Consider the following 55,072-nt stretch of genomic DNA (forward strand, 5'->3'; position numbering starts at 1 on the left):
GGTGCACTCGACAGGATTCGAACCTGTGACCGCTCGGTTCGTAGCCGAGTACTCTATCCAGCTGAGCTACGAGTGCAGATTGTGTTTTTAGACCAGATCACAACTGGTTGGAGCCAAGCTACCTGCATTGCTGCAACTAACTCTTAAATGGTGCACTCGACAGGATTCGAACCTGTGACCGCTCGGTTCGTAGCCGAGTACTCTATCCAGCTGAGCTACGAGTGCATTTGTTGCCGCGCATTATAGCCCGTTCAATCTCTATGTAAAGCGATTTTTTCTAGTGATTTCAACAACTTACCGAAAAAATCCAGATTGCAACGTACTAAGCAAATAATGGCGGAGAACGGGGGATTCGAACCCCCGACACCCTTTTGAGGTGTACTCCCTTAGCAGGGGAGCGCCTTCGGCCACTCGGCCAGCTCTCCGCAACACGGGGCGTATATTAACCAGCTTCATCCCCGTTTGCAAACATAAAAAACGATAAAAATTAATGGCTTGGTTCTTCGTCCTTCTCTTTCTTGATCCGCAGGTAGATTTCCTCACGGTGGACAGCCACCTCTTTCGGGGCATCAACCCCAATCCGTACTTGATTGCCTTTGACGCCGAGCACGGTCACGGTGATTTCGCCATCACCAATAATCAGGCTTTCTGCGCATCGACGAGTCAGAATCAACATACCTTTCTCCTCACGCATTTCAGTTCAGGGATAACAGTCTGCAAAAAAAGGCATTCGACCTACAACCCAACGGCCATAGCTCTACCCGCCTAAGTATTGTCGAGCACACGCAAAAGAACAGCTCTCCACAGGCACCGGACAGAAAAATGAAAGGCGCGGATCAACCGCGCCCTCCAGTCACACATCACTCGCCCTGTCGGGCCGGAGCGTCCAGCTCAAATGCGGTATGCAGTGCGCGTACAGCCAGTTCCAGGTACTTCTCTTCGATGACCACCGAGACTTTGATTTCCGAGGTGGAGATCATCTGGATGTTGATGGTCTCCTTGGCCAGGGCCTCAAACATGCGACTGGCAACTCCGGCATGGGAACGCATGCCCACACCAACGATCGACACCTTGGCAATCTTGGTATCGCCGACCACTTCACGGGCGCCAATCTCGCTCGCCGTTTTCAGCAGGACTTTCTCTGCTGCGTCGTAGTCATTGCGGTGCACGGTGAAGGTGAAGTCGGTGGTGTTATCGTGCGCAACGTTCTGCACGATCATGTCGACTTCAATGTTTGCGCCACTGATCGGCCCGAGAATCTTGAAGGCCACGCCCGGGGTGTCTGGCACGCCACGGATGGTCAGCTTGGCTTCATCGCGGTTAAAAGCGATGCCGGAAATGATCGGCTGTTCCATGGATTCCTCTTCATCAATAGTAATGAGGGTGCCCGGACCCTCCTTGAAGCTGTGCAGTACGCGCAGCGGAACGTTGTACTTGCCGGCGAACTCCACCGCACGGATCTGCAACACCTTGGACCCGAGGCTGGCCATCTCCAGCATCTCTTCGAAGGTGATCTTGTCCAGGCGCTGAGCCACGGGCACAACGCGCGGATCGGTGGTGTAGACGCCGTCCACATCGGTGTAGATCTGGCATTCGTCAGCCTTCAGGGCTGCCGCCAGGGCCACACCGGTGGTGTCGGAACCGCCACGACCGAGGGTGGTGATGTTGCCGTGTTCGTCGACGCCCTGGAAACCAGCGACGACTACCACGCGACCCGCCTTCAGATCACCGCGAATTTTCTGATCATCGATCTGCAATATGCGCGCTTTATTGTGCGCGCTATCCGTGAGGATTCGTACCTGGTTGCCGGTGTACGACACTGCCGGCACGCCACGCTTGATCAGCGCCATGGCCAACAGCGCAATAGTCACTTGCTCACCGGTGGAAACGATCACATCCAGCTCACGGGGAACCGGCTGTTGTTCACCACTGACTTGCTTGGCCAACTCGATCAGACGATTGGTCTCGCCGCTCATGGCCGACAGCACCACCACCAGGTCATCGCCGGCATCGCGGAACTTCTTAACCTTGTCGGCGACCTGCTCGATTCGTTCAACCGAACCTACCGAGGTGCCTCCAAATTTCTGTACGATCAAAGCCATTTCTAAGCCGCCTCAGCCCGTAAAGGGGCGCCTATTAATCAATCAAACTGCGCTGCCCGGGCAGGTGACTAGACCACACACCCAGGCAGCGTCTTAGATACCCGCTTCGACAAACGGTACGGTCAGGGCAAGGGCCGCGTCCAAAGCACCAGCGTCGATACCGCCGCCTTGCGCCATGTCAGGACGACCACCGCCCTTCCCGCCCACTGCCGCAGCGGCTTGTTTCATCAAATCACCGGCCTTGAGTTGGCCAGTCAGGTCTTTGGTTACACCGGCAACCAGAACGACCTTTTCCTCATGGACACTGCCGAGCAGGATCACTGCGCGACCGAGCTTGTTCTTCAACTGATCCACCAGCGCCAACAGCGCCTTGCCGTCCTGACCGTCCAGGCGCACGGCCAGGACTTTCACGCCTTTGACGTCCAGGGCAGAAGCCGACAGGTCGTCGCCCGCCGCACTGGCGGCCTTGGCCTGCAACTGCTCCAGCTGTTTCTCCAGCAGACGGTTGCGCTCCAGCACTGCCGAGAGCTTGTCGATCAGGTTGTCGCGACTGCCCTTGACCAGGCTGGCCGCTTCCTTGAGTTGTTCTTCGCCAGCATTGAGGTAAGCCAGAGCCGCAGCACCGGTGACCGCCTCAATACGACGCACGCCGGACGCCACACCGCCTTCGCTGATGATCTTCAGCAGGCCAATGTCGCCGGTGCGCTTGGCGTGGATACCGCCGCACAGCTCCACCGAGAAGCTGCCACCCATGCTCAGCACGCGCACGTTGTCGCCGTACTTCTCGCCGAACAGCGCCATGGCGCCTTTGGCCTTGGCGGTCTCAATGTCGGTTTCTTCGGTTTCAACCGGGGTGTTCTTGCGCACTTCGGCGTTGACGATATCTTCCAGCGTCCTGAGCTGCTCAGGCTTGATCGCTTCAAAGTGGCTAAAGTCAAAACGCAGGCGCTGGCTGTCGACCAACGAGCCTTTCTGCTGTACATGCTCGCCCAGCACTTGGCGCAAGGCCGCGTGCAGCAAGTGTGTGGCCGAGTGGTTCAGCGAGGTGGCGTGACGCACGTCAGCATCGACCTGAGTCTCCACCGGCGCGCCGACGGTCAGGTTGCCCGAGGCCAACACGCCGTGGTGCAGGAACGCGCCGCCGGTCTTGGTGGTGTCGCGCACGTCAAAACGACCGGACGACGCCTTGAGGAAACCGCAGTCGCCAATCTGGCCACCGGACTCGGCGTAGAACGGCGTCTGGTCCAGGACCACCACACCTTCGTCGCCTTCGTTCAGGATGTCGACCGACTGCCCTTCTTTATAGAGAGCAATCACTTTGGCCGAGCCGCGGGTGGCGGTGTAACCGGTGAATTCGGTGGCCACGTCAACCTTGACCAAGGTGTTGTAGTCCAGGCCAAAGGAACTGGCGGAACGGGCGCGCACGCGCTGGGCTTCCATCTCCCGCTCAAAACCGGCTTCATCGACGGTCAGCTCGCGCTCGCGGGCAATGTCGGCGGTCAGGTCCATCGGGAAACCGTAGGTATCGTAGAGCTTGAACACCACGTCGCCCGGCACCACGGTGCCTTTGAGCTCAGCCAGATCCTGCTCCAGAATCTTCAGGCCGTGCTCCAGGGTCTTGGAGAACTGCTCTTCTTCAGCCATGAGCACACGCTCGATGTTGGCTTGCTGCTGCTTGAGTTCCGGGAAGGCTTCGCCCATCTCGGCCACCAGCGCGGCAACGATCTTGTAGAAGAAGCTACCGCTGGCGCCCAGCTTGTTACCGTGACGGCAGGCGCGACGGATGATCCGGCGCAGCACATAGCCGCGACCTTCGTTCGACGGCAGCACACCGTCGGCGATCAGGAAGCCGCAAGAACGGATGTGGTCAGACACAACCTTGAGCGAAGACTGGCTGTCGTTGGCGCAGCCAATGGCCGCGGCCGAAGCGCTCAGCAGGTTGGTAAACAGGTCGATTTCGTAGTTGGAGTGAACGTGCTGCATCACCGCACTGATCCGCTCCAGGCCCATGCCGGTGTCGACCGACGGAGCTGGCAGCGGATGCAACACGCCATCGGCGGTGCGGTTGAACTGCATGAACACGTTGTTCCAGATTTCGATGTAACGGTCGCCATCTTCTTGCGGCGAGCCGGGTGGGCCGCCCCAGATGTCGGCGCCGTGATCGTAGAAAATCTCGGTGCAAGGACCGCATGGGCCGGTATCACCCATGGTCCAGAAGTTGTCGGAGGCGTAAGGCGCGCCCTTGTTGTCGCCGATGCGAATCATGCGCTCGGCCGGCACACCGATTTGCTGGGTCCAGATCTCGTAGGCTTCGTCATCGGAGGCGTAGACAGTGACCCAGAGCTTTTCCTTGGGCAGCTTCAGCACGCCGGTCAGGAAGGTCCAGGCAAAGGTAATGGCATCACGCTTGAAATAGTCGCCGAAGCTGAAGTTACCCAGCATCTCGAAAAAAGTGTGATGGCGAGCGGTGTAACCAACGTTCTCCAGGTCACTGTTCTTGCCGCCGGCGCGTACGCACTTCTGGCTGCTGGTGGCGCGGGTGTAGGCGCGCTTTTCCTGGCCTAGGAAGCAGTCCTTGAACTGGTTCATCCCCGCGTTAGTGAACAGCAGGGTGGGGTCATTGCCTGGGATCAAAGAGCTGGAGGCAACACGGGTGTGACCTTGCTCTTCGAAGAAGCGAAGGAAGGCTTCACGGATTTCTGCGCTTTTCATTAGGTTCTTCCACGGAGGCTGCGGCCAAAGGCCAGTGCTAAACGTCATCAGACGGAGCGACGGCAAAGGGCCGCATTATATCGGCCCTTGGCCCGTGGTACAGCGTGTTTATGTGATAGAAACAGTCAATTAGACGGTCTGCACTGTCATTTCCGGGAAAACTCGGCAAATGTCGCGACCACCTGCTCGATCTGCGCCCGACTGACGTCCAGGTGCGTAACCATACGCAGGCGCGGGGCGGCGCTCAACTTGATACCGCGCGTCGCGGCAAAGGCCTTCAACTCCTCGGCCAGGCTACCCACCTGCACGTAGACCATATTGGTCTGTACTGGCTCTACCTCGTACCCGGCCTGGCGCAACCCATCCGCCAGCCATTGGGCGTTGGCATGGTCTTCGGCCAGGCGCTGGACTTGATGCTCGAGGGCATATAACCCCGCCGCCGCCAACGAACCTGCCTGACGCATGCCGCCACCGACCATTTTTCGCAAACGGCGGGCCTTGGCGATCAGCGCAGTCGAACCACACAACACAGAGCCAATCGGCGCGCCGAGGCCCTTGGACAGGCACACCGATACTGAATCGAAATACTGGGCGATCTCTCGCGCATCGACACCCAGCTTGACCGCCGCGTTGTAGATCCTCGCGCCGTCCAGGTGCAAGGCCAGGTCATGCTCGCGAGTAAACGCCCGCGCAGCAGCCAGGTATTCCATCGGCAATACCTTGCCCTGCATCGTATTTTCCAACGCCAACAGCCGGGTACGCGCGAAGTGGAAGTCATCTGGCTTGATCGCCGCCAACACCTGATCCAGGTCCAGCGAGCCATCGGCCTGGACTTCCAGCGGCTGGGGCTGGATCGAACCCAACACCGCCGCACCGCCACCTTCGTATTTGTAGGTGTGGGCCTGCTGGCCGACGATATATTCCTCGCCCCGCTCACAATGGGCCATCAACGCCAGCAGGTTGCTCATGGTGCCGGTGGGTACGAACAACGCGGCGGCAAACCCCAGGCGCTTGGCCAGTTCGGCTTCCAGGCGATTGACGGTGGGATCTTCACCGTAGACATCATCACCGCTGACAGCGGTAGCCATCGCGTCGAGCATGCCTGGGGTCGGTTGGGTCACGGTGTCGCTGCGCAGGTCAATCACGGTCATGAAACAAGCCTCGGCGAAGGGACAAAAGTCCCGGCTAACGGGTTGGAATTTGTTTTTTGATTACAGGTTACTGCGGGCATGGAGAGTGAATATCAAGCTAACGGGTCATGAAAAATGCCAGACAGCCCCAGCTTTCCATTCAATACCAAGCAAAAAAGCCAATAGTGAATATCGAAAATGGAGCCATGCAGTTTTCAGAAATATATGGTAAAAACTCACCGCCACCAGCGTTCTGGTGGCAACGTTCTCAGGGCGGGGTGTAACTCCCCACCGGCGGTAATTACGCGTAATGCGTATAGCCCGCGAGCGCTTGGCGCCTCGAACTGCCTAGGCAGGACGGCGACAAGGTCAGCAGACCCGGTGTGATCCCGGGGCCGACGGTCATAGTCCGGATGAAGAGAGAACGGGATTGGCGCCTAAGGGCCGTGCGCAGAACGTCCATGCCTTGCATGCTCATTCTGTCCGTACCCTTAAATCCCATTCGATTCATAACGCCCTGTTTTTTTCATAAACAGGAGTCAGAACATGCAACCTACTGCAATTGACAGCAAAAGCAAAAACCACCACGGCGAGCGTGTCGCGTTTATCCAGGCCTGCTGGCACAAGGATATTGTCGATCAGAGCCGTAAAGGTTTCCTCGCCGAAATGATCGCCCAGGGCTACCAGGAATCAGACATCGACTTCTACGAAGTTGGCGGCGCCTTTGAAATGCCCCTGCACGCCAAGCTACTGGCCAAGTCCGGCCGTTATGCCGGCATTGTCGCGGCTGCCCTGGTGGTGGACGGCGGGATCTATCGTCACGAGTTCGTCGCACAATCAGTGGTCAGCGGCCTGATGCAGGTTCAGCTGGAAACCGAAGTGCCGGTATTCTCGGTGTCCCTGACCCCGCACCACTTCCACTCGGGTGTTGAACACCACACCTTCTTCTTGGAGCACTTTGTGCACAAGGGCCAGGAAGCGGCGAAGACCTGCGCGGATACGCTGCACAAGATTCATTTGTTGCGTCGCAATGAACCACGGGCTGTGGCGGTTTAAGCGGATCCGATTGCGATGACTTCCGTAGCAGCTATCGAGCTTTAGCTAGGCTGTGTCGAGAGCGGCTCGGTTTTGGAGCCTGACTTGGTGGCTGTGGCGGGGCCAACGTAGCCTCGCTAAAGCTCGACAACTGCTACGCCAAGGTGCAACAAAAAACCCGGTGTAAAAACCGAGTTTTTTATGCCAGACCGGCATCCGTCGTCGGCACAATCAATATCCCTGCCCGCAAGCCATTCTTCACCTTCGGGTTGGGGAAGATGATCCGTGCGCCCTCCTCCTCGATCACCCAGCGCGTCTTGGCGATGTCCTCGGCCAGCAGGTAGCCCTTTTCCAGTTCCGAGAAGTTTTCTACATCCGCCGGCAGGTGCAGGATGAAGGCATCGCTGTGCTTGATGATTTCCCGGGCGACACTGAACAATTGCAGGCCGTCCAGGCTCTCGGTGGTCGGTTCATTGCCTTCGATGATCTGCTTGAGGCGGACTTCCAGGCGAGACACGTCCACGCCCTGGTTCTGTCCGAACGGCCGAGCCTTGCCCAGTTCCAGAGTGAAAGACTCGGCGCCCAACTGCTCGTAGGTAAAGGCTGTAAAGGTGATCGACGCCTTGTTCTGCAATAGCACCGCCTGCATGCCGGCGGCACGCAGCCGCGCCAGTTCGCGGCGCGAATGCTGACGGCCGTCTTTCCACGGGTACAGGGCGAACTGTTCAATCTTCGACCCACGAATGGCGGTGTGCAGGTCGTAATGCAGCCGGCTGCGTCCGGGCTGGCTGAAGAAGTTTCTAGCCAGTTGCTCCAGCTCGCCTGCGCGCAGGGCTTCGGGCCCGCTGCTGTGTTCGTGACGACCGTTGAACAGCCGGTTGACGTCTTGTTCGAGGTAACGCTCACCCCGACGCATGGCTTCGGGGTTGCCGAACAGGAACAAAATTCGCGCCCGTGGCTTCAAGTCACCCCGGGCAATGTCGTTCAGCAACCGGTCGAGCAATTCGATCGGTGCAGTTTCGTTGCCGTGGATGCCGGATGACAGCAACACATCGCTGCCATTGTCCCGGCCTTCGGGCGGCCGAACTTCCAGCGCGCCCTCACTGAGCCAGCGCAATCGCACGCCGTCGACAGTCGTTTGAGTAATCGAAGCCGGTTCACGTCCGGCGAGGGTCAGTTCAAGCAGTTTGCCGAGGGCGAGCATAGAGCGGCTTCCTTAGTGGTTGCAGCCAGGACCGTGGACGTGGTCTTCGTCGTCGCCGGCGTCGGCTGGTTCCATTTCCAGTTGCAGGCTCATCAGGTTGGTGGCCAGTGGGCGCATCAGCAGGTTGGCGTATTCAGTATCGCCTTCTTCCACGTCAACGCCGATCAGCAGTTGGCCACGGCCGTCGTGCTGAATCCAGACTTCCTTGCCCTGCCAGATTACGGCGACGCGGGTGCAGGAAGTTTCCAGTTGAGTGCCGTCGGTGTCTTCAAGGATCAGCTTGAGGGTGTCGTTCAGGTTGTCGCTTTTGTCGCTCATGGCTTCGTTCTCATCTGGAGTCTTAATTGATCTGGAAAGGATAAACCGAGCCCAGTTTAAGGATTTGCGTCAGTTCGTCCAATGCCGTGCGGCACTCAAGCAGCAATTGCGGATCAGCCAGGTCGGTTTCCCGCAAGGCATCGCGATAGTGCTTGTCGACCCACTGGGTCAGGGTGTCGTACAACGGCGCCGTCATGATAACCCCTGGGTTGACCGCCGCCAGTTCGGTTTCATTCAAGGCCACCCGCAAACGCAGACACGCCGGGCCACCGCCGTTCTGCATGCTCTGCTTGAGGTCGAAGACTTTCACTTCGCGGACCAGGCCACCGGAGCTGATCAGGCCTTGCAGATACTGCCAGACACGTTCGTTGCTGCGGCATTCTTCCGGAACGATCAGCAGCATCGAGCCGTCAGCTCGAGTCAGCAACTGGCTATTGAACAGGTAGGAACGCACCGCGTCTTCGACGCTGACCTGGGCGCGGGGCACGCAAATGGACTGGAAGTTGCCGCCACATTTGCCGAGCTTGCCGTGCAACTCCGCGAGCATCTGTTCAGTATTGAGGAACGCATCCTCGTGATAGAACAGCACCTCGCCGTTACCCACCGCGATCACGTCATTGTGGAACACCCCTGCATCAATCACCGCCGGGTTCTGCTGGGCGAAGACCACGCCGTCATCCCGCAGGCCGTGCAAGCGGGCGACCGCCTGGGAGGCTTCCAGGGTCTGGCGCGCCGGGTACTTTTGCGGCGCCAGGTAGCGGGTGTCGAAGGCACTGCGGCCGAACACAAAAAACTCCACGCCGGCCTGGCCATAGTCACGACAGAAACGAGTGTGGTTGGCCGCGCCTTCGTCTGCGAACTGCGCCACGGCCGGCAACGCGGCGTGGTGGGCAAAGTGCTTCTGGTCAGCAAACATTGCCCCCAGCACTCGGCTGGTGGTCGGGTGTTCGATGCTGCGGTGGTATTTGCAGTTAAGGTTGGCAGCGGTGAAATGCACGCGGTCGTCGGCGGTGTCGGCACTTGGGCTGACGGTTGCGGCGTTGGCCACCCACATGCTCGATGCCGAACAGCTTGCCACCAACAATGGCATGGCTTGCTTGGCCGCTTGCTGGATCACTTGCGCGTCGGTGCCAGCAAAACCGAGGTTGCGCAAGGCGGCCACATCAGGGCGCTCCTGAGGGGCCAGTACGCCTTGGACAAAACCCATCTCCATCAGCGCTTTCATTTTCGCCAGGCCTTGCAGCGCCGCTTCCTTGGGGTTGGAAGACTGCTGGCTATTGCTCTGGGACGCGACGTTGCCGTAGGACAAACCGCCGTAGTTATGGGTCGGCCCCACTAGACCGTCAAAATTGACTTCATAGGATTTCATCGGCGAGGCTCCACGAACATCTGTTTTTATAGGCATCAATAGCAATTACGACAACCTCACACCGGGCGTCAGCGTGGCCGGTAACACCAGGCTCGGGGTCTCAAGCGAGGCCACCGGGTACGCGCAGTAATCCGCCGCGTAATACGCACTGGCGCGATGGTTGCCCGACGCCCCTACCCCACCAAACGGCGCGCTACTCGCAGCGCCGGTCAGTTGTTTATTCCAGTTGACGATCCCGGCACGGCTTTCCAGCCAGAACTGCTGGTAGCGCGCTTCGGAATCCGACAGCAAACCTGCCGCCAACCCATATTGGGTGTTGTTGGCCTCGACAATCGCTGCTTCGAAATCAGCGTAGCGGATCACCTGCAACAGCGGGCCGAACAGTTCTTCGTCAGCACGCTCGGCCACTTGCGTGACATCAATAATGCCCGGCGTCAGTAATGCGGCCTGACTCTCTGGCTGAGTCATTTCCAACAGTGCCACTGCGCCATTAGCCAGCAACAGTTCCTGAGCGTCCATCAAGGCCTTGGCCGCGCCCAGGGAAATCACCGAACCCATGAAAGGCGCCGGCTGCTGGTCGAACGCACCGACTTCGATGGTCGCGCTTACCGACACCAGGCGCGCCAGCAACGCATCGCCCCAGGCACCTTGCGGCACCAACAGGCGACGGGCACAGGTGCAACGCTGGCCGGCAGAGATAAACGCCGACTGGATGATGGTATAGACCGCAGCATCCACGTCAGCCACTTCATCCACCACCAGCGGGTTGTTGCCGCCCATCTCCAGGGCGAGGATCTTGTCCGGGCGCCCGGAGAATTGCTGGTGCAGGTGATTACCGGTACGGCTGGAACCGGTGAAGAACAAACCGTCGATGCCCGGATTGGCCGCCAGGGCGATCCCGGTTTCCCGCGCGCCTTGCAGCAGGTTCAAGACGCCAGCCGGTAGGCCAGCCTCAATCCAGCACTGCACCGTCAGTTCGGCGACTTTCGGCGTCAGTTCGCTGGGTTTGAACAGCACGGTATTGCCCGCCAGCAAGGCTGGCACGATATGACCGTTAGGCAGGTGACCGGGGAAGTTGTAAGGGCCAAACACCGCCACCACACCGTGGGGCTTATGGCGCAACACAGCAGTGGCATCGCCCAATGGGCCGCTCTTCTCGCCGGTACGCTCACGGTAACTCTGCACCGAGATCGCGATTTTGTTGACCATACTGGTGACTTCCGTCGCCGATTCCCACAGCGGCTTGCCGGTTTCCTCACCGATGCAGCGGGCGAGCTCGTCGGCACGATTTTTCAGGCTTGCGGCGAAGGCTTCGAGTACGCCGAGGCGCTCTTCCAGGGATCGCTTGGCCCATGCAGGGAACGCCTGGCGCGCGGCCTGCACGGCGGACTCGACCTGCTCGGCGGTGGCGCCATTGCCAGCCCATAGCACTTGCTGGGTCACCGGGTTCAGCGACTCAAAGCGCTCACCCTGACCGGCCAGCCAAACACCAGCGATGTATAGCGAATTCATTATTTCGGCTCCCGGGCAGCAGACAACGGTACGGCACGCACTTGATCACCGGCCGTCAGTTGCAGACGCTTGGCGGTCTTTGGATCGACCACCAGGGTGCCCGCCGCCAGCCGTGCCGGTGCAGCGGTGATGCGGCACTCTTCACGTTTACGGTTATGGATCAGAAACGGCGTGGCGTCGTCACCCGGCGTACCGATGGCCAGCACCAGTGCCTCGCTGTCTCGCACCGCACGGATCTTGCTGGTTTCACATTCCACGGCAGGACCTGCATCGAAGATATCGACGTAGCCCTGATAGCTGAAACCTTCGCTCTTGAGCATGCTCAGCGCAGGCTCGGTGTCGGTGTGAACCTTGCCGATCACGTTGCGCGCGTCCTCGGAGAGGAAGCAGGTATACACCGGGAACTTGGGCATCAACTCAGCGATAAACGCCTTATTGCCCACGCCCGTCAGGTAATCGGCCTGGCTGAATTCCATCTTGAAGAAGTGCCGACCCAGGCTTTCCCAGAACGGCGAACGCCCAGCTTCGTCGGACATGCCGCGCATCTCGGCGATGATCTTGTTGCCAAACAGTTGCGGGAATTCGGCGATAAACAGCATCCGCGCCTTGGCCAACATGCGACCGTTAAGGCCGGTGCGGTAATCGGCCTGGAGGAACAGCGAGCACAACTCGGAGTTGCCGGTCAGGTCGTTGGCCAGGAACAGCGTCGGAATCTCGCGGTAGATGTTCAATTCCTGGGAAGCGCTGACGGTCAGGCCTACACGGAAGTTGTACCAAGGCTCACGCAGGCCAACGGCACCAGCGATGGCGGAAATCCCCACCACCTGGCCTTCGTCGTTTTCGAGAACGAACAGGTAGTCGGCATCACCGCGCCCGGCTTCGCCGCGAAAGGTCTTTTCAGCCCAGCCGACCCGATGGGCCAGGCGCTCTTCGTTGGCCGGCAAAGTGGTGAGGCCGGTGCCGGTGCTGCGCGCCAGATCAATCAGGGCCGGTAAATCGCTGCTGCGTACGGGACGAACGATCATGCTATCTCCTCAAACGGGCCGCTGATTCCAGCCACCCGCGAAACTCGCTGCTGTAAGACTTTAAACCGCAACCAGGCGCACGCTGGCACCTTCGCCGACACCCAGGGCCTCGGCCGTTTCCAGGTCCAGGGTCACTGGCTTACCTGGCGCGTAGTCCAGTTCCAGCAACACTGCGCGGTAATCCTGCAACTGCGCATTGCTGACTAGGTACTGGCGGCCAACACCCTTGACCATCTCACCGATCTTCACCGGCACCACGCGGCTCTGGGCAATCGAGCGAATGCCCGAGACGCGCGCATGCAGGGTCGGCCCGCCGTCGAAGATGTCGATGTAGTGATCGGTTTCAAAACCTTCGCGCATCAAGATGTCGAAGGTGACCTGCGCCCGTGGGTGCACCTGGCCCATGGCTTCCTGGGCTTCGTCCGGCAGCAGCGGTACGTAGATCGGATAGTGCGGCATCAGTTCGGCGAGGAAGGTGCGGCTTTTCAGCCCGCACAGGCGCTCGGCGGTGGCGTAGTTGAGGCCGAAGAAATTGCGACCGATGGCATCCCAGAACGGCGATTCACCGTTCTCATCGCTATAGCCGACAATTTCGGTCACCACCGAATCGGCGAACCGCTCGGGATGGCTGGCGACGAACAATAGGCGACCACGGGAATTGAGTTCCGACCAGGCCGAACCCACCAATTCTGGCACCACGTAGAAACTGGTCAACAGGCTGTTGCCAGTCAGGTCGTGACACTGCGATAGCACATGGATCTTGTTGTGAATCTTCAGCTCGCGGGAGGCGTGAACGAAGGTTTCATTGCGAAAACTGTAGAACGGTTCCGAGTAGCCGGCCGAGGCGACGATGGCGGAGCAGCCCACCAGCTTGCCGGCGACGGTGTCTTCGAGGACGAAGAAGTAGCTTTCCTCGCCGTTGAAACTGACTTCGGCAGCGAAGGACGCTTCGCTTGCGGCGATCTTGTCGCTCAGGCGTTCGACATCATCCGGCAAGGAGGTGACACCAATCGGGCTGTCCGCAGCCAGACGCTGTACCTCGCCCAGATCAGCCATTTGCGCGGGGCGCATCACCAGCATGGTGTCACTCCTTAATTCCAGAAAATACAAAATAGGGGGCTCAAAACCTCTGTAGGAGCGAGCTTGCTCGCGACGGTCTCAAAAACACCACAGGGCATCAGGTACCCCGCGTTATCGTTAACGACCATCGCGAGCAAGCTCGCTCCTACAGGGGATGAATCAGGCTTGCGTCAGGTTTTTCACAGCACGTTCGAAACGGTCCAGGCCTTCCTGGATATCGGCATCTTCCACCACCAGGCTCGGGGCGAAGCGCACCACGTCGGGACCGGCTTGCAGAATCATCAGGCCTTCACGCTCGGCGGCATTGAAGATGTCCTTGGCACGGCCTTTCCAGGCATCGCTCAGCACACAACCGAGCAACAGGCCCAGGCCGCGCACTTGGGTGAAGATGCCGTATTGCTGGCCGATCTTCTCCAGGCGGGAAACGAACAAGTCGTGCTTGGCGTTAACACCGGCCAGCACTTCAGGAGTATTGATCACGTCGATCACTGCTTCCGCCACTGCGCACGCCAGTGGGTTACCGCCGTAAGTGGTGCCGTGGGTGCCAACCACCAGGTGCTTGGCCAAGTCTTCGCGAGTCAGCATGGCTGCGATCGGGAACCCGCCGCCCAGGCTCTTGGCGCTGGTAAGGATGTCCGGGGTCACGCCGTAATGCTGGTAGGCGAACAGCTCGCCGCTGCGGCCCATGCCAGTCTGCACTTCGTCGAACACCAGCAACGCGTTGTTGGCGTCACACAGGTCGCGGGCGCCTTGCAGGTAAGTCAGTTCAGCCGGCAATACGCCGCCTTCGCCCTGGATCGGCTCCAGCACCACGGCGCAGGTCTTGTCCGAAATGGCGGCTTTCAGGGCCTCCAGATCGTTGAATGGAACGTGGGTGATACCGATGATTTTCGGACCGAAGCCGTCGGAATACTTCGACTGGCCGCCAACGTTAACGGTGAACAGGGTACGACCGTGAAAGCTGTTCAGGGCAGCGATGATTTCGTATTTTTCGGTACCGAAACGGTCGAACGCTACGCGACGGGCTAGCTTGAAGGCGGCCTCGTTGGCTTCGGCGCCGGAGTTGCAGAAGAACACACGCTCGGCAAAGGTGGCGTCGATCAGCTTGCGGGCCAGGCGCAGGGCCGGCTCATTAGTGAAGACGTTGGACACGTGCCACAGCTTGTTGGCCTGTTCGGTCAATGCACCGACCAGCGCCGGGTGGGCATGGCCCAATACGTTGACCGCGATGCCGCCGGCAAAGTCGATCAGCTCTCGGCCCGCCTGGTCCCACACACGGGAACCTGCGCCACGCACGGGGATAAAAGCGGCAGGTGCGTAGTTGGGAACCATGACCTGGTCGAAATCGGCACGTTGCACCGGGGCTTGCTCAACGGACATCGGAGTCTCCTGAAGAGGAACGCCTGCCTGAAACTGGCGGGCGATGCAGGGATTGTAAGGACAGTTTTCAGCGCGGCCTTGCCGCCAAGCGACAACTTCTTATAGCGCCAACCCGCGATTTACACGGGTTTACGCCAATGCGACAAATAGCGTCGCAATGGCGCAGTTTAAACCGTGTGTGGGCCTTGTGGGCAGCAACAACGATATTGAGCCCCTGCCCCGCGAGTTGCTGGAAATAACCACTCAATGACGACTCCAACGTGAGCGGCAATCCGCTGCCAGCACAAAGCCTTGAGCTGTTGCGCGCCCACTACCAGCAAACAGGAGCCAATGGAAGAGTGATCAACCGCGTTCGGACGGTACCGACGACAACTCGAACGGGCTGCTACTGCGCCGATGGTTTCGGTCTTCGCGAGGGGTGGCGCCAAAGAAGTTGCGGTAGGCGCTGGAGAAGTGCGGCCCCGAGGAGAAGCCGCAGGACAAGCCGATCTGGATGATCGACTTGCTGGTTTGCATCAACATTTGCCGGGCCTTGTTCAGGCGCAGCTCCAGGTAATACTGGCTGGGGACGCGGTTGAGATATTGCTTGAAGATCCGTTCCAACTGTCGTCGCGACACGCATACGTGCTGGGCGATTTCGTCGGTGGTCAGCGGCTCTTCGATGTTAGCCTCCATCAACAACACTGCCTGGGTCAGCTTTGGATGGCTGGAACCCAGGCGGTTTTGCAGAGGGATACGTTGGCGCTCGCCGCCTTCGCGGATGCGCTCCACCACCAGTTCTTCCGAGACGGCACCGGCCAGTTCGGCGCCGTGGTCACGGGCCAATACCGCCAACAACAGATCGAGTACCGACATGCCACCACAGGCGGTCAGGCGATCACGGTCCCAGTCAAACAGATGGCTGGTGGCGATAACCTTGGGGAAACGTTCGGCAAAATCGTCCTGCCAGCGCCAATGCACGGCGGCGCGATAACCATCAAGAAGACCAAGCTGGGCCAACGGATAGACGCCCGCTGACAAGCCACCAATCACACACCCGGCGCGAACCAGTTGCTTGAGGGCGCTACTCAGCGGTGAAGCGATAACGATCGGCGGCTCATCGGCCAGCAGGAACAGCTTTTGAAAGCCTTCCAGCTTGCCGGCCCAAGGCTCACCCGGCAATTGCCAAGCGCCGTCGACCGGCGGTTCGGCCTGCAAGAACGACAGCTCGTAAACCACGTCCGGATGCACCCGCTGAGCAACGCGCAAGGCCTCCTCAGCCAGCGCAAGCGTCAGGGCTTTTGTGCTGGGCCAAATCAGGAAACCAATGCGATGGGCGGTCATGGAGTGCTATCCGAAACGAAAAACAGTGTTAAAGGCCGAAAGCGGCAACCACCAACATAGTGCATGTGGCGCGAAGCGCGAAGCATGCCCTAAATGGGTGCACAACGGCAGTCTTGATTACTTCAAGCTGCCGGAAAGAAACTGTTGCAGACGCTCCGATTGCGGATTGACCAGCACTTCGCGCGGGTCGCCACGTTCTTCGACGATACCTTTGTGCAAGAACACCAACTGGTTGGAGACTTCGCGGGCAAAGCCCATTTCGTGGGTCACCACCACCATGGTCCGACCTTCCTGGGCCAGGTCCTTCATCACCTTGAGCACTTCGCCTACCAATTCAGGGTCGAGGGCCGAGGTGGGTTCGTCGAATAGCATCACTTCGGGTTCCATCGCCAGGGCACGGGCAATCGCCACGCGTTGCTGCTCGCCGCCGGACATATGGCCGGGGAAAGCATCCTTGCGATGGCTCACGCCAACCTTGGCCAGGTAATGCTCAGCCTTTTCCCTAGCTTCTTTTTTCGACATGCCGAGAACGTGGACCGGCGCCTCCATGACGTTTTCCATCGCCGTCATGTGGGACCACAGGTTGAAGTGCTGGAACACCATCGACAGTCGCGAACGCATGCGTTGCAGCTGCTTGGGGTCCGCGGCCTTCATCGCGCCGTCCTTATTGGCCACCAGCTTGAGCTCTTCGTTGTTAAGCAGAATCCGGCCAGCGTGGGGTTGCTCCAGCAGGTTGATGCAGCGCAAAAAGGTACTTTTACCCGAGCCACTGGAACCGATGATGCTGATCACATCACCTGCCGAGGCGGCCAGGGACACACCTTTGAGCACTTCATGACTGCCATAGCGTTTATGCAGGTCTTGGACTTCAAGTTTGTACATGCGATCGGTTCTCACAAAAACAGTGGGTCAGTCGTTCAGCAAGGGCCCATGACGCAGCGCTTCGCGCCCCGCCACCTTGGCCAGCCAAAAACCTGCTTGGGCATAACGTAGCCGTTCAACGGCAAACAGCACTCCGGACGTGCCAGCGCAAACAATGCTGACCTGATCGGACAAGGGGTCAATCACTTCAAACAGCGGCTCGCCCGCCTCCACCCAAGTACCCGGCGCAAGCAGGAAGCTGATAACGCCAGCGTGGGGCGCGAAGAGCATTTCGGTGCCTTCAAACGGCATGCCTTCACACGGTTCGTGCTGCGGCGCTGGCCAGTCACCTTTGATCAAGCCTTGCTCGGCGAGAAACGCGAGGATGCCTTCAGCATGGAAGATCGCCTCGTCTCGACCGGTGTCGGACTGGCCGCCCAGCTCCAGGGTCGTGGACATGCACGCCAGGGGAATCTGCGCCTCGGGGAACTGCCGGGATAAACGCAACCACGGCACCGAGCAGGCTTCGTCAAAGGAGTTGCCACCGGAGTCTTCCGCCAGCAATCCGACCTTCACATTCAAATGCGCCGACAACGAACGCCACTGCGGCCAATGCTGCGGCAGCGCGTACATGTGCAACGCAGCTTCGCAATCGCAATGCAGGTCGAGGACCACATCGGCGGTGCAGGCATGACTGAGCAGCAGCCGCTGCATGCCCTGTAACTGGCTGGCAGCCGGCGGCAAAGCGTTGAGCACATCGGTCATGGCCTGGCGGATCAGCCGGACATTCGCGTGAGGGTCATCACCCAGACGACCTTCCAGCAACCGCCCGACCGACTCACTCAACTCGACGAAATCACGGTTGAAATTCTTGCCGGTGCCCGCCTCGAAACGCCCCTGATGACCGCCCTGCAGCAACTGGCCCAACCCCATCGGGTTAGCCACTGGAACCAACTCAATCACCCCGTTAAGGGCGCCTTGTTGTTCCAGTTCGGTCAGGCGCTTTTTCAGCTCCCAGGCGGTACGCATGCCGGGCAATTCATCGGCGTGCAGGCTGGCCTGGATGTAGGCCTTGCGCTCGCCGCTGCCGAAACGGAACACCGTCAGTTGGCGTTCACAACCCAGGTGACCCCAGGGCAACAGATGATCGATACGTTCCATATCAATGCTTCCGTGGAGCCAGGTAGCTGAGCCAGCGGCGCTCGGCCAACTTGAACAGGCGCACCAGGATGAAGGTCAGGCACAGATAGAACACACCAGCGGTAATGTAGGCTTCAAACGGCAAGTAATACTGGGCGTTCACCGTGCGCGCGGCACCGGTGATATCGATCAACGTGACGATGGAGGCCAGGCTGGTGGTCTGCAGCATCATGATTACTTCGTTGCTGTACTGCGGCAGCGCCCGGCGCAAGGCCGACGGCAACAAGATGCGGCGATACAGTTTGTAACGCGACATGCCCATGGCCTTGGCCGCTTCGATCTCGCCATTGGGCGTGGACTTGAGGCTGCCGGCGATGATCTCGGCGGTGTAGGCGCTGGTGTTGATGGCAAAGGCCAGGCAGGCGCAGAAGGTCGCACTGGACAGCAACGGCCAGAGGAAACTTTCGCGCACAGCTTCAAACTGGGCCAGACCGTAGTAGATCAAGAACAGCTGCACCAGCATCGGCGTGCCGCGGATCACATAGGTATAGAGCCAGGCGACGCCATTGATAATCGGCTGCTTGGACACGCGCATCAGGCCCAGGGGCAAGGCAGCGAGCAAACCGAAGAACAGCGAGATGGCCAGCAATTTCAGGGTGGTCAGCAAACCGCCGAGGTACAGCGGCATAGCCTCCCAGATGACGTTGTAGTCGAAGATCATAGATCAGCCGCCCTTACGCCTACCGAGTAGCGCTTCTCAAGATAACGCAGGGCCAGCAACGAGACGCTGGTGATCACCAGGTACATCGCCGCCACTGCGAGGAAGAAGGTAAAAGGTTCGCGGGTGGCATCGGCCGCCTGCTTGGCCTTGAACATCATGTCTTGCAGGCCCACCACGGAAATCAGCGCGGTGGCCTTGGTCAGTACCAGCCAGTTGTTGGTGAAACCGGGGATCGCCAGACGAATCATCTGCGGCACCATCACCTGGAAAAACACCTGAAAACTGCTCATGCCGTAGGCGAGACCGGCTTCGGCCTGGCCCTTGGGGATTGCCATAAAGGCGCCACGGAAAGTCTCCGAGAGGTAGGCGCCAAAGATGAAACCCAGGGTGCCAATACCGGCGACCAAGGGGTTCAAGTCAATATAGTCGTCGTAGCCCAGCAGCGGCGCGACGCGGTTCAACAGGTCCTGACCGCCGTAGAAAATCAGCAGGATCAGCACCAGGTCGGGAATCCCACGGATCACCGTCGAATACAAATCGCCCAGCCAGGCCAACCAACGCACCGGCGACAGGCGTAACGCGACCCCGATCAAACCCAGAACAATGGCCAGGGCCATGGACGACAAGGCGAGCTGAAGCGTCAACCATGCGCCATCGAGGATGACAGCCCCGTAGCCTTTCAACATGATTCAGGTCCTCGAAAAGGGGGGGATGAAAAAATGGCGCAAACTTCAGAGACCCTGTTGTTTGCGCCATTTCAGACAGACCGCTGCGATAAGTTAGTTGGCCGCTTTTGTGTCAGCGCCGTAAATATCGAAGTTGAAGTACTTGTCCTGGATAAGCTTGTATTTGCCGTTGGCGCGGATCGCGTCAATGGCAGCATTGATCCGGTCCAGATTGGCCTTGTCGCCTTTGCGTACTGCAATGCCTACGCCGTCGCCGAAGTATTTGACGTCGGTGAAGGATGGGCCGACAAACGCATAACCTTTACCGGCTGGCGTATCAAGGAAACCTTCCTGCAACAGGGTGGCGTCTGCCACGGTACCGTCAAGGCGACCAGCTTCCACGTCCAGGTAGATTTCGTTCTGCGAGCTGTAAGGAACCACGGTGGCGCCTTTAGGTGCCAAGACTTCCTTGGCGAAACGGTCGTGGATCGAACCGCGCTGCACGCCGATTTTCTTGCCTTTCAACTCATCCAGGCTGTCGCTGACAACGGTACCTTCCTTCAACGCCAGACGCGCTGGGGTCAGGTAGTAGCGGTTAGTGAAGTCCACAGACTTCTTGCGGTCATCAGTGATGGACATGGACGATAGGATCGCGTCGATCTTGCGCACTTTAAGCGCTGGGATCAGGCCGTCGAACTCTTGCTCGACCCACGTGCACTTGACCTTCATCTCTTCGCACAGGGCGTTGCCGATGTCGTAGTCAAAACCAACGATGCTGCCGTCCGGTGCTTTCGAGGCAAACGGAGGGTAAGCCGCTTCGATACCAATCTTCAGGGGTTTTTCATCGGCGGCGAAGGCCTGCATCGACAGGACGGACAGCGCCAGGGCGCCCAACAGCACGAGTTTCTTCATCTTGGGACTCCATCGGTATAGGGCAAAAACAGCAGTATGAGCCATGGCCCACGATGCAACTGAGTGAAACCGAATAGCGGCGCTTCGTCCTACGCAAATTCAACAGCAGCGACGGCGAGCGAGTGATCGGCATTCTAACGACAGGGCGGAAGCCGATATTTCCTCAATGCGACAACAACTTACAGAAGCACCGAGAAAGCGGTTCCAGCGCATTGACAGCCCCTTGATTTTATGCAGAGGCTAAAGATATTAAACCTGTTATCACTGCAAGTTACAGGCCCATTATTCGCAAACCCTTCTAGTCCGGCAAGTCTGGCGTTTAATCTTATTTTCGGGCGTATCTAAAATGGGCGTTTAAGGGGTGCTGGCGTAGCACTTTGCCTCATGTTTGGGCAGCGGGTTACACATTTAGGTGGCTGGGTAACATTCAGAAACCTCCCACCATGAAAACCGATATTTATTTACCTCGCGGCTGGAGTGGTCTGTCAGACAGTCATTGCAGAACTGGCTTTAGCGGTGTTGCTGATGGTCGGCCCCTCACCCTAGCCCTCTCCTCCACCCAATAAAAAGCCCCGCTCTCTTGCATCGAGAGCAGGGCTTTTTACTGGGCTGGTTTACTCAGCCAGTTTGAAGGTAATGAAACTGGCACGACCCTGACGCAGGACGCGCATCGACACCGAACGATTCTTCGGCAATGCCTTGGCGATGTCGGTGAACTCCTTGGTGGAGTTGATCGCCTGATTGTTCAGGTGAGTAATGACATCCCCCGGCTGCAGGCCGATCAACGCCGCAGGGCCGTCCTGAACCTCCTTGATGACCACACCGCTTTTCAAGTCGAAGCTTTTTTTCTGCTCTTCGGTCAGCTCGACCACGGCAATGCCCAGGCGATTGCTACTCCGTTCGGCGCCGGACTTGCTGCCTAGGGCATCAAGCGCCTGGCCTTCTTCCGGGATGGCACCTACGGTCAGCTCGACGTTCTGGCGCTTGCCTTCGCGAATCACTTCCAGCTTGGCCTTGCTACCGGCCTTGAGCGCACCTACCAGGTGCGGCAAGTCAGCAGACATTACGATCGGCTGACCGTTCATGCTCAGAATCACGTCACCCACTTGCAGGCCACCTTTGGCAGCCGGTCCGTCATCCTGGATCTGCGCGACCAAGGCACCGGCCGGCTTGTCCAGGCCGAAGGACTCAGCCAGGTCCTTGTTCACTTCCTGAATCACCACGCCCAACCAGCCACGACTGACCTTGCCACCGTCTTTCAACTGGTTGGAAACGTCCATGGCCACGTCGATTGGAATCGCGAACGACACGCCCATGAAACCACCGGAACGGGTGTAGATCTGCGAGTTGATACCCACCACTTCGCCCGCCAGGTTGAACAATGGACCGCCGGAGTTGCCCGGGTTGATCGGCACGTCGGTCTGGATGAACGGCACGTAGTTTTCGTTCGGCAGGCTGCGACCGATGGCGCTGATGATGCCCTGGGTCACGGTGTGGTCGAAGCCAAACGGCGAACCGATGGCGACCACCCATTGCCCTGCTTTCAAGTCCTGGGATTTGCCCAGCTTCAGGACCGGCAGGTCCTTGCCTTCAATCTTCAGCAAAGCCACGTCGGAACGTGGATCAGTGCCGACAAGCTTGGCCTTGAGCTCACTGCGATCAGCCAGGCGCACGAGAATTTCGTCGGCATCAGCGATCACATGATTGTTAGTGAGAATGTAGCCATCGGGCGAAATGATGAAGCCCGAACCCAGCGATTGAGCTTCGCGCTGACCGCCACCGCCGCCACGGGGTGACCGTGGCTGGGGCATGCCACGCTCGAAAAACTCCCGCAACATCGGTGGCAGACCTTCAAGGTCTGGCATCTGCTGGTTGGATACTTTGCGGTCCGGTAGCTTCTGGGTGGTGCTGATATTCACAACGGCAGGCGACGCCTGCTCCACCAGTTGGGTGAAGTCAGGCAGCTCGGCCGCTTGCGCGGTAACGGCCTGACCCAGCACCAGCACCGTGGCGACTATGGATAGGTAAGACTTCAAACGTGGTATCGACATACAGCTCCCGTTACGACGAGCAGGGTTGAGCGACAGGGTTCAATAAACGCCGGAGACTGCCACCGGTATTTTTGTTCCGCGAACAAAACAAGGCCAGAGCCGAGAAACTCTGACCTATAAAAAACATAGTAGGATTTTGCAAGTGAAAATACTGTCCAGACATTTCATTTTCTCAACCGCAAGGCAGGCATCGACCGGCTCCTGCACAACAGTGAAACGTCAGGATGAACATAGTATTAACAGCTCATTGCTTGGAGGGTGTCGCGCCACTGCGAACCGACAACGCAATCCTTTCAGCGGTACCAATCGGAATTTCGCCAACAACCGTCGCCATCATCTGGCCTTCGGGCGTATCCAAACGTCGCGACACCGCCACCGTCGGCCCTAACTGCACACGGGTCTCGTTCACAGTTGCGTCATCAAGCGGCTCAAGAAACACCGAAAAGCGTGCGAGCCCGTCCTCGTACATCAGACTGTTGACCACAACGTGGGTCTGCGCGTCTTTGCGGACGCTGCTGCGACTTAACTGGAAGCCCGGCGGCAGCCAATCCAGATGCCAAGCCTGAGCGCCCCCGTCTTGCGGTGTATTATTACTCGCTAGCACTACGGGCTTGCAGTCATTACTGGGCTGCAATTGGCGCTCACCGGGCACATCTGAGGTGTTCAACTGAGTGAATTGGAATCGCTCCAGCAACTGCCCCTTGTCATTAAGCAACAATGACTTCAATGGCAACGCGGTTTCACGATCCAGATGCAACTCGAAGCCATACCGGTACGGGTCACGAGGCGTCAGCGTCACGATCACCGCATTACGGCCAGCCACGCGCGACTTGCCAATAACGGCAAGGTCGTAGAAAGCTTTGAGTTTTGGGGGGTCAAGAGCGCGGGCAGGAGAGCCCGAAGAATCACCGAGACCGGCAACCAGAGTGCCGCTGACGCACTGGGTACGCCCATCGACACGAACAACTTCCTGGGCGGAGCCGTCAAGCTGCAACAGCCGCTCGCGAACCTGACCATTCTGGACACGATGCCAGATGTCATGGGTAGAAAAACTACCGTTACGCTCGTAGATGAAGGTGCCTTGGAAGCTTTGCTGCTGCTCGGCACGCCCAAGACGAGTCAGCCAATCTTGGGCTTCCTCGGCATGGGCGGGTACTGCAGACCAGCCACTGAGCAAAAGCGCAAGGAGCGGTATGGCGCGCATAAGGCTCCTTAACGGTTTAGCGGTTTTCCAGGCTTGCAGCGCGAGCGTATGGCAGTGCACTTTCAGTGCCTTTCAAGGCCGATTCCTGTGCATGTTGGCGCAGGTAGCCTGGAAGACGCTGATCCTGCCAGCCGGACTGCCCCTGAAGCACGCCGCTGGCCATTGGGCCAGTAGCGTCGGAGCTTTCCTTGTAGCCGGCCAGTACGGCTGGACCCTTGACCTGCGGACCGGCCATGATCGGTTGCTGGGTTTGTTGGGCCAACTCGGCACCAGCAATCTCGTCCTGGTTGTACAGGCGCACACCGGCCAATACGGCCACAGTCACCGAAGCAGCAACTGCCAGACGACCCAGGCTACGCCAAGGACCGCGAACAGCTTTTGCCGGAACGGCTTCATCAGCCAGCGCAGCAGAAACGGCCGCAGCAATATCCAGACGAGGGATTAGTAGATCCTTGTGCATCACCGCCCGAGCGACTTGGTAACGAGACCAGGTATCACGGGTTTCGGCGTCATCAAATGCGTTAAGCACTCGACGAAGTTCCAGTTCATCCGCTTCGTTATCCATCACTGCGGACAGCGATTCCTGCAGGGCATCACGACTCATGGCGGTTCCTCTCTTGGCTGTCGCCGCTGTCTCAGTTTTCCTGCAACAACGGCTGCAGGGCTTTATCGATGGCTTCCCGAGCCCGGAAGATCCGGGAGCGTACGGTCCCCACCGGACACTGCATGACGCTCGCAATGTCTTCGTAACTCAGACCATCGAATTCACGTAAAGTTAATGCCGTACGTAAATCTTCTGGCAGTTGCTGAATCGTGCGATGGACGGTTCCTTCGATCTCGTCGCGCAGCAATGCACGCTCCGGCGACTCGAGATCCTTGAGGCCGTGATCACCATCGTAAAATTCTGCATCTTCCGAACTCACATCACTATCTGGCGGGCGGCGACCGCGAGAAACCAGATGGTTCTTCGCCGTGTTAATGGCGATGCGGTAAAGCCACGTGTAAAACGCACTATCACCGCGAAAATTACCGAGTGCACGATATGCCTTGATAAAGGCTTCCTGCGCTACGTCCTGCGCTTCATGGGTGTCGTGCACAAACCGCACGATCAACCCGAGAATTTTATGCTGGTATTTCAGCACTAGCAGATCAAATGCTCGCTTGTCGCCGCGTTGAACGCGCTCGACCAGCTGCTGATCCTCTTCCTGGGTTAGCATGAACACTCCTCGTTGTACTTGGAGGAGACTTGCATAACTGAACGTTCAGGCTTGCAAACATAGACTCGGACTTTTCGCAAAAGTTCTCCCCCTCCAAGCAAGTTTCCGGCGCGCACTGATTTGGCACACACGAAAAACGCAGCGCGGGCAACGCCGGCTGCGCGAATAATCTTGTCGCCGGATTTCTGACGCGCCTCATGTTAGAGGCCGATCAATAATTCCAACGCTTCCCAGCTTTCGGGCAACCTGCTATTGAGTCGGGGCTTATGCAAAAAGTTCCCACACCAATACCCGCAGGCTTGTGAAAGCCGTGCACTTCGTTGACCGTAATCTCACAATGCCACGAATGCCCGGCTATTGTGCCGATCCCCCCCTCTATATACTAGTGGGCCGTGTGACCCTTTGATTCGCCGATCCAGGCGTCCTGTTTGCGCCAACCCTTCGGATCGCTTTTTGCGGAATCCTTCAAATGAGCCAACAGTTTCAACACGATGTCCTGGTGATTGGCAGCGGCGCCGCAGGCTTGAGCCTTGCACTGACCCTGCCGCGCCATCTGCGCATAGCCGTACTGAGCAAGGGCGACCTGGCCAACGGCTCGACGTTCTGGGCCCAGGGAGGTGTCGCCGCGGTGCTGGATGACACCGATACGGTGCAATCCCATGTCGAAGACACTCTTAACGCCGGCGGCGGTCTGTGCAACGAAGACGCAGTGCGCTTCACCGTCGAGCACAGTCGCGAAGCCATCCAGTGGCTGATCGACCAGGGAGTGCCGTTCACCCGCGATGAACAATCCGGCACTGAAGACGGCGGCTTCGAGTTTCACCTGACCCGCGAAGGCGGCCACAGCCATCGGCGCATCATCCACGCTGCCGATGCCACCGGCGCCGCTATTTTCAAGACCTTGCTCGCCCAGGCCCGGCAACGACCGAATATCGAACTGCTGGAGCAACGGGTCGCCGTCGACCTGATCACTGAGAAACGCCTGGGCCTGCCCGGCGAACGCTGTCTCGGCGCCTACGTGCTCAACCGTGGCAGCGGCGAAGTCGATACCTACGGCGCTCGCTTCACCATCCTGGCCTCGGGCGGTGCGGCCAAGGTCTACCTCTATACCAGTAACCCTGATGGCGCCTGCGGTGATGGCATTGCCATGGCCTGGCGTTCGGGCTGCCGGGTAGCGAACCTGGAGTTCAACCAGTTCCACCCCACCTGCCTGTATCACCCACAAGCCAAGAGTTTCCTGATCACCGAAGCCCTGCGGGGCGAGGGCGCGCACCTGAAACTGCCCAACGGCGAACGTTTCATGCAGCGCTTCGACCCTCGAGCCGAACTGGCGCCCCGGGATATCGTGGCCCGCGCCATCGACCACGAAATGAAGCGCCTGGGCATCGACTGCGTCTACCTGGACATCAGCCACAAGCCCGAAGACTTCATCAAGACCCACTTCCCGACGGTCTACGAGCGCTGCCTGCAATTCAACATCGACATCACCAAAGGCCCGATCCCGGTGGTCCCAGCCGCGCACTACACCTGTGGCGGCGTCATGGTCGACCAACAGGGCCGCACCGACGTACCCGGCCTGTACGCCATCGGCGAAACCAGCTTCACCGGCCTGCACGGCGCCAACCGCATGGCCAGCAACTCGCTGCTGGAATGTTTTGTCTACGCACGCTCCGCCGCCGCCGACATCCTCGAACAGTTGCCGCGCATCCCGGTGCCGGCCGCCCTGCCCCGCTGGGACGCCAGCCAGGTCACCGATTCCGACGAAGACGTGATCATCGCTCACAACTGGGACGAGTTGCGGCGCTTCATGTGGGACTACGTGGGTATCGTGCGCACCAACAAGCGCCTGCAGCGGGCGCAGCATCGGGTGCGATTGTTGCTGGATGAGATCGACGAGTTCTACAGCAACTACAAAGTGAGCAGAGACCTGATTGAATTGAGGAACCTTGCTCAGGTAGCTGAACTGATGATCCGCTCGGCCATGGAACGCAAGGAAAGCCGAGGCCTGCATTACACCCTCGACTACCCGAACATGCTGCCGGTGGCCCTCGACACTATTCTGGTGCCAACCACCTACGGCGGCTGAACTTCAAGCGTACCCGCAGGCGCCGATGCACATCGCCAGCCTGCGAATCCTGCGGCACGCAGATCGAATGCACCCACCAGTCGCCCGGCAAACGAAAGCGCAGTACCACAATAAGCGGTAATGCCAGGCTGTCGGGGCGCAGTTGCACGCTGTGCCAGCCGCGCACTTCGCTCCACAACTGCCAACCGTCGGCGTCACGACGCAAGCCACGGATCGACGAACGGTGAGTCAACAGGATATGGCGTGGCAGGACCCAGCCGGCATGGGCCAGGCACAAGACTGCACCGAGACCGGTAACCCACAAGGGAACAGCAAGAAACAACAGCGCACCCAGCGCGAACGCCTGGGCGAGGAGATATGTCGCCAGCAATTGCCCGGAGGCCTGCCAGCGGCATTCAAAGGCATTATTTGGGCTGGACACGATCCAGAATCATCCGAACCATGCGCTGCAGCTCCGGATCTTCAGACTCGGCACGTTCCATGAACCAGCCAAACATGTCTTGGTCTTCGCATTCCAGCAGCTTGCGGTAGCAGTCGCGGTCGACATCGTTGAGGTGCGGGTAGACCTCCCTGACGAACGGCACCAGCAATACATCCAGCTCAAGCATGCCGCGACGGCTGTGCCAGTAGAGGCGATTGAGTTCTACATCTTCGACCATGGAGCGCTCCTCAAATAGAGCGCGAGTATACAGACCGACGTCGCCTGGAACAGCCGGCTTTGGTCGAGCACATGGAAACTACCCATTTACCGGGCGCCCCTCTATGATGCACCCATGACTTTCAACCTGCGATGACCCATGGCTGACTCTGCTTTCTTCTGCCCCCTATCCCACGAAGGCGTCCTGGCTGTACGCGGCGCTGACGCTGCCAAGTTCCTCCAGGGACAACTGACCTGCAACCTCAATTACCTCAGTGACACCCAGGCCAGCCTGGGTGCCCGCTGCACCCAAAAAGGGCGCATGCAGTCGAGCTTTCGCATTCTGTTGCAAGGTGATGGCGTGTTGTTGGCGATGGCCAGCGAACTGCTGGAAGCGCAACTGGCAGACCTGAAGAAATACGCTGTTTTCTCCAAATCCAAACTCACCGACGAAAGCGCCGCCTGGGTGCGTTTCGGCCTGGCGGATGCCGACCAGGCACTTGTCAGCCTCGGCCTTGAACTGCCGCCCGAGACCGATAGTGTCGCGCGCACCGAAGAATTGATCGCCATTCGCGTCTCCCCTGGCCGCGCCGAACTCTGGGCGCCAGCGGCAAACGCTGAAACCCTGCACAACCAACTGGCCGCCCTACTGGCCGAAGGCGACCTGAACCAGTGGTTGCTGGGGCAGATCCGCGCCGGTATCGGCCAGGTCATGCCACAGACCCGCGAACTATTCATCCCGCAGATGCTCAACCTGCAGGCCGTCGGCGGCGTCAGTTTCAAGAAAGGCTGCTACACCGGCCAGGAAATCGTCGCCCGCATGCAATACCTGGGCAAACTCAAGCGCCGCCTGTACCGCCTGAGCCTGGACGCCAGCGAATTGCCCGAGCCCGGTACACCGCTGTTTGCCCCAACGCACAACAGCGCCATTGGCGAAGTGGTGATCGCTGCCCGAGTTGACCAAGTGATTGAACTTCTAGCGGTGCTGCAAGCCGAAGCAGCAGATAGTGGCGATGTGCATTTAGGTACGCTGGAAGGACCGGGGCTGCACCTGCTCGACCTTCCTTACCAACTGGACCGAGATCGCGAGATCCAGCGTTAATCGCCGTACCCTTTTGCAACGCCCTAGAGAGTAGAAATGAACCAGCTGGCGGAAAAAGTCCAACAGGCTTTGGTTAAGGCCATCGATAACGATGACCTGGTTCTGCCAACGTTACCGGAAGTGGCCCTGGAAATTCGTCAGGCCGCCGAAGACCCGGACATCAGCATCAGCCGTTTGAGCAAAGTGATCGGCCGCGATACCGCCCTGTCGGCGCGGCTGATCAAAGTGGTCAATAGCCCCTTGCTGCGGGCGACCCAGGAAGTCACCGACCTGCACACCGCCATCACGCGCCTGGGCACCAACTACAGCAGCAACCTGGCCATTGGCCTGGTGATGGAGCAAATTTTTCACGCCCGCTCCGAAGTGATCGAGCAAAAAATGCGCGACGTCTGGCGCCGTAGCCTGGAAGTGGCGGGTGTCAGCTATGCACTGTGTCGTAACCACAACCAACTCAAACCTGATCAGGCGGCGCTGGGTGGCCTGGTGCATCAGATTGGCGTGCTGCCGATCCTCACCTATGCCGAAGATCACTATCAACTACTGTCTGACCCGGTCAGCCTTAATCATGTGATCGAAAGCATTCACCCGCTGCTGGGGGACAAACTGCTACGGGTCTGGGAGTTTCCGGAAATGCTGGTCAAGCTGCCGGGGCAGTACCTGGACCTGTGGCGTGACTCTGAACGCCTGGACTATGTCGACGTGGTGCAAGTGGCGGCGCTGTACTGCCACAAAGGCACTGATCACCCGTTGGCCGCGGTACCGTTGTCGATCTTGCCGGCCTTCAAGAAACTTAAGATCAATCCGGACAATCGCACCTTGAATGCCGATCTGGATGAAGCACGGTCGATGTTTTACTGAAAGCGAGCTTGCTCGCGAAGTACTCAAGGGCACTGAGAGCAAGAACTAGGCGCCCCCCCTCGCGCCTACAAGGAATTGAAGCTCACCCTAACCTTCAGCCCCGCCAGCTCACCATCATGCAGGCTGATCTTCGCCAGATGGGCCCGGCAGATTTCCCCGACAATCGCCAACCCCAGCCCTGAACCTGCGCCCTGCTGATTGCGCCGGTAAAACCGCTCAAACACCCGATCCCGCTCATCCAGTGGGATACCCGGTCCGTCGTCTTCCACTTCCAACACCGCCGGCGCCGTGACCCGCAGGATTACATTGCCGCCCGGTGGAGTGTGAGCCAGGGCGTTGTCCACCAGATTGCTCAGCAACTCATTTAACAAGGTTGGCTCGCCCCGCAACCACACCGGTTCGTCCGCCTCCAATGCCAGGGCAACACCACGGGCATGGGCCAGCGGCGCCATGGCCATGCCCAGTTCACGGGCCAATTGGCTCAAGTCCAGCAACTGCGCACCACCTTCGGCAATGGCCCGGGCGCCGTTTTCGATACGGGCCAAGGACAACAATTGATTAGCCAGGAGGGTCAGGCGATCAGTGCCTTGAGCGACGGTTTCCAGGGTAGTACGCCAAGTGGCCGGGTCTTCGGCGCGCAAACCCAGTTCAAGGCGGGCCTTAAGCGCCGCCAACGGGGTGCGCAATTCATGGGCGGCATCGGCAATAAACTGCGCCTGGCGCTCGAACTGCCCGCGCAGGCGTTCGGTGAAATGGTTCAAGGCCCGCACCAGCGGACCCAATTCGTGCTGTACTTCCACCAGCGGCAGGGGCCGCAAATCATCTGGCTGGCGTTCCTCCACTGCCGTGCGCAACCGCTCCAGTGGACGCAGCGCCGCACTCACCGCAAACCACACCAGCAGCAAGGCACCGATGGCCAGCATCCCCAGGCGCAGCAAGGTGTCGGCCATCAGGCTGCGGGCCATGCTGACCCGTGCTTCGTCGGTTTCGGCCACGCGAATTTCCGCCATGCCATTCATGTTCGGCTCCGACACCGCCTTGAGCAGGCTCACCACCCGCACGTTCTGCCCCTGATAGCGGGCGTTGTAGAAGCGCGCCAGGGCCGGGTAATCATCCGTGCGCAATGTGCCCGGTGGCGGGCCTGGCAGATTTTCGTAACCGGAAATCAGCTTCTGATGAATGTCATTGACCTGGTAGTAAATCCGCCCGGCGCTGTCGTAGGCGAACGTGTCCAGCGCCACATAGGGCACGTCGGCGCTGAGGGTGCCGTCACGTTGGGACAGCCCAGCAGAAATGGTTCGCGCCGACGCCAGCAGGGTGCGGTCATACGCCGTGTCGGCCGCTTCGCGACCATTCCAGTAAGCGCTCAAGCCGCTGGCCAGCATCAACACCACCAGCAACAAGGCCAGGTTCCACAGCAAGCGCCAGCGCAGGCTGCTGGGCTTATGCATCGCGCGCTTCCAGCAAGTACCCCAGGCCACGGAAGGTGACGATCGCCACCGGTTGGCCATCGAGTTTCTTGCGCAGGCGGTGGACGTAGATTTCGATGGCGTCCGGGCTGGCCTCTTCATCCAGGCCAAACACCTGGGACGCCAACTGCTCCTTGCTCATGACCCGGCCTGGGCGGGCGATCAACGCTTCCAGCACCGCCTGTTCGCGGGAAGTCAGGGTCAGCAGTTCGCCGCCCAAGGTAAAGCGCCGGGTGTCGAGGTCGTAGACCAGCACGCCGCAGGCCTGCTGGCGCTCACCGCCCAACACGCTGCGGCGCAGCAATGCCTTGACCCGCGCTTCCAGTTCCGTCAGTTCGAACGGTTTGGCCAGATAATCATCCGCGCCAAGGTTCAACCCATGCACCCGGTCCTTCACGTCACTGCGGGCGGTCAACATCAATACCGGAAGATTCTTTCCACGGGCCCGCAAGCGCGCCAGCACCTCGAAACCGTCCATGCGCGGCAAGCCCACATCAAGGATCGCCACCGCGTACTCCTCGCTGCTCAAGGCCAGGTCCGCCGCCACGCCATCGTGCAGCACATCCACCGTCAAACCCGTGCTCTTAAGCGCCTGGGCGACACTTTCAGCTAGCTGCAAATGGTCTTCGACCAGAAGGACACGCATGGATTTTTACCTCATTCAGGGATGGCCGGCGCCACACTTTGCGGGGGAGTTTACAGGCGTCCCCCACGCTGTGAAGCCCGAAAACATTGAAAGGTTGCTGAAAGGTTAGTGAAAGCTTCGCCCATTAGCATCCAATTGCGGTGGGTTACGACTTGCCAAGCTATTTCACCGATAGCGCCCGAAAAACGCCTCGACGCGTTTTCGCCAAAATAAGAACAATAACGGAGTGCACCAACGATGCTGTCGACACAGCCCCAGGCCTGCCCACCTGCTCGTTCTTCTCGCCTGCCCCAGACTGTCCTTGCCGGCTTTTCGCCGCTTGCCCAGGCTGCCTTCTTCGAAAACAACAACAGCCGTTTCCTGAGTGGTGCCACCGGCAAGCACTTCGACTTCGATGGCGTGGGCTACGAGCTCACCGCCAGCTACCACTTCCCCCAACTCGACGACGTGTATCGCAAACATTGCCTCAGCCTGGTGGCCTCGCGCGCTGGGTAGTGCCTGGTAATAGACACACCCCATAACAACAATGAAGGAAATCCACATGACCTTATCACTGCACAAATTTGTTTTGGCGGCCGGCTGCATGCTGTTCGCCGGCCAGTTGCTGGCCGCATCCACCGCCGAGCCCAGGCGTCCGGAATGTATCGCTCCGGCGTCCCCAGGCGGGGGCTTTGACCTGACCTGCAAACTGGTACAAAGCGCGCTGGTCAACGAAAAGCTGCTGAGCAAGCCGATGCGCGTGACCTACATGCCCGGCGGCGTCGGCGCGGTGGCCTACAACGCGGTGGTGGCCCAGCGTCCAGCCGATGCCGGCACCCTGGTGGCCTGGTCCAGCGGTTCGCTGTTGAACCTGGCCCAGGGCAAGTTCGGTCGCTTCGATGAAACCAACGTTCGTTGGCTGGCGGCGGTCGGCACCAGCTACGGCGCCATTGCAGTGAAAAACGATTCACCCTACAAAAACCTCGATGATCTGGTCCAGGCGCTGAAGAAAGACCCGAGCAAAGTCGTCATCGGTTCCGGCGGCACCGTCGGCAGCCAGGACTGGATGCAAACCGCGCTGATCGCCAAGGCCGCCGGAATCAACCCACGCGACCTGCGTTACGTGGCACTGGAAGGCGGCGGTGAAATCGCCACTGCCCTGCTCGGCGGCCACATTCAGGTGGGCAGCACCGACATCTCCGACTCCATGCCCCACATCTTGAGCGGTGACATGCGCCTGCTGGCGGTGTTCTCCGAGGAGCGTCTGGACGAGCCGGAAATGAAGAACATCCCGACAGCCAAGGAGCAAGGCTACGACATCGTCTGGCCAGTGGTCCGTGGTTTCTACCTCGGGCCAAAAGTCAGCGACGAAGACTACGCCTGGTGGAAAGACGCCTTCGACAAACTGCTGGCTTCCGAAGACTTCGCCAAGCTGCGTGATCAGCGCGAGCTGTTCCCGTTTGCCATGACCGGCCCGGAGCTGGACACCTACGTGAAGAAACAGGTGGCTGACTACAAAGTGCTGGCCAAAGAATTTGGCCTGATTCAGTAATCGCCCCTTGTTTGCGCGGCCACGCCCTTGTGCATAAAAGGCGTGGCCCAGGAGTTTTCCATGCTCTTACAACGCATTTTTGCTGCAGTGCTATTGCTGGCCTGTGCCGGCCTGGCACTGATGGCCTGGCCGTATCAGGCGTCTTTTTCCTACGAACCCGTAGGGCCGCGTGCCTATCCGCTGCTGATGCTCGGGCTGATGAGCCTGGCCCTGATCTACATGCTGATTCGCCCGCAGCCAACCAAACACAGCGACGAAGAACCACCGTTGGATCAAGAAACGCTGATCAAGATCGGAATCTGCGTGGTGTTGTTGCTGGTGTTCGCTGGCACCTTCGAATCCCTGGGTTTCATTCTCAGCAGCATATTGATCGGCATTCCGATGGCACGGCTGTATGGCGGTCGCTGGCTGCCCAGCGTGGTGATCATCACCTTGATAAGCGTCGGCCTTTATCTGCTGTTCGATAAAGCCATGGATGTACCGCTGCCCCTCGGTCTGCTCGACGTTTTGGAGAACTGATATGGATACGCTAGGCTATTTGGGCCAGGGCTTCGGCGTCGCGCTGACCCCCTACAACCTGATAACCGCACTGTGCGGCACCTTGATCGGTACCGTGGTCGGCCTGCTGCCGGGCCTGGGCCCGATCAACGGCGTGGCACTGTTGATCCCCATCGCTTTCGCTTTGGGCCTGCCGCCAGAGTCGGCTTTGATCCTGTTGGCAGCCGTGTACTTGGGCTGCGAATACGGCGGCCGGATCAGCTCGATCCTGCTGAATATCCCGGGCGAGGCGTCCACCGTGATGACCACCCTCGACGGCTACCCGATGGCCCGCAAAGGCCTGGCCGGCGTGGCGTTGTCGCTGTCGGCGTGGAGTTCGTTCATCGGTGCGTTTATTGCCACCTGCGGCATGGTGCTGTTCGCCCCATTGCTGGCCAAATGGGCGATCGCCTTCGGCCCGGCGGAATACTTCGTACTGATGGTATTCGCCATTGTCTGCCTGGGCGGCATGGCCGGTGACAAACCGCTGAAAACCTTTGTCGCGGCGCTGATCGGCCTGTTTCTGTCAGCCGTCGGTATCGACGCCAACAGCGGCGTGTACCGTTTTACCGGTGACAACATTCACCTGACTGACGGCATCCAATTCGTGGTGCTGGTGCTGGGCCTGTTCTCCATCAGTGAGATCCTGTTGCTGTTGGAAAAAACCCATCGCGGCCAGGAAGCAGTGAAAGCCACCGGCCGGATGATGTTCAACTTCAAGGAAGCGTCGGCGGTGTTCGTGGTGAACATTCGTTGCGGCCTGCTGGGCTTCATCATGGGCGTATTACCGGGTGCCGGTGCGACATTGGCGTCCGCTGTTGCCTACATGACCGAGAAACGTATCGCTGGTGACAGCGGTACATTCGGCCAGGGTGACAAGCGCGGCCTCGCCGCCCCGGAAACCGCCATTGGTGCGGCGGCGTGCGGCGCTCTGGTACCGATGCTGACCCTCGGCGTCCCCGGTTCCGGTACCACCGCTGTAATGATCGGCGCTCTGTCGCTGTACAACATCACCCCTGGCCCGCTGCTGTTCCAACAGCAACCGGACATCGTCTGGGGTCTGATCGCGTCGTTGTTTATCGCCAACCTCATGCTGGTTATCCTCAACATTCCGATGATCCGCATCTTCACCCGCATACTTGCGGTACCGAACTGGGCGCTGGTGCCGGTAATCGCCATCATCACCGCGATTGGCGTCTACGCCGTTCACGCCACTACCTTCGATCTGTTCCTGATGATCGGTATCGGAATCTTCGGTTACATCCTGCGCAAGCTGGACTTCCCGCTGTCGCCGGTGTTGCTGGGCTTTATTCTCGGCGGTCTGATGGAGCAGAACCTGCGCCGTGCGCTGTCGATCTCCAACGGTGAACTGCAAATCCTCTGGTCGAGCCCGATCACCTTTGGCGTCTGGGTGCTGACTGCGCTGATGCTGTTGTTCCCGCTGATCCGCATCTGGCGCAAGCGTTCCCTGCAGCGTCGTGCCGTGGCCGATGTCTGAGGTCACCTTTAGACACTGGTGGGGAACACCACTGGTCGGCCTGGCAGGCGGTTACCTCGCCAGCCAGATCGGCTGGCCGCTGCCATGGATGGTCGGCTCGTTGCTGGCGATCATCCTGGTGCGCTGCCTGACGCCGTGGCAATTGGCAGAAATCCCCGGCGGGCGCAAATGCGGCCAATGGGTGGTAGGCATCGGCATCGGCCTGCACTTCACCCCCGTGGTGATCGAGCAGGTGATGAGCCACTTCGGCCTGATCTTCTTTGGCGCGCTGGTCACCAGCCTGTCGAGCATTGTCGGTGTGTGGTTGATGCGCCGCAGTGGTGAAGACCGCGCCACCGCGTTTTTCTCCAGCATGCCCGGGGGCTCCGGCGAGATGGTCAACCTCGGAGCACGCAATGGTGCGGTACTCAGCCGGGTGGCGGCGGGGCAAAGCTTGCGGGTGTTGGTGGTGGTGCTATGCGTGCCGGCGGCCTTCAAGTATCTGCTGGGCGAAGGCACCCCACAACTTCATCCGGCAGCCGTCAACTGGGTCTGGCTGACGCTGCTGTTTCCCTTGGGTGCATGGGTGGCCTGGGGGTGGCAGCGTTTGCGTCAGCCCAATCCGTGGTTGTTCGGGCCGTTGCTGGTCAGTGCCATCGTCAGTATTACCTGGGACCTGCACATCGGCCTGCCCGATGGAGGTAGCCAGATCGGCCAGTGGCTGATCGGCAGTGGCCTGGGCTGCCACTTCAACCGGCAGTTCTTTCGACGTGCACCGGCGTTCATGGGCCGTACCTTGATCGGCACGGCGTTGACCATGGCGATCGCGACCCTGGCAGCGGTGGGTTTGAGTGCCCTGACACAGTTGGATCTACGCTCGCTGACCCTGGGCATGATGCCCGGCGGTATTGCCGAGATGAGCCTGACGGCAGAAACCCTGCAACTGTCGGTACCGTTGGTGACGGCAATGCAGGTAATGCGGTTGTTGTTTGTGTTGTTTCTGGCAGAGCCGTTGTTCCGGCATTGGAACCGGCAGCCGGAGAAAACCTAGAATTTTCCCTTTTTGGCGAGTGGCGCTTGTGCCCTCGCCACTTTTTTTTACCCACTCACACTGGCGGCAACCGCCACTCAATCGGCGTCTCGCCGTTCTGCTCAAGAAACTTGTTGGCGCGGCTGAAATGCCCGCAGCCAATAAACCCCCGATACGCCGACAACGGCGACGGATGTACCGAGGTCAGCACCAGATGTTTGGTGGCGTCGATCAGCTTCTGCTTGCCTTGGGCATGGGCGCCCCACAACAAAAACACCAGGTGCGGCTGATGCTCGCTGACAATCTCGATCACCCGGTCAGTAAAGAACTGCCAGCCCTTGCCCGCGTGGGCGTTGGCATTGGCCCGTTCAACGGTCATGGTCGTGTTGATCATCAGCACGCCCTGGTCGGCCCAGCTTTGCAAATGGCCGTGGCTGGGGATGTCGATGTTCAGGTCGCGCTTAAGCTCTTTATAGATGTTGACCAGGGACGGTGGCGCCGGCACACCAGGCTGCACCGAGAAGCACAGGCCATGAGCCTGGCCCGGGCCGTGATACGGGTCCTGGCCGAGGATCACCACCTTGACCTTGTCCAGCGGCGTGGAATTGAGCGCGTTGAAAATCATCGGTCCCGGCGGGTAGATTTCCTTGCCAGCGGCGTGTTCCTGGCGCAGAAATTCGCGCAGCTGCGTCATGTACGGCTGGTCGAACTCATCGCGCAGGGCCTGTTTCCAGCTCGGTTCGAGTTTGATACGGTCGTCGGAGGTCATGGTTACATCCAGAGAAAACACAATGTGGCGAACCCTAGGAAAGCCCACTCCGCTTGTCAATTGATCTGATGCAGAAGCGGCACTTTCCCACGAAGGGATCATACTCAACGTTCAATTTATGGATTGAGGTCACGATGAACCTGCACTTCGAAGAGCTGACCGGCACCGACGGCGCCCGCATCGCCATCGCCAGCCTGGATGCTGAAAAGTCCCTCAACGCCCTCTCCTTGCCCATGATCCTGGCCCTCGGTGAACGCTTGGACACCTGGGCCAAGGACCCGCAAATTGTCTGTGTGCTGCTGCGCGGTAACGGACCCAAGGCGTTTTGCGCAGGTGGCGAAGTGCGAAGCCTGGTGCAGGCATGCCGTGAACATCCCGGCGAAGTACCGTCTCTGGCCGCGCAGTTCTTTGCGGCCGAATACCGCCTCGACTATCGCCTGCATACCTACCCAAAACCACTGATCTGCTGGGGCCATGGCTATGTGCTCGGCGGTGGCATGGGCCTGCTGCAAAGCGCGTCCGTGCGCATCGTCACCCCGAGCAGCCGCCTGGCGATGCCGGAAATCAGCATCGGTCTGTACCCGGATGTCGGCGCCAGTTGGTTCCTCTCACGTCTGCCCGGCAAGCTGGGGCTGTTCCTGGGCCTGACCGGCGCCCATATGAACGGCCGCGATGCCCTGGACTTGGGTCTCGCCGACCGCTTCCTGCTCGATGAACAACAGGACGAATTGCTCGACGGCCTACTGCAACTGAACTGGCAGGAACAGACGGCGATGCAACTCAACAGCCTGCTCAAGGCCATGGCCCAGGAAGCTGCAAGCCAACTACCCGAGGCGCAATGGCTGCCGCGTCGGTCGCAGATCGACAAATGGCTGGATGTGGGTGACGTGCGCTGCGCGTGGCGAGCCCTGAGTCAACTGCGCGAGCACGCAGACCCACTGTTCAGCCGTGCTGGCAAGACCCTGAGCGACGGCTGCCCGCTGACTGCGCACCTGGTATGGGAGCAGATCCTGCGCGCCCGGCATCTTTCCCTGGCCCAGGTGTTCCAGATGGAATACACCATGAGCCTCAATTGCTGCCGGCATCCGGAGTTCAGCGAAGGGGTGCGGGCCCGGTTGATCGACAAGGATCAGCAGCCGCGCTGGCATTGGCCAGATATCAACGCTATTCCCGAGGCGGTGGTGGAGGCGCACTTTCACAAGGTGTGGGAAGGACGGCATCCGCTGGCGGATTTATCTGACTACTGACAGGTTTACATCGATACGGCGAATCGAGGATTTGCCATGGGTTGTCAGTGTTTGAAGTTATCGATGATGAACGAACAATTGTCCGGCTGGCTGTCATCGCACAGATAGACCTCTTGATCAAAAGGGCCGATGGCAAGGCGCCAGTGACTGGTATCGGTCAGCGACATGCTCAAAGGGCCATCAGGTGCCCAGTATCTCAAGGCAACTGAGCGACCACTTCCCGCCGTGTAGATGCATTTCTCCAGATAGCCCTGTTTGCGCTCAAGCCCCTCGCCGGGGATAAAGACAGCGCCGGAAAACGTGTCCAGGAAATCCCCAGCCTTCACGCTTGAACCTCTCCAGGGGCTGTCGGTGCCCGTTCCTTGAAAGTAGCCATCACGGTATTTGACCGAAGACGGATAGGGGCAACCTCGCTCCGCAGCCGCGTGGGTAATGGAGGAAAATCCTAGAAAGAGCAAAAAGAGTACGCGGATAGTCATATGCCGTTCCGTTAACCCACGTTGAGTGCGGCAAGACGCAGTGCCTTGGTCCTCAGTGGAGTACAAGCGAGGCATATAAGGTAGCTGTGAAATATGACAGTAGCGACAGGCGGTCACCCACAAAAAAACGGCGCATTACGCGCCGTTTTAAGGAAAGTCTTATTAACGGTGCCCGCCGCGCCCCCCGCCATGATTCGAACCACGGCCGTCTCCCCGGCCACGGCCGCCGTTGCCCCAGTGATCACCACCGCCCCGATTGGGGTAAGGCCGGTAGCCAGCCCTCGGCCCTGCCGGGTAGTAATGGGGCGCAGGCTGGTAATAACGCGGCGCCGGGTAGTAACGCGGCGCCGGTGCATAGTAGTCACGCCGGTACTGATAGGACGGGCCACCGCCGTAGTAATAAACGGGCGCCGGCGAGGTATAAACTTCCGAGCGGTAGTAGCTGCGACCTCCTCCATCGTAATAGGGCGCGCAAGCAGAAAGGGTTAAACCGAGCAAAGCGATAAGGAGCAGTCGACGATACATGGCGGCCTCCTGGACCGCGGAAGAGCACACACCAGCGACGCTGGGGAGCGACAATCAGCTTTCACCGAATGACGAAATATCTGACATCAAAAAGCGAATCTGGTGCGATCCTGACATAGATTGATACATCTAACGATCACTTCATTGCAGTGCAACCTCACGCCCTGCCTCTTGCGTGCAGGAGTCATCACAGGTTCGCGGCACCGCTAGGCGAAGACACACCCTAGCGGGCTAACCAACACAGCATCGACAGCCATATCGCCGGCAATCTCTGGTAGGTGCAATTGGCGGCGGGCAACGGGTGGTGGTGGTGGTGGAGCGCGATTGACCAGCCTGGGTAGCTTGCAAAGGTTCGGCGCTGTATCGTGCAAGGTACACCGGGTTCCGCCGGGACTTATCCGCTACAACCTGAACCGACCGATGACCATTCCAATACTTTGCCCGGCCTGCGGCGCCCGCAACGATTGCGCCCTGGCCGACCCGCGTACCGCCGACCAAGCGTGCTGGTGCTACAGCGTCAGTATCGACCCAGCGGTGCTTGAAGCGCTGCCCGATGAGCTGCGCAACAAGGCCTGCCTCTGCCCGCGTTGTGCCCAGGTCGACGAACAGTTGCGTGAGGCCGAGCAGCCGTAATGCGTGTCGACCGTTTCCTCAGCAGCCTGCCACGCTTCAATCGCCAACAGGTGCGCCTGCTGCTGGTAGAACGGCGGATTAAAGTCGATGGACAAGTAGTCAGCGATCCCCATCACGACGTGCGCGAATTCAGCCGCGTGGAGTGCGACGATGACATCCTCCAGGCGGGTAAACCGGCGCGCTACTTCATGTTGCACAAACCGCCGGGCTGCGTCAGCGCCACGTCGGACCCGCAACACTCCACCGTGCTCGACTTGCTGGATGAACCGGACATAGGCGAGTTGCACATCGCCGGTCGCCTGGACTTCAACACCACAGGCCTCCTGCTGATCACCAACGATGGCCAGTGGTCGCGGCGCCTCACCCAGCCGCAAACCAAACTGCCCAAGGTCTACTACGTCGAGACCGAACAGGAGATTGGCCCGCAATATGCGACAACCTTTATGGCCGGCCTGTACTTCGCCTTCGAAGACCTCACCACCCAACCGGCGGACTTGGTGATATTGAGCCCCAGAAGTGCGCGCCTGAGCATCATTGAGGGGCGTTATCACCAGGTCAAGCGCATGTTCGGGCACTTCGACAACAAGGTGACGCGCCTGCACCGCGAATGCATGGGGCCGCTGGTATTGGATGAAAACCTCGCCCCAGGCCAGTATCGGCCGCTGACGGACGACGAAATAAAGCAGGTCTGATGACCGTTCAGCCGCTGATGGCAAAAACCCATGCCCTCAACTTGCGACATGGCCCCTATCCTGCTTGAATCAAAACGCCAGCCGCAATCTGACTGGCTAGTCACCCAAACCTCCAAGAAACACTTTGCCCGCCCGCACGGCTTGATCTGCGGGCATCTTCGGCAAATTGCCCGCCATAACAATACCCGTCGGCCAGCATCAGCGGATCGACATGGGCCCTCACTTTTTTCAGGCGTATGCCTACCTGTCACAAAGCTCGTGCAGAGTTATCTGTGCGCACTACCCGCTTGCCAGGAGTCTTACGACATGAGGCCAGAAATCGCTGTGCTGGATATACAGGGTCAGTATCGGGTTTACACGGAGTTCTATCGCGCGGATGCTGCTGAAAAGACCATCATCCTGGTCAACGGCTCCATGGCCACCACCGCATCTTTCGCCCAAACCGTGAAAAGCCTACACCCGCAATTCAACGTGGTTCTGTACGACCAGCCCTACGCCGGTCGCTCCAAAGCCCACAACCGCCACGAGCAAATGCTGACGAAAGAAGTCGAAGGCCAGATCCTCCTGGAACTCATCGACCATTTCGCCGCAGAGCATGTGTTGTCCTTCTCCTGGGGCGGCGCCGCCACACTCGTCGCCCTCGCCCAGCGCCCCCGCCGGGTAGAAAAGGCCGTGATCAGCTCGTTCTCCCCAGTGATCAACACCCCCATGCACGACTACCTGGAACGCGGCGTCGGCTACCTCGGCAACCTCGACCGCCACAGCGTCGGCCACCTCGTCAACAGCACCATCGGCAAACACCTGCCCAGCCTGTTCAAACGCTTCAACTACCGCCACGTCAGCACCCTGGCCGAACACGAATACGGGCAAATGCACTACCACATGAGCCACGTCCTCAACAGCGACCGCCTGTGCTACCTCAAGTCCGCCAAACAGATCAACATTCCGGTGTTGTTCCTCAATGGGGAATGGGACGAGTACACCAGCGCGCAGGATGCGAAGTTGTTCTCGCAGCACATTGCCAACAGCAGCTTCGGCACCATCCAGGCCACCGGGCATTTTCTGGATATGGAGCACAAGGCGGCGTGCAATGACAGTCGCCTGGCGTTGATGAGCTTCCTCAAACCGGAGCAGCAACCGAGTCGACTTCGGTATCACCAGGGCCAGACACACCATGCGTTTGCCATTTGAACGTGGAGCGAACTGGCTCGCGATGATCACCAACGATACCGCGCGCTTGCTGAATAAGCGCAGCGATATTGGGTGCATCGCGAGCAAGCTCGCCCCTACAAACGGCCTGCCCGACGGCCCTGCGACAAATCGTAAACTGCACATTCTCCAAAGAAAAACTTCAAATCCACGCGCACATCTGGTACAAAGTCAGCCGCTCTGAGCGGGTGTCGTATAATGGTATTACTCCAGCTTCCCAAGCTGATCACGCGGGTTCGATTCCCGCCACCCGCTCCACTTAGATTTTTGGTCTCGCGTCAGGATGATTTTGACGAGAGATGTAGATACATAAAAAAACCGGCTCTTGGTGGCCGGTTTTTTTATGGGTGGAATTTGGAGGTTTGAGTTTTTGACGTTGTCAGTGACGGGTAAATAAATCCGTCCCCTTTTCCAACTATATCGGGGGCACGTAAGGTCATTTCACTTTGATCGCTTGGAGTCTGACGGGCTTCCAGCCGACCCGGGCGATCGACAATGACAGCAGTTGGAAACCGATGATCAGCGCCACGCAGCCGGTCCAGCCCCAATGCCCCCAGATGATCGCCGGAGCAATGGCGCCGAAGCTGCCGCCCAGGTAATAGCAGGTCAGGTAAACCCCCACAGCGCCAGCCTTGTTCTGTCGTGCGGTAGCAGTGGTGAATGCGCTGGCGGCGGCCTGGGCGAGGAACACCCCGGTGGAACTCAGGGCCAGGCCCAATACGATGCTCCACAGAGAAGGCAACAAGGTGAGGACCGAGCCGCTGATACCGAGCACTGCAGCAACCGTCAGCAATTCGGATTGCGGGCGGGATTTGTTCAGGCGGCCGGCGATGGGGATCACCACCAGTGCCAGCAGGAACACCATGTAAATGGTACCCAGCGCCGCAGGACCCAGGTTGAACGGCGGTTGGCTGAGGTACAGGCCGGCGTAGGTAAACGTCGCCACTTGAGAGAACAGCACACAAAAGCCTACGGCGTAGGCGGCCAATAGCGGCTTGGTGAAGACGCCTGCATGGGTGGCCGCAACTCCCACGGCTCGGGTCGGATTGGCCGGTAACAGGAACTGGATAAAACCGCCCACCACCAGGCTCAGCACCGCCAACAGCTCGAAGGCTTCGCGCCAGCCTACGTACTCGGTCATCACCCCGGTCACAAAACGCCCGGCAAAACCACCCAGCACGGTCCCGGCCACGTAGAGGCTGGTGACTTCGGTAACGGTGCTGCCGCTCCAGTGGTCGCCGATGTAGGCGACGCTGGTGGCGAATACCACCGGGATCAACATCCCCTCAATAAATCGCCACACCAACAATTCGGCAAAGCTATCGACATAGGCCGTCATCAGCGCCGGCTCCGCCAACAGCAACGCTGCGACGACGATCACTGTGCGTTGCTCGAACTGACCGGTGAAGCGGCTGACAAACGGTGCGGTAATTGCCACGGCCAAGGTGGTAACAGTAATGCTCCAGCCAGCCTCTTTGACGCTCACCTGAAAATCCAATGCAAAATTCTGGAGAATGCTCTGGGTTGCATAGAGGTTGAGAAAAGCCGCGCAGCCACACAGGAACAAGGCAAGACGGGCACAATGCAGGCGCGGTTTCATGAAACCTCTCGTTTTATTTTGAGAGGGCTTTATAAAATGCGCGACGCGATGAAGACCAATACCGATTTCCGACCGATCAATACCCTGAGGCCAGGATGCTCGACCTACGCAAGCTGCGTTACTTTCTGACCGTCGCCGAAGAATTGCACTTCGGTCGCGCCGCCCTGCGCCTGCACCTGGCCCAGCCGCCGTTGACCCGACAGATTTCGGCGCTGGAGACTGAACTGGGTTTTCGTCTATTTGATCGCACCAGCCGCACGGTTTCCCTTACCGCTCAGGGTCGCTCCTTCTTGCCTTATGCCCGCGCTGTCCTGGAGCAGGTCGACCTGGCCGAAGTCATCGCCGGCAAGCTGGCCGCAGGTTCCGCCGGGCAATTGGCGCTGGGTTACGTCAGTTCGATCGCCCTCTCGGACTTGTTCAGCCAGACCATCCAGGCCTTTGCCCTACGCTTTCCCGATGTACAGTTGACGCTGGTGGAATGCGCGTCCGGTAGCATGGGCTCGCAAATAACCGACGGTCGTTTGGATATCGGCCTGAGCCGATTATTGCCGCAAAGCGGGCAAACCGAGGTACAGGCGCTGTCTCTTGGTGAGGAGCCGCTGGCCAGCCAGGCGCAGATCAGCCTGACGCAACTCAGCACGTACCCGTTGATTCTGTTCCCCGACGATTACGGCTCGGGGCTTAACCAGTCCATCGAACAACTCTACCGACGCAATGGTTTGCCGCTGCGCCCAGGCCCGTCTGGGCGGCAAATCACCTCTATCATTGCCTTGGTGGCCGCCGGACAAGGGGTCGCGCTGGTGCCTGAGTGCACCCAAAGTTTGATGAGCAAAGGTGTGAACTATCGGCCACTGACAGATCCTGATGCTTGCGCGCAACTGCTGGTGCTTACGCGTATGCAAGGGCGCAGCCTGTTGGTCGAGGCGTTCATGACGGTGATTGATGAAGTGTTACTGGCGCGCCAACACGTCTGAGCCACCTGCAAAAACTCGCAATAACTCTCTCCAGCGGCGTCCCCGCGCACTCTTACACTGCATGCACCGCCCACGGAAACATCGGTTATCGACCGTTGGTAGGTAGAGTGTTGATAATTTATTAGCAGTGGTTATAGTCACCACTAACACACCACAAGGAGGTGATGTGGACAGCCGATATTTGATAGGTCATATCGTCGCGGACGGTTGGTACCTGGTTCGGATCAGAGGTAGTCATCACCCTTTCAAACATCCAACGAAGTCTGGACTGGTAACGATTCCTCATCCCAAGAAAGACCTGCTGGACAAGACCGCGAAGAGCATTTTGAAACAAGCTCTGCTCAGTTAAACCGTCCCTGGAGAACAACGAATATGCTGTACCCGATTGCAATTTCAACCGGTGACCAAGACCACGCCTGGGGCGTTGAAGTCCCGGACATCCCTGGCTGCTTCTCCGCCGGCGATGACCTGGACGACGCCATGGCCATGGCCAGGAAAGCCATCGAAGGCCACTTCGAGATACTCGCGGAGGACGGCTCGCCGATTCCCAACGCACAGAAGGTGACCCTGCACGCAGCCAACCCACAGTACGCCGGCTGCACCTGGGCGGTGGTGGACATTGATGTCACCAAGTACCTGGGCAAGGCGCAGAAGCTCAACATCACCCTGCCCGGTTATCTGCTGAGCCGTATTGATGAATATGTGCTGCACCACCCCGAAGAAAAAAGCCGCTCAGGCTTTCTCGCTTCAGCGGCACTCAAAGTGTTGCAACAAGACCGGTGAATGCAGTTAAGCAAACTCTAAATGCAGCGGCGGGCTCAGGCCGCAATGATCGTCAGTCCTTCAAACGCTGAATCAGGAACAACCGTAATGTTCTCTCCAAACCAACGCAGTTCAGGACCTGTAATCAGGAAGGTAGTGGGCTTGGTGGTGCTGCTCCCACTGTTGCTCACATTGGTAAAATTGCCGTTTTTCCTGGCTATAACCATGAGCCTGACTGCTATCGCATCGTCCTTTTATGGCTTCTGGTTTGCCGTACGTAATGCTGGCCGATGGCTGGCGGCTTTCGCTGGGGCAATGGCGTTACTCAACCTTATCTCGTTGATTGCCATGGGCACGCCCTCGGTACTCAAAGGTCTCTATTACATTGCCTGGCTCTACGGGTACCCCATTTACTCCAACTGGGCTTACTGGAACCTTTAAGCCTTTCGTACATTTAACCGCAAGAAACGTAGTTTCTCCATGGGCTGGCAAATCTACAGTGGCGTCGTACTCTTTCACATCTGTTCACCAAGGAGTCAGCCCATGTCTTATGAATACACACTCATGTCTTCTCCCGTCGGCCAACTGACCCTTGTTGCCCGCAGCGGGAAACTCGCCGCCATCCTGTGGGAAAACGAACGGGTCAACCGCGTACGCCTGGGCCCGTTGCAGAAGGCCAACAACAGCCCGGTGTTGCTGGAAGCGCAGCGGCAGTTGAAGGAATACTTCGCTGGTACCCGTAACCGTTTCGAGCTGGAACTGGACTTCGCCGGCACTGACTTTCAGAAAAAAGTCTGGCTGGCCTTGCTGACCATCCCCTTCGGCGAAACCCGCAGCTACAGCCAGATCGCCTTGCACATCGGCAATCCGAAAGCCGTGCGTGCGGTGGGCGCGGCTAATGGCCGAAACCCGATCTCGATTGTTGCGCCGTGCCATCGGGTGATTGGCGCATCCGGGGGGCTTACAGGATTTGCCGGGGGGCTTGAGGCCAAGCAATATTTGCTGAGCCTTGAGGGAGAAGATCAAACGGAAATCGCCGTCTGATCCCAATCTGACCGGCGTCAGCCCACGGCAGCTTCGCCAGGGTGCGCAGCCTTGCGGCCACGCCGCTACTGCACCGTAAGCACTCTCCGAAAATCCCTGGAGAAAAACGCCAAGGCCTACTTATCCGCCTTCGAGTCCTGCATTTTTACCGATGATTTGCTGCCACTGGTGTTGTCCTGGGTTTCGTTGTTCGAACTGTCAAAACAACCTTGCAGGGCAAACACACAGCAGGCCAGACACACGCTACGGATGATGTTCATGATTACGCTTCCTGTAGAAGGATTGATGCAGTAGTGACCATCGGCGAAAGCAACACTGTCAGCCTCAACAGTAGCTGCACACCGCCGTTTTTCATTTCAGCGCCAATAACGATGCCGCAGCAATCAACCTTCGCCTCGGCGGCTCTTGCCATAGGTCAAAGCCAGCGCCCGGGCTTTTTCCAGGCGGGTTTCCAGCGTGGGCAGGGTCTCATCGACCAAGGCCTTTATTTCCGGAACATCGGACGCCGCGCCTTCCTGCTTGAACAGCGCGATGGCGTCTTCATTGGCCTTGACCTGCTGGGCGGTGTAGGCGGCGTCGAAGGAGTCGCCGTCCTTGAGTTCGGGCATCAGAGTTTCGGCCTTGTCGACGATCTTGTCCCGAGGCGCCACCGGCAAGTCGAGCTTCTTGGCGATGGCCGCCAGGTGCTGATTGGCCAGGGTACGTTCGTTGATGACCTCGATGGTGTAATCCTTGATTTCCTTGGATGAGGTCTTGGCGTGGGCCATGCGACTGGTTTCGATATCGGCCATACCCTTGGCCGAAGCCTGCTCGATGAAATCGGCAGGCGACTGGGCGAAAGCATTGCTGGCGCCGAGGCCCAGCAGCATCGCGAAACTGGCGGTGCGTAACCGGATAGCCATGCGGCTCATGATGAGTTCCTCCAGGTAATAATAAGTGCCGGGGAGCGAGCCCCGCCTTGAATCTGAATTTTCAGGGCGGCAAAGGTTTAGAAAAAACTTTTCGGTGCGACGAACGGTCATCAAACCTGCGGCGTCATCACCTTGCTTCGACGCGCCCGCTTGGCGCCGTACATGGCCTCATCAGCATGTTTGAACAACGGTTTTTCCTCGGTGCCGTGCTCCGGGTACAGGGCAACACCGATGCTCGGTTGAATGGTCAGGCAGTGGCCTTCCAGGTTCAACGCAGGTAGCAGCGCGCGCTCCACATTAGCCACGACGACAACCGCGTCTTCGGGTTGTTGGACGCTGTCCAGCAGGATCACAAATTCATCGCCGCCGATCCGCGCCACGGTGTCGGTTTCCCGGACACAGGCCGTCAGGCGATGGGCGACTTCCTGCAGCAACAAGTCGCCAACGCCGTGGCCAAACGTGTCATTGACCTGTTTGAAGTGATCAAGGTCGACATACAGCAGCGCCAGGCGGCCGCCTTCCCGGTGGGCACGGGCCAGTGCGCTGTGCAGGCGTTCATGGAGCAAGGCGCGATTGGGCAGGTGGGTCAGTTGGTCGTATTGCGCCATGTGTTGCAAGCGAGCCAGTAGCAGCTTGCGCTCGATGGCCGCCGTGACTTGGGCGCAGACGTATTGCAGCAGTTCCTGGTCCTGTTCGGTGTAGCGGGCATCCCCTGGCGCGCGTTTAACGAGCAACGCGCCGATGGTCCCGGTCAGGGCGTTGAGAGGCACACCCAGCCAGCATGTCGTCTCATGGCCGCTGAACGCCTCCAGGACGTCCGTCAGAGCCCCATGGTTGCCAGGTGTCAGCAACAGCGGCTGGCCACTGCGGATCACTTCGGCGCAGATACTGCCCGTAGCGGTGCCAGGCAGTTGTGGCTGCGGTTCACGGTCATCGACATGATAGGGAAAGCTCAACTCATCCTCGGCCTCGCTGTACAAGGCCACGGAAAAATTCGAGGCGGGCAACCATTCACCGAGAATCTGGTGGATGCGTTTGAACAGGGTCAGCAAATCCTCGGCACCATGGGCCGCTTCGGAAATGGCATACAGCGCCGTCTGCTTGGATTCCGCCAGCTTGCGCTCAGTGACGTCACGGGCGACGGCGATGCGCAGTTGATCAACTTCGGACCAACGCGCCGACCACATGATGTACACCACTGAACCGTCCTTGCGCACATAGCGGTTCTCGAAGTTGGGCTTGGCCTGGCCGGCCATGATCTCGCGCGCAGCCTCCAGGGTGCGCGCCCGATCGGCGGGATACACCAGTTCGATCATCGACCGTCCCACAAGCTCTTCGGGGGTATAGCCGAAAATGCGCTCACAGGCCGCGCTGACAAAGACGAAGCGACCGTCTACATCGACCGCACAAACGGCGTCCAGCAGAAGGTCGATGTAACTGGCTAGCGGTGCAGCGTTTCTGGTTTCCATCAAGATAGGGGAACCGTGCGATGCCAGCGTTGAAAAAGTCCCTGGACCGGTCAGGCGTCTGCGGTGCCGACCCGTGAAGCGGTTGCTCCGTGCAACGCCCTTACGTCTTGTTGCCCAACAGGCCCGGCAACGCGTGAGCCAGGGCGTTGACGGCAAAACCGATAAACATCACGCCGCACAAACGGGTGATCATTACCTCATGGCGCTGGTACACCGCGCGTACCTGGCGAGCACCGACAATGCCAATGAGGATAGCGTAAGCGACGAGACCGCCGACAAAACTCAGCAAGATCAGCCACGGCAGCATCGACCAGGTGAGCAACTCTGCGCGGCTGGAGAGCAGCGCGGTGAAAGTCGCCACGGCCACCGGGTAGGCCTTGGGGTTGGTCAGGCCGAACAGAATGCCGTGCCAGAATGGTTGCCGCGCCGCGCCTTGGGGCGTTTCCTCGCTGCTGCGACGGGTGCGGATGGCGCGCGCACCCAGCCAGAACAGGTAGAGACCACTAAGCACGCCCAACACATCAAAGGCGCTGCTGCCGATTTCCCGCGCACCGACGATGGCGATCAACGCGGTGCTGCACCACACCACGTCACCCAGCAAGTGCCCGCATAAAAACCCGGCACCAGCGCGACGGCCACGGGCCGCACCAATGCCGAACACTGCCAGCACGCCGGGGCCTGGGGTGATGCCATAAATAAAGCCCGAGGCGATAACAGCAAACAGCAACGATGGGGTCATGGGTAACATGCTCTGACAAAAAAAGGTGGCCGGTTGATTCTGCACAATCTGCAAGGCACTGCAATGTTAGTCAGGGTAAAACTTTATTCCCCGTACCTGCTCATTCAACCACTGCAACGCCGTATCCCCGCCCCGCCGCTTGTGCCACGCCAGCACAAACTCAAAGGACGGAATGTGAAACGGCGGCGGCACCACCAGAAGCTTTTGCTGATCGATAGTAAGCAAGCCACGAGATGACACGGTGAGAATCAGGTCCGTACCTTCGATCAGCTGCGGCGCAACACTCCAGTGAGGCAGGCTGATGGCGACATGCCGACGTTCGCGGATGGCGGTCAGTGCCCGTTCGATTTCCGGAGTGCCGCTGCCGCGCATTTCCAGCAGCACATGGGGGCGTGCCAGGTAGGTGGGCAAGTCGAGCACGCCGTCTTCCGGCAGGCTATTGCGGTCCACCAGACAGGCGTAATGCTCTTCGAACAAGGGCGTGCTGCGCAGTTCAGCAGGCAAGTCGGGAAAGACCCCAGCCGCCAGGTCGATCTCGCCGTTGAGCACGCCATCCAACATACCTTCGCGGCTGGCATGGATGATCAACAGGTCGATGCCGGGCGCTGCCCGGCGCAAGGTGCGCACCAACCCCGGCAGCAGGATCGCTGCGCCGTAATCCGACATAGCCAGGCGAAAGGTGCGCTTGGCCGAGGCCGGGTCAAAAAGGTTCGGTGCCAGCAGCGATTGCACCTGGGCCAGAGCTTCGGCCAGGGGCGCGGCCAACTCCAGGGCGCGGGCGGTGGGCACCAGGCCGCCGCCCTGACGCACCAGCAGCGGGTCTCCCAGCACTTCGCGCAACCGCGCCAGCGCGTGGCTTACCGCTGGCTGGCTCAGGTGCAGGCGTTCAGCGGCACGGGTCACGTGTTGCTCGCTGAGCAAGGCGTCGAGGATCACCAGCAGGTTGAGGTCGATGCGACGAAGGCTATTCATTACGTGCATGTTCCGCATAAGAACTTGGAATTTAAATTTGCGCGACGAATAGTTTAGAGTCCAGTGAAACCTTTGGGAGAATCTTCATGACGACGTTGCATTGGCTGGGTTTGTTGCTGTTGGCGGTGATTGCCGGGGCGGTGGTGCCGTTTCAAAGCGCGATCAATGCCAACCTGGGACGTGGGCTGGGGCATCCGCTATGGGCGACGCTGGCATCGCTGCTGGTCAGCATCGCCGTACTGCTGCCGGTGATCCTGGCCCTGCGCTTGCCGTTGCCCAGCCTGGGTTTCATCACCAAGGCACCGCTGTGGATGTGGACCGGTGGCGCGTTCGGCGTATGTTTTATTTCCCTGGCGCTGATGCTGTTGCCCAAGCTGGGCGCATCTGGATTTATCGCCCTGGCAATGGCCGGGCAGATCCTCGCCTCGTTGCTGCTGGATCACTTTGGCCTGTTCGGCCTGGTGGAGCGGCAACTGACAGCGCCCCGATTGATCGGAGTGCTGATGTTGCTGGGCGGGGTGGTGTTGATTCAGTTCAGCGCAGTGCCGGTTAAAGCATTGGCAGCCGCTTGATAAGGCATCTGCCAACCCTGGTGCAGCAAGGTTTCACCGGCATCTGCAGCATCAGGCGCGCTCGGCGGCCAGGCGATTGATGTCCTTGGGCTCGATCACTGCTTGCGGCGCTCCATGGCGAACAACCGCCAGCATCGCCCGACCCACGGTCTCGGTGCTCACCATCCAGGCCGGGCGCACGCGGCGAATCAGCGACAGCAATGGGCCGATCACGTTGTAGACCGATTGGTAGAGCGAGGTTTTCGAACGCACGCCATGCAACGGCTGAATGATCCCCGGACGAAACAGATACACCGCCTTGAACGGCAGGCGCAGCAAGGCATTCTCGGTCTTGCCCTTGATCCGCCCCCACATCACCTTGCCTGTCTCGCTGCTATCGGTGCCGGCACCGGACACGTAGATAAAGGTCATGTGTGGATTGAGCCGGGCCAGGGTGCTGGCGGCTACTAGGGTCAGATCATAGGTCTGTCGCGTGTAGGTGGCTTCGTCCATGCCCACGGAAGACACCCCCAGGCAAAACAGGCAAGCATCAAAGCCTTGCAGCAGATGCTCAAGGGGCTGGAAGTCGAACATATCGGCATGCAGCACTTGATGCAGCTTGCCGTGTTCCTGGACCAGCGACGTACGGCCGACCGCCACCACTTCCTGCACGTCGCTGGCCAACAAGCATTCACGCAACACGCCCTGGCCGACCATACCGGTGGCACCGAATAACAGAACTCTCATAAGGGTGGTTCCTTAGCGACAAGCGGTAAGCTTCAAGCTGCAAGTTAGAAGCAGTAAGAGACGAAAAACCGATCAACTTGTAGCGTGCGATTTGAAGCTTACCGCCAAAAGGAACTTTTGCCCCTTGAAAAGCGCCACTACCCTGGCAATCGCTCGCAGCGCGGCCTTCCTGTCTTTATGGTTGGTTCAGCACTTGGGGCGTGTCGGTGATGGCATGGGGGATGGCGTTGGTGATGTGCGGCAGCACGATGATGTTGCTGGGCAGTCTGTTCGCCAGCCTGCTGGCGAGTCAGCAGGCTTGGCCGTTGGCGGTACTTTGCGTAGTGCTGGCCGCAGGCGTAGCGGCAAGCCACACGCGTCAAGCCTCAAGTAAAGCAACCACTTGAAGCTTGCAACTGCCTCTATCAAAACGCGCTACGGAAGATCTCTTCAATCTGGCGCTGATCCGCACGCCGTGGGTTGGTCAAGCCGCAGGCGTCCTTGAGGGCATTGGTGGCCAACAGCGGGATGTCCTGCAACTTGGCCCCTAGCTCGCGCAGGCCGGCGGGAATATCCACGTCACGGGACAAGCTGCGAATGGCAGCGATAGCGGCCTGGGCGCCCTCTTCCGGGGTGGAGCCCTTGAGGTTGACACCGAGGGCGCGGCCGACATCACTCAGGCGCTGGGCACTGACGCTGGCGTTGAAGCTTTGCACGTGGGGCAGCAGCACCGCATTGCACACCCCGTGAGGCAAGTCGTACAGGCCGCCCAACTGGTGGGCCATGGCATGAACGAAGCCAAGGGATGCGTTGTTGAAGGCCATGCCCGCGAGGAACTGCGCATAGGCCATGTTTTCCCGCGCGGCCATGTCGCTGCCGTCGCGCACGGCCAGGCGCAGGTTGGCGCTGATCAGTTCGATGGCCTTGATCGCGCAGGCGTCGGTGATCGGCGTTGCGGCAGTGGAGACGTAGGCTTCGATGGCGTGGGTCAGCGCGTCCATGCCGGTGGCGGCAGTCAGGTCCTTGGGCATGGCGACCATCAGCGCCGGGTCGTTGACCGACAGCAGCGGTGTGACGTTGCGGTCAACGATGGCCATTTTTATGTGGCGGGTTTCGTCGGTGATGATGCAAAAACGGGTCATTTCGCTGGCGGTGCCGGCGGTGGTGTTGATGGCTACCAGCGGCAGTTGCGGCTTGCTCGACTGATCGACGCCTTCATAATCGCCGATGTGCCCGCCATTGGTGGCGCACAGGGCAATGCCCTTGGCGCAGTCATGGGGCGAGCCGCCGCCCAGCGAAACCACAAAATCACACTCGCTCAGTTGCAGCAGTGCCAGGCCTTTTTCGACATTGTCGACATTGGGGTTGGGCTTGGCGCCGTCGTAGATCACCGAATCGATGTCCTGCATCGCCAGCTTCTCGGCGATCATGCTGGCCACGCCCGCCTTGGCAAGGCCGGCGTCGGTGACGATCAGCGCTTTGCGAAAACCGTAGTTACGGATGGCGGCCATGGCTTCGTCGAGACAGTCGATGCCAATGATGTTGACGGCAGGGATGAAGAAAGTACTGCTCATGGCGAATCCTCTTGAGACGGTGACGAGGGTGTCAATACCTACAGCATCAACCGCGCCCACCTGCGACATCTTGACCGGGATCAACACCAGCCCGTGATAAAGTCGCCGTCCAGCCGTTTTTGAGTAGACCCGCCGCAATGAAGGATTCCCAGGATTTTGACGTCCAGCTTGAAGACTGGAGCGCCCTGCGCAGCACCACCGCCTTCACCGGGATTCTGATCGGCAACGGCGCCAGTCGCGCGGTGTGGGAAGATTTCGCCTACGACTCGCTGTTCGAAAACGCCCGCACAGTGGAAGAAAAACCCCTGAGCCAGTCCGAACTGAGCGTGTTCGACGCAATGCAGACCCGTAGTTTCGAGCAGGTGCTGGGAGCGCTGAAAACCACCAGCCGGGTCAACAAGGCCCTGGCGGTCAGCTCGGCCGCGCCGCGTAATCGCTACTATGCAATCAAGGAAGCGCTGATCAACACCATCCATGGCGTACACATTCCATGGCGCCTGGTGCAGCCGTCGACGCTGGCGAAAATCAACCAGGAACTGGCCAGTTATCAAACGGTGTTTGCCAGCAACTACGATTTGCTCAACTACTGGGCAATCCTGCAAACCCCTGGCATCGACGACCTGTTTCGCAGCGCCGATGCCAGCTTCGACCTGCGCAATACCACCACCGACGCTACACGCATTCTGTACCTGCACGGCGGCCTGCATCTGGTGCGCAACCTCGATGGCACCGCACGCAAATTGCCGTCCACCGACAGCACCTTGCTCAGCAGTTTTGCTATCAACAATACGATCAAGACCCTGGACGATGTGCCGCTGTTTGTCAGCGAGGGCAAGGTTGAGGACAAGCTCAAGACCATCCGCAGTTCGGATTACCTGTCGTTTTGCTACGAGCAGTTGTTGAGCCATACCGGCGCGCTGTGCATCTTGGGTCATCACCTGGACACGCAGGATTTACATCTGGTGCAGGCGATCCGACAGTCGAAGGTCAAAACCCTGGCAATTTCGGTGTTTGGCCGCAGCGCAGGGTTTATCCAGCAGCAGAAGCGGCGTTATGCAGAGCTGTTTGAGGGGATGGGGGTGGAACTGCGGTTTTTTGATGCGCGCACGCATGCGCTCGGCGATCCGGCGCTGTCGGTGCCGGTCGAGCGCTGATCGGATCACTCTTCGATACTGTGAACCACCACCAACAACTGCGCCTGAACTTCCCCCACCGACCTGATTCGGTGGGGCTTTTGCGCATTGAAATGCAGCGCATCGCCCCGCTCCAAAATCACTCTCTCATTCATGAAATCCACTTCAACCTGGCCTTCATGAACAAACAGAAACTCCTCCCCCAGATGCTCCTTGAAGGTCTTGTCGGAAAACTCCGCCGGCGGATAAATGATGAACGGCAACAGGCTACGCTCGCTGACCTGATGGGCCAGCACCGCGTAACCGGGTGACGCCTCGGTGCCGGACAGCGGCTGACGTTCGTGGCTGCGCACCAGGCTGTAGCTGTCGAGGCTGACGTTGTCTTCGCTGAACAGCTCCTCGACCTTCACGTTCAAGGCCTTGGCCAGTTTCAGGGCAGCCGCAATCGACGGGGTGTTGAGGCCGCGTTCGACTTTGGACAGGTAACTTTCAACTGGTCAAGCAAGCACTGAGCCAGATGCAAAACACCCTAGCGGATAATACGTGGACCGACCGGCAAAAGCTGGCCCTGACCTGCCGTATTCTCTTCGAAAACGGCCACGATTCGGGACTGGCCGGGCAGATTACTGCCCGTGGTCCGCAACCCGGCACCTACTACACCCAGCAACTGGGCTTGGGCTTTGATGAAATCACCGCCAGCAACCTACTGCTGGTCAACGAAGACCTTGA

General features: G+C 59.2%; 58 protein-coding genes, 4 tRNA genes, 2 pseudogenes and 1 riboswitch (1 of these 65 cut by a window edge). Of the genes and pseudogenes, 24 read left to right on the top strand and 40 right to left on the bottom strand.

Annotated elements, in window-relative coordinates; genetic code table 11:
* Positions 1-2: 2 nt before the first annotated feature.
* The 7 genes from AAEZ06_RS06030 to ltaE all read right to left on the bottom strand — a co-directional run bounded on the left by AAEZ06_RS06030 (position 3) and on the right by ltaE (position 5,965).
* Positions 3-76: transfer RNA gene (locus tag AAEZ06_RS06030), tRNA-Arg, on the bottom strand.
* Positions 77-148: 72 nt separating this feature from the next.
* A tRNA-Arg gene (locus AAEZ06_RS06035) sits at positions 149-225 on the bottom strand.
* Between the two features lie 109 nt (positions 226-334).
* Positions 335-425: transfer RNA gene (locus AAEZ06_RS06040), tRNA-Ser, on the bottom strand.
* A gap of 62 nt (positions 426-487) precedes the next feature.
* Positions 488-676, bottom strand: coding sequence for a carbon storage regulator CsrA (gene csrA / locus AAEZ06_RS06045; protein ID WP_133099245.1), 189 nt, complete (start codon positions 674-676; stop codon positions 488-490).
* 184 nt (positions 677-860) lie between these two features.
* Positions 861-2,102 (bottom strand): aspartate kinase, encoded by a 1,242-nt coding sequence (locus AAEZ06_RS06050; RefSeq protein ID WP_350613458.1) that lies wholly within the window; start codon positions 2,100-2,102, stop codon positions 861-863.
* A 93-nt stretch (positions 2,103-2,195) separates the two neighbouring features.
* Positions 2,196-4,814, bottom strand: a complete 2,619-nt coding sequence (gene alaS, locus AAEZ06_RS06055) for an alanine--tRNA ligase (protein WP_149413551.1) — start codon at positions 4,812-4,814, stop codon at positions 2,196-2,198.
* Between the two features lie 146 nt (positions 4,815-4,960).
* Entirely contained in the window at positions 4,961-5,965 is a 1,005-nt protein-coding gene (gene ltaE, locus AAEZ06_RS06060) for a low-specificity L-threonine aldolase (protein ID WP_350613460.1), read from the bottom strand.
* Between the two features lie 239 nt (positions 5,966-6,204).
* Positions 6,205-6,374, top strand: a riboswitch (FMN riboswitch).
* 116 nt (positions 6,375-6,490) lie between these two features.
* On the opposite strand from ltaE, the gene AAEZ06_RS06065 reads away from it, so the two are divergent.
* Positions 6,491-7,000, top strand: a complete 510-nt coding sequence (locus tag AAEZ06_RS06065; RefSeq protein WP_350613462.1) for a 6,7-dimethyl-8-ribityllumazine synthase — start codon at positions 6,491-6,493, stop codon at positions 6,998-7,000.
* Positions 7,001-7,178: 178 nt separating this feature from the next.
* Here AAEZ06_RS06065 and astE read toward each other — a convergent pair whose 3' ends face one another.
* The 17 genes from astE to rpoE form a co-directional block, all read right to left on the bottom strand.
* Positions 7,179-8,183: a succinylglutamate desuccinylase gene (gene astE, locus AAEZ06_RS06070; protein WP_149413554.1), complete on the bottom strand. Its 1,005-nt coding sequence runs from the start codon at positions 8,181-8,183 to the stop codon at positions 7,179-7,181.
* Between the two features lie 12 nt (positions 8,184-8,195).
* Complete coding sequence (locus AAEZ06_RS06075) at positions 8,196-8,480, bottom strand: topoisomerase II (protein ID WP_149413569.1); 285 nt, start codon at positions 8,478-8,480, stop codon at positions 8,196-8,198.
* Between the two features lie 43 nt (positions 8,481-8,523).
* Positions 8,524-9,870 carry an N-succinylarginine dihydrolase gene (gene astB, locus AAEZ06_RS06080; RefSeq protein ID WP_350613464.1) on the bottom strand — a complete coding sequence of 449 codons (1,347 nt, stop codon included), beginning with the start codon at positions 9,868-9,870 and terminating at the stop codon, positions 8,524-8,526.
* A 45-nt stretch (positions 9,871-9,915) separates the two neighbouring features.
* Positions 9,916-11,385, bottom strand: coding sequence for a succinylglutamate-semialdehyde dehydrogenase (gene astD / locus AAEZ06_RS06085; RefSeq protein ID WP_178114499.1), 1,470 nt, complete (start codon positions 11,383-11,385; stop codon positions 9,916-9,918).
* The gene (astA, locus tag AAEZ06_RS06090; protein ID WP_350613466.1) at positions 11,382-12,407 is read right to left on the bottom strand and encodes an arginine N-succinyltransferase; all 1,026 of its coding nucleotides are present in this window, start codon (positions 12,405-12,407) and stop codon (positions 11,382-11,384) included. The genes astD and astA overlap by 4 nt, the downstream gene beginning before the upstream one ends.
* 60 nt (positions 12,408-12,467) lie before the next feature.
* Positions 12,468-13,487, bottom strand: a complete 1,020-nt coding sequence (gene aruF, locus AAEZ06_RS06095) for an arginine/ornithine succinyltransferase subunit alpha (RefSeq protein WP_149413558.1) — start codon at positions 13,485-13,487, stop codon at positions 12,468-12,470.
* Between the two features lie 159 nt (positions 13,488-13,646).
* Positions 13,647-14,867: an aspartate aminotransferase family protein gene (locus AAEZ06_RS06100; protein WP_350613468.1), complete on the bottom strand. Its 1,221-nt coding sequence runs from the start codon at positions 14,865-14,867 to the stop codon at positions 13,647-13,649.
* Positions 14,868-15,209: 342 nt separating this feature from the next.
* Complete coding sequence (locus AAEZ06_RS06105) at positions 15,210-16,190, bottom strand: GlxA family transcriptional regulator (protein ID WP_149413560.1); 981 nt, start codon at positions 16,188-16,190, stop codon at positions 15,210-15,212.
* 117 nt (positions 16,191-16,307) lie between these two features.
* A complete protein-coding gene (locus AAEZ06_RS06110) occupies positions 16,308-17,072 on the bottom strand; it encodes an ABC transporter ATP-binding protein (RefSeq protein WP_149413561.1) in 765 nt (254 codons plus the stop codon).
* 27 nt (positions 17,073-17,099) lie between these two features.
* Complete coding sequence (locus tag AAEZ06_RS06115) at positions 17,100-18,212, bottom strand: succinylglutamate desuccinylase/aspartoacylase family protein (RefSeq protein WP_149413562.1); 1,113 nt, start codon at positions 18,210-18,212, stop codon at positions 17,100-17,102.
* Between the two features lies 1 nt (position 18,213).
* Positions 18,214-18,912: an ABC transporter permease gene (locus AAEZ06_RS06120; protein WP_133099259.1), complete on the bottom strand. Its 699-nt coding sequence runs from the start codon at positions 18,910-18,912 to the stop codon at positions 18,214-18,216.
* Positions 18,909-19,598 carry an ABC transporter permease gene (locus tag AAEZ06_RS06125; RefSeq protein WP_350613471.1) on the bottom strand — a complete coding sequence of 230 codons (690 nt, stop codon included), beginning with the start codon at positions 19,596-19,598 and terminating at the stop codon, positions 18,909-18,911. The genes AAEZ06_RS06120 and AAEZ06_RS06125 overlap by 4 nt, the downstream gene beginning before the upstream one ends.
* A gap of 93 nt (positions 19,599-19,691) precedes the next feature.
* On the bottom strand, positions 19,692-20,489 hold the full coding sequence (aotJ, locus tag AAEZ06_RS06130) for an L-arginine-binding protein AotJ (RefSeq protein WP_149413563.1): 798 nt from the start codon (positions 20,487-20,489) through the stop codon (positions 19,692-19,694).
* 614 nt (positions 20,490-21,103) lie between these two features.
* Positions 21,104-22,540 carry a DegQ family serine endoprotease gene (locus AAEZ06_RS06135; RefSeq protein WP_149413564.1) on the bottom strand — a complete coding sequence of 479 codons (1,437 nt, stop codon included), beginning with the start codon at positions 22,538-22,540 and terminating at the stop codon, positions 21,104-21,106.
* 244 nt (positions 22,541-22,784) lie between these two features.
* Positions 22,785-23,744 carry a MucB/RseB C-terminal domain-containing protein gene (locus tag AAEZ06_RS06140; RefSeq protein WP_149413565.1) on the bottom strand — a complete coding sequence of 320 codons (960 nt, stop codon included), beginning with the start codon at positions 23,742-23,744 and terminating at the stop codon, positions 22,785-22,787.
* Positions 23,745-23,760: 16 nt separating this feature from the next.
* Entirely contained in the window at positions 23,761-24,348 is a 588-nt protein-coding gene (locus AAEZ06_RS06145) for a sigma-E factor negative regulatory protein (RefSeq protein WP_350613474.1), read from the bottom strand.
* A 31-nt stretch (positions 24,349-24,379) separates the two neighbouring features.
* Positions 24,380-24,961, bottom strand: coding sequence for an RNA polymerase sigma factor RpoE/AlgU (rpoE, locus tag AAEZ06_RS06150; protein ID WP_133099265.1), 582 nt, complete (start codon positions 24,959-24,961; stop codon positions 24,380-24,382).
* 469 nt (positions 24,962-25,430) lie between these two features.
* Between rpoE and nadB the strand changes: the two genes are divergently transcribed.
* The gene (nadB, locus tag AAEZ06_RS06155) at positions 25,431-27,047 is read left to right on the top strand and encodes an L-aspartate oxidase (protein WP_133099266.1); all 1,617 of its coding nucleotides are present in this window, start codon (positions 25,431-25,433) and stop codon (positions 27,045-27,047) included.
* Here the strand turns inward: nadB and AAEZ06_RS06160 are convergent.
* Positions 27,016-27,468 (bottom strand): hypothetical protein, encoded by a 453-nt coding sequence (locus AAEZ06_RS06160; RefSeq protein WP_149414323.1) that lies wholly within the window; start codon positions 27,466-27,468, stop codon positions 27,016-27,018. The genes nadB and AAEZ06_RS06160 overlap by 32 nt on opposite strands.
* The gene (locus tag AAEZ06_RS06165; protein ID WP_003212000.1) at positions 27,452-27,706 is read right to left on the bottom strand and encodes an FAD assembly factor SdhE; all 255 of its coding nucleotides are present in this window, start codon (positions 27,704-27,706) and stop codon (positions 27,452-27,454) included. Before AAEZ06_RS06165 ends, AAEZ06_RS06160 begins: the two co-directional genes overlap by 17 nt.
* Positions 27,707-27,844: 138 nt before the next feature.
* On the opposite strand from AAEZ06_RS06165, the gene ygfZ reads away from it, so the two are divergent.
* The gene (gene ygfZ, locus AAEZ06_RS06170; RefSeq protein WP_149414322.1) at positions 27,845-28,786 is read left to right on the top strand and encodes a CAF17-like 4Fe-4S cluster assembly/insertion protein YgfZ; all 942 of its coding nucleotides are present in this window, start codon (positions 27,845-27,847) and stop codon (positions 28,784-28,786) included.
* A gap of 36 nt (positions 28,787-28,822) precedes the next feature.
* On the top strand, positions 28,823-29,644 hold the full coding sequence (locus AAEZ06_RS06175) for an HDOD domain-containing protein (RefSeq protein ID WP_149414321.1): 822 nt from the start codon (positions 28,823-28,825) through the stop codon (positions 29,642-29,644).
* Between the two features lie 65 nt (positions 29,645-29,709).
* Here AAEZ06_RS06175 and tctE read toward each other — a convergent pair whose 3' ends face one another.
* Positions 29,710-31,095, bottom strand: a complete 1,386-nt coding sequence (gene tctE, locus AAEZ06_RS06180; protein WP_350613478.1) for a two-component system sensor histidine kinase TctE — start codon at positions 31,093-31,095, stop codon at positions 29,710-29,712.
* Positions 31,088-31,759 carry a two-component system response regulator TctD gene (gene tctD / locus AAEZ06_RS06185; protein ID WP_133099271.1) on the bottom strand — a complete coding sequence of 224 codons (672 nt, stop codon included), beginning with the start codon at positions 31,757-31,759 and terminating at the stop codon, positions 31,088-31,090. The genes tctE and tctD overlap by 8 nt, the downstream gene beginning before the upstream one ends.
* 237 nt (positions 31,760-31,996) lie before the next feature.
* Here tctD and AAEZ06_RS28530 point away from each other — a divergent pair.
* The 5 genes and pseudogenes from AAEZ06_RS28530 to AAEZ06_RS06210 form a co-directional block, all read left to right on the top strand.
* Positions 31,997-32,245 (top strand): annotated as a pseudogene (locus AAEZ06_RS28530) (hypothetical protein); the annotation flags it as partial.
* Positions 32,246-32,294: 49 nt separating this feature from the next.
* Positions 32,295-33,290 carry a Bug family tripartite tricarboxylate transporter substrate binding protein gene (locus AAEZ06_RS06195; RefSeq protein ID WP_371923915.1) on the top strand — a complete coding sequence of 332 codons (996 nt, stop codon included), beginning with the start codon at positions 32,295-32,297 and terminating at the stop codon, positions 33,288-33,290.
* A 60-nt stretch (positions 33,291-33,350) separates the two neighbouring features.
* Positions 33,351-33,809, top strand: a complete 459-nt coding sequence (locus tag AAEZ06_RS06200; protein ID WP_149414318.1) for a tripartite tricarboxylate transporter TctB family protein — start codon at positions 33,351-33,353, stop codon at positions 33,807-33,809.
* A 1-nt stretch (position 33,810) separates the two neighbouring features.
* Complete coding sequence (locus AAEZ06_RS06205; protein ID WP_350613480.1) at positions 33,811-35,325, top strand: tripartite tricarboxylate transporter permease; 1,515 nt, start codon at positions 33,811-33,813, stop codon at positions 35,323-35,325.
* Positions 35,318-36,355 carry an AbrB family transcriptional regulator gene (locus AAEZ06_RS06210; RefSeq protein ID WP_149414316.1) on the top strand — a complete coding sequence of 346 codons (1,038 nt, stop codon included), beginning with the start codon at positions 35,318-35,320 and terminating at the stop codon, positions 36,353-36,355. The genes AAEZ06_RS06205 and AAEZ06_RS06210 overlap by 8 nt, the downstream gene beginning before the upstream one ends.
* Positions 36,356-36,410: 55 nt before the next feature.
* Here AAEZ06_RS06210 and ung read toward each other — a convergent pair whose 3' ends face one another.
* Positions 36,411-37,103 carry a uracil-DNA glycosylase gene (ung, locus tag AAEZ06_RS06215; protein ID WP_149414315.1) on the bottom strand — a complete coding sequence of 231 codons (693 nt, stop codon included), beginning with the start codon at positions 37,101-37,103 and terminating at the stop codon, positions 36,411-36,413.
* A gap of 134 nt (positions 37,104-37,237) precedes the next feature.
* On the opposite strand from ung, the gene dspII reads away from it, so the two are divergent.
* Complete coding sequence (gene dspII, locus AAEZ06_RS06220; RefSeq protein ID WP_149414314.1) at positions 37,238-38,350, top strand: enoyl-CoA hydratase/isomerase DspII; 1,113 nt, start codon at positions 37,238-37,240, stop codon at positions 38,348-38,350.
* A gap of 44 nt (positions 38,351-38,394) precedes the next feature.
* Here dspII and AAEZ06_RS06225 read toward each other — a convergent pair whose 3' ends face one another.
* Positions 38,395-38,829 carry a DUF3757 domain-containing protein gene (locus tag AAEZ06_RS06225; RefSeq protein ID WP_149414313.1) on the bottom strand — a complete coding sequence of 145 codons (435 nt, stop codon included), beginning with the start codon at positions 38,827-38,829 and terminating at the stop codon, positions 38,395-38,397.
* A 162-nt stretch (positions 38,830-38,991) separates the two neighbouring features.
* Positions 38,992-39,354, bottom strand: coding sequence for a hypothetical protein (locus AAEZ06_RS06230; protein ID WP_149414312.1), 363 nt, complete (start codon positions 39,352-39,354; stop codon positions 38,992-38,994).
* Positions 39,355-39,774: 420 nt separating this feature from the next.
* Here AAEZ06_RS06230 and AAEZ06_RS06235 point away from each other — a divergent pair, with 420 nt between their 5' ends.
* From AAEZ06_RS06235 to AAEZ06_RS06255, 5 genes are all read left to right on the top strand, one after another.
* A complete protein-coding gene (locus AAEZ06_RS06235; RefSeq protein WP_149414311.1) occupies positions 39,775-39,987 on the top strand; it encodes a cysteine-rich CWC family protein in 213 nt (70 codons plus the stop codon).
* A complete protein-coding gene (locus AAEZ06_RS06240) occupies positions 39,987-40,679 on the top strand; it encodes a 16S rRNA pseudouridine(516) synthase (protein ID WP_149414310.1) in 693 nt (230 codons plus the stop codon). Before AAEZ06_RS06235 ends, AAEZ06_RS06240 begins: the two co-directional genes overlap by 1 nt.
* A 306-nt stretch (positions 40,680-40,985) precedes the next feature.
* Complete coding sequence (locus AAEZ06_RS06245) at positions 40,986-41,870, top strand: alpha/beta fold hydrolase (RefSeq protein ID WP_149414309.1); 885 nt, start codon at positions 40,986-40,988, stop codon at positions 41,868-41,870.
* The gene (locus AAEZ06_RS06250) at positions 41,854-42,072 is read left to right on the top strand and encodes a hypothetical protein (RefSeq protein ID WP_350613485.1); all 219 of its coding nucleotides are present in this window, start codon (positions 41,854-41,856) and stop codon (positions 42,070-42,072) included. Before AAEZ06_RS06245 ends, AAEZ06_RS06250 begins: the two co-directional genes overlap by 17 nt.
* Positions 42,073-42,146: transfer RNA gene (locus AAEZ06_RS06255), tRNA-Gly, on the top strand.
* Between the two features lie 178 nt (positions 42,147-42,324).
* On the opposite strand, the gene AAEZ06_RS06260 is transcribed toward AAEZ06_RS06255, so the two are convergent.
* Complete coding sequence (locus tag AAEZ06_RS06260) at positions 42,325-43,488, bottom strand: MFS transporter (protein ID WP_149414307.1); 1,164 nt, start codon at positions 43,486-43,488, stop codon at positions 42,325-42,327.
* 95 nt (positions 43,489-43,583) lie between these two features.
* Between AAEZ06_RS06260 and AAEZ06_RS06265 the strand changes: the two genes are divergently transcribed.
* From AAEZ06_RS06265 to AAEZ06_RS06285, 5 genes are all read left to right on the top strand, one after another.
* Positions 43,584-44,462, top strand: coding sequence for a LysR family transcriptional regulator (locus AAEZ06_RS06265; protein ID WP_350613487.1), 879 nt, complete (start codon positions 43,584-43,586; stop codon positions 44,460-44,462).
* A gap of 166 nt (positions 44,463-44,628) precedes the next feature.
* Complete coding sequence (locus AAEZ06_RS06270; protein ID WP_149414305.1) at positions 44,629-44,811, top strand: type II toxin-antitoxin system HicA family toxin; 183 nt, start codon at positions 44,629-44,631, stop codon at positions 44,809-44,811.
* A gap of 23 nt (positions 44,812-44,834) precedes the next feature.
* Positions 44,835-45,245 (top strand): type II toxin-antitoxin system HicB family antitoxin, encoded by a 411-nt coding sequence (locus tag AAEZ06_RS06275; RefSeq protein ID WP_149414304.1) that lies wholly within the window; start codon positions 44,835-44,837, stop codon positions 45,243-45,245.
* A gap of 87 nt (positions 45,246-45,332) precedes the next feature.
* On the top strand, positions 45,333-45,665 hold the full coding sequence (locus AAEZ06_RS06280) for a hypothetical protein (RefSeq protein WP_149414303.1): 333 nt from the start codon (positions 45,333-45,335) through the stop codon (positions 45,663-45,665).
* Between the two features lie 102 nt (positions 45,666-45,767).
* Positions 45,768-46,268, top strand: coding sequence for a methylated-DNA--[protein]-cysteine S-methyltransferase (locus AAEZ06_RS06285; RefSeq protein ID WP_350613490.1), 501 nt, complete (start codon positions 45,768-45,770; stop codon positions 46,266-46,268).
* A gap of 116 nt (positions 46,269-46,384) precedes the next feature.
* Here AAEZ06_RS06285 and AAEZ06_RS06290 read toward each other — a convergent pair whose 3' ends face one another.
* From AAEZ06_RS06290 to AAEZ06_RS06310, 5 genes are all read right to left on the bottom strand, one after another.
* Positions 46,385-46,528 (bottom strand): hypothetical protein, encoded by a 144-nt coding sequence (locus AAEZ06_RS06290; protein WP_178114527.1) that lies wholly within the window; start codon positions 46,526-46,528, stop codon positions 46,385-46,387.
* 123 nt (positions 46,529-46,651) lie between these two features.
* Positions 46,652-47,179, bottom strand: a complete 528-nt coding sequence (locus tag AAEZ06_RS06295) for a DUF4142 domain-containing protein (RefSeq protein WP_149414301.1) — start codon at positions 47,177-47,179, stop codon at positions 46,652-46,654.
* Between the two features lie 110 nt (positions 47,180-47,289).
* On the bottom strand, positions 47,290-48,648 hold the full coding sequence (locus AAEZ06_RS06300) for a sensor domain-containing protein (protein ID WP_350613493.1): 1,359 nt from the start codon (positions 48,646-48,648) through the stop codon (positions 47,290-47,292).
* Between the two features lie 100 nt (positions 48,649-48,748).
* Entirely contained in the window at positions 48,749-49,387 is a 639-nt protein-coding gene (locus AAEZ06_RS06305) for a LysE family translocator (RefSeq protein WP_350613495.1), read from the bottom strand.
* A gap of 66 nt (positions 49,388-49,453) precedes the next feature.
* Positions 49,454-50,368, bottom strand: coding sequence for a LysR family transcriptional regulator (locus AAEZ06_RS06310; protein WP_502948023.1), 915 nt, complete (start codon positions 50,366-50,368; stop codon positions 49,454-49,456).
* A 77-nt stretch (positions 50,369-50,445) separates the two neighbouring features.
* Between AAEZ06_RS06310 and AAEZ06_RS06315 the strand changes: the two genes are divergently transcribed.
* Complete coding sequence (locus AAEZ06_RS06315) at positions 50,446-50,931, top strand: DMT family transporter (protein WP_149414297.1); 486 nt, start codon at positions 50,446-50,448, stop codon at positions 50,929-50,931.
* A 51-nt stretch (positions 50,932-50,982) separates the two neighbouring features.
* On the opposite strand, the gene AAEZ06_RS06320 is transcribed toward AAEZ06_RS06315, so the two are convergent.
* Positions 50,983-51,657 carry an NAD-dependent epimerase/dehydratase family protein gene (locus AAEZ06_RS06320; RefSeq protein ID WP_149414296.1) on the bottom strand — a complete coding sequence of 225 codons (675 nt, stop codon included), beginning with the start codon at positions 51,655-51,657 and terminating at the stop codon, positions 50,983-50,985.
* Between the two features lie 124 nt (positions 51,658-51,781).
* Here AAEZ06_RS06320 and AAEZ06_RS06325 point away from each other — a divergent pair, with 124 nt between their 5' ends.
* On the top strand, positions 51,782-52,030 hold the full coding sequence (locus AAEZ06_RS06325) for a hypothetical protein (RefSeq protein WP_178114526.1): 249 nt from the start codon (positions 51,782-51,784) through the stop codon (positions 52,028-52,030).
* Positions 52,031-52,061: 31 nt separating this feature from the next.
* On the opposite strand, the gene yiaY is transcribed toward AAEZ06_RS06325, so the two are convergent.
* Positions 52,062-53,210: an L-threonine dehydrogenase gene (gene yiaY, locus AAEZ06_RS06330; protein WP_350613500.1), complete on the bottom strand. Its 1,149-nt coding sequence runs from the start codon at positions 53,208-53,210 to the stop codon at positions 52,062-52,064.
* Positions 53,211-53,347: 137 nt separating this feature from the next.
* Between yiaY and AAEZ06_RS06335 the strand changes: the two genes are divergently transcribed.
* Positions 53,348-54,364, top strand: a complete 1,017-nt coding sequence (locus AAEZ06_RS06335) for a DUF4917 family protein (protein WP_350613502.1) — start codon at positions 53,348-53,350, stop codon at positions 54,362-54,364.
* Between the two features lie 5 nt (positions 54,365-54,369).
* Here AAEZ06_RS06335 and AAEZ06_RS06340 read toward each other — a convergent pair.
* Positions 54,370-54,834, bottom strand: a pseudogene (locus AAEZ06_RS06340) (cupin domain-containing protein); the annotation flags it as partial.
* A gap of 26 nt (positions 54,835-54,860) precedes the next feature.
* Here AAEZ06_RS06340 and AAEZ06_RS06345 point away from each other — a divergent pair.
* Positions 54,861-55,072, top strand: the 5' portion of a protein-coding gene (locus AAEZ06_RS06345) for an aldolase (protein ID WP_350613504.1). 514 nt of this gene lie beyond the right edge of the window; the window shows 212 of its 726 coding nt (coding positions 1-212); the start codon lies at positions 54,861-54,863; the stop codon falls past the right edge of the window.

The sequence above is a fragment of the Pseudomonas sp. HY7a-MNA-CIBAN-0227 genome (assembly GCF_040310325.1).
In the GTDB taxonomy this organism is placed as follows: Bacteria; Pseudomonadota; Gammaproteobacteria; order Pseudomonadales; family Pseudomonadaceae; genus Aquipseudomonas.

Bases quoted from the DNA above. Each gene is read 5' to 3' on its own strand.
- AAEZ06_RS06140 (WP_149413565.1), bottom strand. From the start codon at position 23,744: ATGCGCGCCATACCGCTCCTTGCGCTTTTGCTCAGTGGCTGGTCTGCA.
- dspII (WP_149414314.1), top strand. From the start codon at position 37,238: ATGAACCTGCACTTCGAAGAGCTGACCGGCACCGACGGCGCCCGCATC.
- AAEZ06_RS06110 (WP_149413561.1), bottom strand. From the start codon at position 17,072: ATGTACAAACTTGAAGTCCAAGACCTGCATAAACGCTATGGCAGTCAT.
- csrA (WP_133099245.1), bottom strand. From the start codon at position 676: ATGTTGATTCTGACTCGTCGATGCGCAGAAAGCCTGATTATTGGTGAT.
- AAEZ06_RS06280 (WP_149414303.1), top strand. From the start codon at position 45,333: ATGTTCTCTCCAAACCAACGCAGTTCAGGACCTGTAATCAGGAAGGTA.
- alaS (WP_149413551.1), bottom strand. From the start codon at position 4,814: ATGAAAAGCGCAGAAATCCGTGAAGCCTTCCTTCGCTTCTTCGAAGAG.
- AAEZ06_RS06300 (WP_350613493.1), bottom strand. From the start codon at position 48,648: ATGGAAACCAGAAACGCTGCACCGCTAGCCAGTTACATCGACCTTCTG.
- AAEZ06_RS06165 (WP_003212000.1), bottom strand. From the start codon at position 27,706: ATGGTCGAAGATGTAGAACTCAATCGCCTCTACTGGCACAGCCGTCGC.
- AAEZ06_RS06295 (WP_149414301.1), bottom strand. From the start codon at position 47,179: ATGAGCCGCATGGCTATCCGGTTACGCACCGCCAGTTTCGCGATGCTG.
- AAEZ06_RS06320 (WP_149414296.1), bottom strand. From the start codon at position 51,657: ATGAGAGTTCTGTTATTCGGTGCCACCGGTATGGTCGGCCAGGGCGTG.
- AAEZ06_RS06265 (WP_350613487.1), top strand. From the start codon at position 43,584: ATGCTCGACCTACGCAAGCTGCGTTACTTTCTGACCGTCGCCGAAGAA.
- tctD (WP_133099271.1), bottom strand. From the start codon at position 31,759: ATGCGTGTCCTTCTGGTCGAAGACCATTTGCAGCTAGCTGAAAGTGTC.
- ygfZ (WP_149414322.1), top strand. From the start codon at position 27,845: ATGGCTGACTCTGCTTTCTTCTGCCCCCTATCCCACGAAGGCGTCCTG.
- AAEZ06_RS06335 (WP_350613502.1), top strand. From the start codon at position 53,348: ATGAAGGATTCCCAGGATTTTGACGTCCAGCTTGAAGACTGGAGCGCC.
- AAEZ06_RS06120 (WP_133099259.1), bottom strand. From the start codon at position 18,912: ATGATCTTCGACTACAACGTCATCTGGGAGGCTATGCCGCTGTACCTC.
- AAEZ06_RS06250 (WP_350613485.1), top strand. From the start codon at position 41,854: ATGCGTTTGCCATTTGAACGTGGAGCGAACTGGCTCGCGATGATCACC.
- AAEZ06_RS06175 (WP_149414321.1), top strand. From the start codon at position 28,823: ATGAACCAGCTGGCGGAAAAAGTCCAACAGGCTTTGGTTAAGGCCATC.
- AAEZ06_RS06100 (WP_350613468.1), bottom strand. From the start codon at position 14,867: ATGTCCGTTGAGCAAGCCCCGGTGCAACGTGCCGATTTCGACCAGGTC.
- AAEZ06_RS06050 (WP_350613458.1), bottom strand. From the start codon at position 2,102: ATGGCTTTGATCGTACAGAAATTTGGAGGCACCTCGGTAGGTTCGGTT.
- AAEZ06_RS06240 (WP_149414310.1), top strand. From the start codon at position 39,987: ATGCGTGTCGACCGTTTCCTCAGCAGCCTGCCACGCTTCAATCGCCAA.
- aruF (WP_149413558.1), bottom strand. From the start codon at position 13,487: ATGCTGGTGATGCGCCCCGCGCAAATGGCTGATCTGGGCGAGGTACAG.
- AAEZ06_RS06235 (WP_149414311.1), top strand. From the start codon at position 39,775: ATGACCATTCCAATACTTTGCCCGGCCTGCGGCGCCCGCAACGATTGC.
- AAEZ06_RS06305 (WP_350613495.1), bottom strand. From the start codon at position 49,387: ATGACCCCATCGTTGCTGTTTGCTGTTATCGCCTCGGGCTTTATTTAT.
- rpoE (WP_133099265.1), bottom strand. From the start codon at position 24,961: ATGCTAACCCAGGAAGAGGATCAGCAGCTGGTCGAGCGCGTTCAACGC.
- aotJ (WP_149413563.1), bottom strand. From the start codon at position 20,489: ATGAAGAAACTCGTGCTGTTGGGCGCCCTGGCGCTGTCCGTCCTGTCG.
- astB (WP_350613464.1), bottom strand. From the start codon at position 9,870: ATGAAATCCTATGAAGTCAATTTTGACGGTCTAGTGGGGCCGACCCAT.
- astE (WP_149413554.1), bottom strand. From the start codon at position 8,183: ATGCTCGCCCTCGGCAAACTGCTTGAACTGACCCTCGCCGGACGTGAA.
- ltaE (WP_350613460.1), bottom strand. From the start codon at position 5,965: ATGACCGTGATTGACCTGCGCAGCGACACCGTGACCCAACCGACCCCA.
- AAEZ06_RS06145 (WP_350613474.1), bottom strand. From the start codon at position 24,348: ATGAGTCGTGATGCCCTGCAGGAATCGCTGTCCGCAGTGATGGATAAC.
- AAEZ06_RS06200 (WP_149414318.1), top strand. From the start codon at position 33,351: ATGCTCTTACAACGCATTTTTGCTGCAGTGCTATTGCTGGCCTGTGCC.
- AAEZ06_RS06065 (WP_350613462.1), top strand. From the start codon at position 6,491: ATGCAACCTACTGCAATTGACAGCAAAAGCAAAAACCACCACGGCGAG.
- nadB (WP_133099266.1), top strand. From the start codon at position 25,431: ATGAGCCAACAGTTTCAACACGATGTCCTGGTGATTGGCAGCGGCGCC.
- AAEZ06_RS06285 (WP_350613490.1), top strand. From the start codon at position 45,768: ATGTCTTATGAATACACACTCATGTCTTCTCCCGTCGGCCAACTGACC.
- AAEZ06_RS06230 (WP_149414312.1), bottom strand. From the start codon at position 39,354: ATGTATCGTCGACTGCTCCTTATCGCTTTGCTCGGTTTAACCCTTTCT.
- tctE (WP_350613478.1), bottom strand. From the start codon at position 31,095: ATGCATAAGCCCAGCAGCCTGCGCTGGCGCTTGCTGTGGAACCTGGCC.
- AAEZ06_RS06275 (WP_149414304.1), top strand. From the start codon at position 44,835: ATGCTGTACCCGATTGCAATTTCAACCGGTGACCAAGACCACGCCTGG.
- AAEZ06_RS06105 (WP_149413560.1), bottom strand. From the start codon at position 16,190: ATGACCGCCCATCGCATTGGTTTCCTGATTTGGCCCAGCACAAAAGCC.
- AAEZ06_RS06210 (WP_149414316.1), top strand. From the start codon at position 35,318: ATGTCTGAGGTCACCTTTAGACACTGGTGGGGAACACCACTGGTCGGC.
- AAEZ06_RS06205 (WP_350613480.1), top strand. From the start codon at position 33,811: ATGGATACGCTAGGCTATTTGGGCCAGGGCTTCGGCGTCGCGCTGACC.
- AAEZ06_RS06245 (WP_149414309.1), top strand. From the start codon at position 40,986: ATGAGGCCAGAAATCGCTGTGCTGGATATACAGGGTCAGTATCGGGTT.
- AAEZ06_RS06310 (WP_502948023.1), bottom strand. From the start codon at position 50,368: ATGCACGTAATGAATAGCCTTCGTCGCATCGACCTCAACCTGCTGGTG.
- AAEZ06_RS06115 (WP_149413562.1), bottom strand. From the start codon at position 18,212: ATGGAACGTATCGATCATCTGTTGCCCTGGGGTCACCTGGGTTGTGAA.
- AAEZ06_RS06125 (WP_350613471.1), bottom strand. From the start codon at position 19,598: ATGTTGAAAGGCTACGGGGCTGTCATCCTCGATGGCGCATGGTTGACG.
- yiaY (WP_350613500.1), bottom strand. From the start codon at position 53,210: ATGAGCAGTACTTTCTTCATCCCTGCCGTCAACATCATTGGCATCGAC.
- AAEZ06_RS06290 (WP_178114527.1), bottom strand. From the start codon at position 46,528: ATGAACATCATCCGTAGCGTGTGTCTGGCCTGCTGTGTGTTTGCCCTG.
- astA (WP_350613466.1), bottom strand. From the start codon at position 12,407: ATGATCGTTCGTCCCGTACGCAGCAGCGATTTACCGGCCCTGATTGAT.
- AAEZ06_RS06315 (WP_149414297.1), top strand. From the start codon at position 50,446: ATGACGACGTTGCATTGGCTGGGTTTGTTGCTGTTGGCGGTGATTGCC.
- AAEZ06_RS06225 (WP_149414313.1), bottom strand. From the start codon at position 38,829: ATGACTATCCGCGTACTCTTTTTGCTCTTTCTAGGATTTTCCTCCATT.
- AAEZ06_RS06260 (WP_149414307.1), bottom strand. From the start codon at position 43,488: ATGAAACCGCGCCTGCATTGTGCCCGTCTTGCCTTGTTCCTGTGTGGC.
- ung (WP_149414315.1), bottom strand. From the start codon at position 37,103: ATGACCTCCGACGACCGTATCAAACTCGAACCGAGCTGGAAACAGGCC.
- AAEZ06_RS06135 (WP_149413564.1), bottom strand. From the start codon at position 22,540: ATGTCGATACCACGTTTGAAGTCTTACCTATCCATAGTCGCCACGGTG.